We start from the raw sequence: 57,671 nt of genomic DNA on the forward strand, positions 1-57,671 counted from the left end.
GCCCACACCTTCTTCTCGGCCATCTGCATCGCAGCCGCCGTCATCTTCTGGCTCTGATCAATGAGTCCTGACCCTAGCTCGTTTAGATAATTTTACTTGCCCTGGATAGTCGCAAAAATCAAAAGTATGTAGCCTACCGCCCCCCGGGAGACCGCGTTTTTGCCGCGAAATATAGGGATACCTCCTGCCCTTCTTGTTAGCATGGCGTGGCGCAAGACAATCCCTGGTCTCCTCGAAGAGCGTGCCTGCGAGCGGCGATATCTTCCTGACCCTGGTTCGCTCCTCTGCAGTCCGAAAGCTGCCTTCACCCGCCGCCGGACGTCATCCCAGACCGCGCGATCGATGATTGCCGGATGGAGGTGTTAACCGCCCGCGGCCATTTCGCGGCGATACGCGCCGGAGCCGGCATCTGCCACGACTTCATGGCCGCCGAGGCGCCGGACCTCTTCCGTGTGCTGAAGCGGGTTACTGGATCCTGTGACAGTGCGAGCGGAGCGGCACCTCTTTAATGCAGGCGCGTGACGTTCAGGCATCGCGTTTCATGATCCACTCGACCTGTGGCGCGGGAACGAAGCGCCACTTGCGCAAGGGACCGGCCATGACATTGAGATAGTACATTTCGAAACCGTAGGGGGCACCGCAGGGATGGTGGCCGCGCGGGACGAGCACCACATCTCCGTCGGAAACAGCCATCGTCTCGTCCAGCCGTCCGTCGTCAGTATAGACACGTTGGATGCCGAAGCCGTCCGAAGGGTTCAGCCGGTGGTAATACGTCTCTTCCAGGTAGGTGATGCGCGGATAATCGTCCTCGTCGTGGCGGTGGCTCGGGTAGGAGGACCAGTGGCCCGCGGGCGTAAAGACTTCCGTCACCAGCAGGCTGTCGGCATAGTCTTCATTCTCCATCGCGATGTTGTGGATATGGCGGGTGTTGGTGCCTTTTCCGCGCTCGGTCAGGGTAATGCCGTCCGGCCCGATGCGGCGGGCTTCGTGCCCGCCTCGACCGGGCGCGGAGCACACGGCGAGTACGCAATCGGTCTGGGCAGCCGCAGCCCATTCGGTCCCGTTGGGCAGGTAGAGGCAGTGAGGAGGCGTCTTCTCGAAGACGTCCATGCGGTCGCCCAGGACACCCCAGTCCTGACCCGCCCCGGTGATCCTGGCAATCCCCTCGACCATGACGAGGATGATCTCATCGTCGCCGGTCAATTCGGTGGCGGTGTCCCCTGGTCTCAACCGGTAAAGCGAGAAACCGACGTAGCGCCAACCGGCGCTCTCAGGTGTGATCCGATGCACCTGGCCGCGGATCCCAAAAGGCTTTCTAAGAAGATCAGTCATCCCTGTCCTCGTAGTTGGCGGGATCAAAGGCGACAAAGAACTCGTAAGCGCAGTAAAGCGCGATGACCCCGAAAAGCAGCGCCCAGAGAGTGTTTCCCATGACCAATTCAAGGAGGGCCCAACTGCCTGTCAGCGTTGTTACCAGAACCCGTGGCCAAAGAGGTAAAAAGATCGGATGACGGATGTTCAGCATAGCCATTGTCTCTCGGAATAGTCCATCGTGACTGCATCGAGGTCGATGCATTCATCAGGATCCCCGCTACGGTCAATACATCCGCGCGTACGCGCTCAGGGAAACTATCGTTTTGCGCCGGACCACCGAGCGACCGGTGTGTGCGCCATCCTCGATGATCCAACCGAAGGGGTGGTGATAGCTTAGCATTACGCGCTTAGCCGAAAACAACCTCGCCGGTTCCGACAGCGTTTCCGCGTGTGGCAACGCATCATCGCCCGAGAGCCTGGGCTCTCGCCACCGTGGGGGCCAGATCGCCCCTACGAGGTTCGAGCATCCCGCGTGAACGATGCACGGCGCCTGCGGGATGGGGAATCGTTCGACCTATTTGCGCGATGACGGCGTTAGCCAGTGGGTGGGCTTTCATCACCCGGCAGGGGCGGCGATAACTTTCGATTTGACCCTATATCGAACCCTGACAAACATGGAATATGATTCTAATTTGCAGCAGTTCGTCCCGCTCCTACCCGACCCCATCACGATCTGCTGACTGTGCAAGTCCGTGGCAGCGCCTTGGCGGGTCGTTACGCCATTCACTGAAAGGAACGCTCCCATGAAAGTCGCCCTGTTTGGCGCCGGCCGGATCGGCAAGGTCCACGCCGCCTCGATCAAAATGGATCCCCGCTCGGAACTCGTCGCCGTCACCGATGTGATGACGAAAGCCGCCGGAGCGCTAGCAAAGGAGTACGGCATCGAAGCCCGCTCCGCCGACGATATCCTCGCCGACGAGCGCATCGATGCTATCCTGATCGCGTCGTCGACCAACACCCACGCCGACTTGATCGAAGCCGGCGTCAAGGCGGGGAAAGCGATATTCTGCGAAAAGCCCATCGACCTGTCTCTGGACCGCGCGTTGGCGGTCCGGAAGGTAGCCGCCGGCCATGACAAGCCGGTTATGATGGCCTTCAACCGGCGTTTCGATCCAAGTTTCGCCGCTCTGAAAGGTGCGCTCGATGCCGGCGAGATCGGCAGGGCCGAACTTCTGACCGTCACGTCATACGATCCGGCACCGCCGCCGGTCAGTTATATACAGATGTCGGGCGGTCTCTACCGGGATATGATGATCCACGATTTCGACATGTGCGCGTTCCTGTTCGGAATGCCCAACTCGGTGATGGCACACGGCTCCTGCCTCATCGATCCCGAGATCGCCAGGGCGGGCGACGTGGATACCGCCGTCGCAGTTCTGACTTACGCCGATGGGCGGATCGCCACCATCCGAAACTCACGCCGCGCGCCCTACGGCTATGACCAGCGGGTCGAAGTGCTCGGCTCCGAAGGCGCCCTGGCGGCCGACAACGAGATCGAAAACACCCTCGTCAAATCCACTGCCGCCGGCATTGTGTCCGCCAAGCCGGTCTTCTTTTTCCTCGAACGCTACATGCGCGCCTATGCGATCGAATGGTCGGCATTCGTCGACGCGTGCGTCGAAGGCAAAAAGGTGCCGGTAACCGTTCAGGACGGGGTGAACGCGTTGGCGTTGGCCGAAGCGGCAAACATGTCCCTCGCTCAGGGGCGTCCGGTTGCGCTTACCTCAGGAATGACGGGAAGTTGAGTCATTTGCCTTCACGCTGGCCGTCGTCGCCAGGATACCTCGGCGCGACAGGCCTATGGAATAGCAGTCCCCGAAGTTTCACGATGCAGGGTTCCGGGCCGGCCTCGGAGGTTGCCCCACAAGACCGTGGAGGGTTCCGGCGCAAGGACCTGGCATAACGTGGCTGACCCTCAAGGTACCCGGCTCGGCGACCGCGGCCGTGGCGCTGAGGGACGTGGCGACCGGGCTGCGTCGCCGCCTATAATTTTGGCATGCCCTTGGCCCGCATCCGGCGCTGTTGCGCGGCGATGCGGAACTGCGCGTTGGCCGCGCCATAGCCGGAATAACCTCCGCGCCGCTCGACGAGCTCGAAGAAGAAGCCTTCGCCGTAATTGCGGCTGTAAAGCTGGAAGTATTCACCGTGATCGTCGCGGTCGTAGAGGATGTTGGCCTCCTTCATACGGTCGAGCAGCGCCTGCTCCAGGCCGAACCGGGCATCGAGATCGTCGTAGTAATTCGGTGAGATTGGAAGCGGAGCGAATCCGTTAGCGGCGAGCGCTTCGGCTGTCACGAAGATGTCCTCGCTCGCGAAGGCAATGTGCTGGACCGCCGAGCCGAAGCTTTCCGCGATGAAATGGCCGGCGAGCGTGCGCCGGTTTTCCGCGCCGTTCAGCGTGATGCGCAGTAAACCGTTATCGTTCTCGATCGCCTGGCTGCGCACCAAGCCGGCGGGATCGACCACGTCGACCATCGGCGTTTTGCGGGTTTCGAAAATCGACGTGTAGAAAAGCAGCCAGGTGAGCATTTCTTCGTAATTCATCGTCTGGGCAATATGATCGATCCGCACTAGTCCGGCGTCCTTCGGCGATGTTTCGTCGGCGACGGACCTGAACTCGATATCCCAGACGTGGGCCAGGTCGGTTTTGCCGTCGATGAAATGCATCACGCCACCGCCTACACCGCGGATCGCCGGAATTTTCAATTCGCCCGGGCCCACGATTTGTTCGAACGGGTCAGCCCCAAGCGCCCTGGCGCGCTCGACCGTCGCGGCCGCATCCTCCACCTTCAAACCGATGTCGCAGACATTCGTCCCATGCACGACGTAGGACGAATGTGCAAATCCCTCGCGCTCAGTGTTGATGACAATGTTGACGCCGCCCTGCCGCCAGAGCTCGACGTCCTTCGAAATATGCCGACCAGCACGCGCAAAACCGAGCGTATGCAGCATTGCGGCCAGTTGCGCGGCCTCGTCCTCGTCGGCGGCGAACTCGACGAACTCCACCCCTTCCACTTCGATCCGGTCGGGCATGTCGGAGACGGCGATGCGAATATCCGGTTCGAACCGGCGCACGCGGTCCATCAGGTAGACGAGCGAGCGGTGGCCGTCGACGGAAATCGATTTCGGCGAGCCTCCGCGGAACTGGTCGTTGAATATCTCCAGCGAAAGCACCCCGTCATAACCTGTCGCGGCAACCGCGCGCATGAAGCCGGTGACATCGAGATCGCCCTCGCCCGGCATGTTGCGGAAATGACGGGACCAGTAGAGCAGATCCATTTCGATCTTCGGCGCATCGGCCAGCTGCACGAAGAAGATGCGGTCTCCCGGAATGGAACGGATCGTATCTGGATCGATCTTTCGGGCCAGGGTGTGGAAGGAATCGAGGATCAGGCCGACATTCGCGTGGTCGGCGCGCCGCACGATTTCCCAAGCGTCGCGATGATCGCTGACATGCCGCCCCCAGGCGAGCGCCTCGTAGCCGACACGGATGCCGCGTTTCGCCGCCCCTTCTCCGAGCTCGCGGAAATCGTCGGCGGCGCGGTCGATGCCGCCGAGCGCAAGCGGCGAAACGGTGGAGCAAACCAACACGAGATCCGCCCCGAGTTCGCCCATCAGGTCGAGCTTTCGTTCGGCGCGGTCAAAAGTGCGGCTGCGCTGCGGATCCGGCATGCCCTCGAAATCGCGGAACGGCTGAAAAAGCGAAATTTCCAGTCCGTGATCGCGCACCATCTGCCCGACCTCGCGCGGCCCGCCGTCGAAGGCCAGGAAATCATTCTCGAAAATCTCGACGCCATCGAAGCCGGCGGCGGCGATAGCCGCAAGTTTCTCCGCAAGATCTCCCGAAATCGAGACCGTGGCGATCGAAGTTTTCATCCGCCTATCCGTGATATCCCAGCAGCCGAGGCAGCCAGAGCACGATGTCGGGCACCATGATGAGGACCAGCAATGCCACAATCAGGACCCCGAGAAACGCCCAGATCTCGCCGATGATCTCGAGCAGCGGGATGCGGGTGACGGCGTTGATGACGAAGAGGAGAATGCCGTAGGGCGGCGTGATGAGGCCGATCATGCAATTGACCACGGCAACGACACCGAAATGCACGAGATCGATCCCAAGTTCGCGGCAGGTCGGCAGGAACAGCGGAATGATGACGAGAATGATCGTCGTTGCATCGAGCACGCAGCCAAGCAGCAGAAAGAGCACATTCACGCCGAGGAGGAAGACAAGCGGATGGACATCGAGGCCCACGAGCGTCCGCGCCATCATGTTCGGGATGTTTTCCGAGGCCACGACGTAATTGAGGATCAAGGCACCGCCGATGACGATGCCAACGGCCGCCGAGGAACGCGCGCTGTCGACGAGGATACCGTATAGGGCGCGGATGGAGAGCGCGCGATAAAAAAGCGAGGCAAGAAGCAAGGCATAGAACGCCGCAACGGCCGCAGCCTCCGTCGGCGTCGTGATTCCGCCATAGATGCCGTAAAGCAAGATCGCCGGCATCAACAGCGCGGGAAACGCGTTTGCCGTATGGCGAGGCAGATCGCGCAAGGGAACGGGGTCCTCGACCAGGAAGCCGCGCCGGTGGGAAAGATATGTATTCATCGCCATCAACACGGCGCCCATGAATATGCCGGGCAGGATACCGCCCAAGAAGAGGTATCCGATCGAGGTGTTCGAGACGAGCGCGTAGAGCACCATCGGTATGGAGGGCGGAATGATCGGCCCAATCGTGGCGGACGCCGCCGTGATCGCCGCAGCGTAACCTTTGGTGTAGTGCCCGCTCCTCGTCATCATCTCAATGATGATCTTTCCGATGCCCGCTGCATCGGCGACAGCCGAACCCGACATGCCAGAAAAGATCAGCGAGGCGACGACATTGACGTGTCCAAGGCCGCCTCTAAACCGACCGACCGCAGCGACGCAGAACTGCAGAAGGCGCTCTGAGATCGTGCCAGCGTTCATGATGTTGGCGGCGATGATGAAGAGCGGCACGGCCAAGAGGATGAAGCTCTGGTAGAGCCCATCCATCAGGACCTTTCCGGCGATGCCGACACCCTGACCTCCGGCCGCGAGATAGACGAATGAGGCAAGCAGGATCGAATAGGCGATTGGTGCGCCAATGCCGGCGAGGAAGAACAGAGTGGCGAGGCAAAAGACGAACTCGATCGTCATCGACTCGCCGTCTCGTCATGGTGATGCAGATCAGTCTCGGCCCCGTGCCGGAACGAAACCCATGCGCGCCATCCGTAACGCAGCGACACGACCCCCAGGAAGACGATGTAGATGGAATAGATGTCGCGCATGCGAATGGAGTCGCCGAACAGCGCCTTGAGCGTTGCCGTCTTTTTCAGCCGCAGAATATAAAATTTGTCCCATGTCGGCTCCAGGGACCAAAGGAGCCCGGCAAAGATCGCCAGTCCGGAAATGATCGCAAACCATTTGCGGATAGCCGGATTTACGTGGAGATAGAGCATGTCGAAGGTGACATGATCACGCTCGCGCACGATGAAAGCGTTGCCCCAGAAGACCACCCAGACCCAGAGCGCCAAGCAAAATTCGAGGGTCCAGCCGTACAGGCTGGGATCGAGAAACGGAACCGCTTCGCCCAGCCACTGCAGGCGGGCTGTATAGCGGACCGCGATCTGAAGGATGAAGGTCAGGAACATGGCGGCCATCATCATGGCCGCCACGAACTCCGCACCCCGCATGAACCATTTTGACAACGGGGTCATGCGAGATTCTCCGCTGATCGGTCAGGCCGCGATCAGTTGCCCAAGGCGTTGATCTTCTCGAGCACGCCGTCCGGCCAGGACTCGGAGAATTCGGTTCCCGCATACTGGGCCTGCACGTGCGTGCGGAAAGCCTCCAGATCGGGTTCGTAGATCTCGAGCCCCTGCTCTTTCAGGAACGAGACGAGGTCCTCCTCCTTCTTGAGCTGCGCCTGACGCCCGCTTTCTGCTGCTGCGTCAGCCGCCTCCTGAACCGTTGCCTGCTGCTCGGGCGTCAGGGAGTCCCAAACAGCTTTCGAAAAGGCGACGTAGTTGAGATCGACAAGGTGTGACGTCAGCACGATCTGATTTGTCACCTCATAGAACTTTGCGTCAACGACCGTCGGCAACGGATTGTCCTGGCCGTCGACCGAGCCGGTGGAGAGCGCGGTGTACACTTCGGTGAAGGCCATCGGCGTCGGGTTGGCGCCGAGAGCCTTGCCCAGGAACTGCCAGGCGTCGGTGCCCGGCATGCGCAGATTCACGCCAGCCAGATCCTCCGGCCTCATGACGGTCAGTTCGTCCTTCGTCTGACGGAGGTTCACATGGCGGCGGCCGAGATACATGACTGACAGAAGCTTCACGCCGAGTTCGTCCTCGACCTTCTGTTTGAACGGTTCCATCAGCGGATCATTGAAGACCGCGACCTGATGGGCGGCATCCTGATGAACATAGCCCGTAGCGAAGATCGAGAATTCGGGAAAGAACGTCGCGAGTTCTTGTGCTGAAGCAATGGACATCTCCAGATCGCCCGACGCGATCGCCTCAAGCTCACTACCCTGCGCGATCAACGAGGCATTGTAGTGCGGTTCATAGACGGCGAATTCCGCCACCGCCGGCGCGAAGACCTCAGCAAGAGCGACAGAGCGCTGATCGGTTTCCGAGGCCGGTGTCGACATGCGCAACGTCACCTTGTCCTGCGCGAACGCGGACGAGGCGATCGAAATTCCCGAAAATGCCGCAAGGGCGACGGTTGTCGCCGCAAAGGCGCGGCGGGTCATATACTTCTTCATGTGGTTCCTCCCGGTTGAAGAAAGTCGAGACTTGCACTCCGCGTGGGATTATCGACGGGGGATCGCCCGAGTCAACGGCCATCGCCATATAAAATAGTTTTTATAGGATAAAAACGCGGATGTATCGGCGTTCCTATTTCTTGCCGGGCTCCCGATTAGCGATGCTGTGTTCGACGCCGCCGAGGATATGGTCCCTGAGCACTCGTGCCGCGGCGGCGGCGTCATGCGCAAGCGCCGCATCCAGAAGGGACCTGTGTTCCGCAGCCGCCTTCTCACCCCGGAACGTCAGTGTAAGCATCTGATATCGCAGATATTTATCGAAGACAGACCCGTGCAATTCCATCAACCTTCGCGACCCGCATCCCCCGATCAGAGCGCGATGGAACTGCCAGTCTGCATTTTTCCAGTTCTCCCGGACCGAGGTTTCTCCTGCCATCATCTGTTTTTCCAGCACGTGGAGCTTGTGATAAGCGGCCACCACCCCGGCCTCCCAATCGAGATCGCCTTGGGCAAACGAACGCTCCAGTGCATGACATTCGAGCAAGATACGCAGATCTGCGACTTCCCTCAAATCGCTGTCGGAGACCGGCGCGACCTCGAAGCCCTTCTGACCTTCGGCCACCACAAATCCGTCCGAGGTCAAGCGGTTGAGGATTTCTCGAAGGGTTGTGACACTGACATTGTAACGCCTGCGAAGCGGTTCGAGCCGCAACCTCTCGCTCGGTTTCAACCTGCCAAAAATGATATCGTTGCGGATATTTCGATAGGCGGTGTCGCCGATCGTGTCGTGCTTCGCCACCTCGATCACCTGATTTCCTCCGACAACTCGTCTTGACTGCATTTATGAATATAGGACATAAATAATAATATAGGAAATTTATGAACTCCGACGACCGCTTGGAGAATACGGCATGGCAGCCGGGACTCGCTTTCCCCCGACAAGGACATCTAATCGTGCCTCATACCATTCGCGTAGGCTGCAAGCTGGATATTTATCCCCCCGAGAAACGGACTTTCCGTTTTCATAGCGAGCGTCTCAAATCCGGTAAGGCAAAAACAGGAGCGTGACCGGTGGGGAGACCAATATCCATAGCGGTGGCCGGTGCCGGTCTTGTAGGCAAACGTCATGCCGAGGCCATCCGGGCCGCTGGTGCTGATATCGGCCTTTGCGCGATCGTCGACCCGGTGCCGTCCGGGGAAGCGCTTGCCGAGCAGTACGGTGTGCCCTGGCACCGGTCACTCGACGCACTTTTCAGCGGCGAGCACCCAGACGGGGTGATTCTTGCCACGCCGAACCAGATGCATTCCGAGGGTGCAATGGCCTGCATAACCGCTGGTATTCCCGCGCTCGTCGAGAAGCCCTTCGCAGTCGATGTCGGGGCGGCAGAAACCGTCGTTGCCGCGGCAGAGAAAGCGGGCGTTGCCCTTCTGACCGGTCATCACCGGCGTCACAATCCCTTGATCCGCCGCGCCAGGGCCGAGCTCGAAGCGGGCGCCATCGGTCGTGTCATCTCCGTCCACGTGAATGCCTGGCTCTACAAGCCGGAGGAGTATTTCGAGGCTGGGTGGCGCAGAGAGCCGGGCGCGGGGCCGGTTTTTCTCAACCTCATCCACGACATCGACGTACTGCATTACCTCGCCGGTGCTATCGAGACCGTTTACGCGATGGTTTCGAGCTCCGTTCGTAAGAATCCGGTTGAGGAAACCAGCGTCATTGCTCTGCGTTTTGCGGACGGCGTGCTTGGCACCATCAATGTTTCCGATACGATCGTCGCGCCCTGGAGTTGGGAAACGACCGCACGCGAGAACCCGGCTTATCCACCGACCAATCAGGTTTGCTACATGATCGGCGGCACCCACGGATCGCTTGAACTGCCAGGATTGAGGGTATGGAGGAATCGCGGAAAACGCAGTTGGTGGGAGCCTTTATGTGCCGAGCAGCTGACGCATGATTTCGGAGATCCGTTGGTGCATCAGATCCGCCAGTTCGCGTCTGTCATAAGAGGCGAGGAAATGCCGCTCTGCTCGGGCCGTGATGGACTGGAAGCGCTTCGTGTAGTCGATGCCGTCAAAAAATCTGCCACAACCGGTCAGACTACCAGCCTTCAGCGCCCCTTGGCGGCGAATGTTTCGGGAACTCCGAATTGATCTCCGGGCGCACGCAAATCATCGCCCATATCGGCGTGCCGACCGAAAGCTTCAAATCGCCGATGATCTACAATCCGTGGTTCGAGGCAATTGGGATCGACACCGTCGTCGTGCCCATGGGATGCGAAGCGGAGGACTATCCAGCCTTTCTTCGCCTGATTTTCAAACTACGAAACATCCAAGGCGCGCTGATCACCATGCCACACAAGGTGATGACGGTCGGACTGCTCGACAAAGCGAGCCCGTCTGTCCGGGTGTGCGGTGCGTGCAACGCGGTAAAGCGCGACGAGGCCGGCCGGCTCATCGGCGACATTTTCGATGGCGAGGGCTTTGTGCGCGGCATGCAGCACAAGGGGCGAACCGCAGCCGGCGCCACCGCGCTCGTTGTCGGCAGTGGGGGCGTGGGATCCGCAATCGCGGCATCCCTTGCCAAGGCCGGAGTTACGCGTCTCGGTCTTTTCGACACCCAGGTCGCCGCGGCGGAGAAAGTCGCAGCGAATGTCCGCGGCCACTATCCCGATATTGCGATATCGACGGGGTCCAATGATCCGGCGGGCTGGGACATTTTGGTCAACGCGACTCCGCTCGGCATGAATGAGGGGGATCCGATGCCGATGCCGGTCGAGCGCATCGCATCGACGTCATTTGTCGGCGAAGTCGTCATGCAACGGGAAGAAACGCCGTTCCTGGCCGCGGCGCGCGGCAGGGGGTGCGCAACCCTGGTCGGGACCGATATGCTTTTCGAGCAGATCCCGGCCTATCTGGAGTTCTTTGGACTTCCCGCCGCAACGCCGGAAAAACTGCGCAGCGTATCGAAAATCAGATATTGAACGGACCGGTCTCGGCGGCAAGCGGCAACGAATCCGGAAAAGGGCACGGCAAATGGACATTCCACGCAATGACTTCAAGAGAGCGATTGCCGAGGGTCGCCAGCAGATCGGCCTGTGGGTGACCCTGCCTTCAGGCTTCACCGCCGAGCTTCTCGCCACATGCGGTTATGACTGGCTGCTATTCGATACGGAGCATTCGGTCGGCGACCCCATGACGGTGTTCGAACAGTTGCAGGCCGCCGCGCCCTACCCGGCCAGCCTGGTCGTGCGGCCGGCCAGCAACGATGTCGTGCTGATCAAACGGTTGCTCGACGCCGGCGCACAGACGCTGCTCATCCCTTATGTGCAAAATGCCAATGAAGCCAAAGCTGCAGTCGACGCCATGCGTTATGCACCGCGGGGTGTTCGCGGTTTTGCCGGTCTAACACGAGCGACGCGATACGGCGCGGTTGACGATTACGCCACGCACGCAGAGAAAGAATTGTGTCTTCTCGTCCAGGTCGAGACCAAGTCTGCGCTGGACGAAATCGAAGCGATCGCCGCAGTCGACGGCGTCGACGGAATTTTCGTCGGCCCTGCCGATCTATCCGCATCGATGGGCCATTCCGGCAACACAGGTCATCCAGAAGTCGAGCGTGCGATCGAAGTGGCCATCGAGAGGATCCGCAAAGCCGGGAAACCGGCCGGCATTCTATCGCTGGATAAGGAGTTTGTGCGCAGGTGCCTGGATCTCGGCACGGTCTTTACCGCCGTCGACGTGGACGCCAGCATCCTCGTCCGGCAGGCAAGGGAGATCGCACGCGAATTCAAAGGCTGAGAAGCTACTGGTGGAAGCGGTCGGAGAGGGGCTCTGGCGCCTCACTGGAAACGATAGGGCCACGAACGGCCGCCTGATGCCTAAACTCCATTGTCTTGGAGGCGAAAGTGACGCAGGGTTTGAAGTAATTCAATTCCAGACTATGATGCCGCCACTTCCCGGGGGTCGGGATCCTGCGGGAAGGCGGGAGGTGCGAAGCATGACGGTTGCGATCGTTCTCGTACTGGTAGCCTTGGGCTCAATCGTTTTCCACGTGCTCAGTCCGTGGTGGTGGACGCCCATCGCCTCTAATTGGGGTTACATCGATCAGACATTGATCGTCACGTTCTGGATCACCGGCGTGGTCTTCACCGCCGTCGTTGTATTCATGGCGTACTGCGTTTTTCGTTTCCGACACAGGGAAGGCGCAAAGGCCGCTTACGAACCTGAAAGCCGTAAACTGGAACTGTGGCTGACCGGCATCACGGCGGTAGGCGTCGCGGCCATGCTTGCGCCAGGCCTGATCGTCTGGTCGCAATTCGTAACGGTGCCGGATGAAGCGACCGAGATCGAGGTGGTCGCGCAGCAGTGGCAGTGGAATTACCGGCTACCCGGAGAAGACGGGATACTCGGCAAATCGAGCAACAAGCTGGTCAGCTATGACAATCCGCTTGGCGTCGATCCTGACGACGTCAACGGTCAGGACGATGTCATCGTGGAGGCCGATGCACTGCATCTGCCGATTGACCGGCCGGTCAAGGTATTGCTGCGCTCCATCGACGTGCTCCACGATTTTTACGTGCCTGAGTTCAGGGCGAAGATGGACATGGTGCCCGGCATGGTTACTCACTTCTGGTTCACGCCGACCAGGACGGGCGAATTCGAAGTCCTCTGCGCCGAACTCTGCGGGGTCGGTCACGGCTACATGCGCGGCGCAGTGTTCGTCGATTCCGAGCAGGATTATCAGGCGTGGCTGGCCAGCCAACAGACCTTCGCGGAGATTTCCGGTCCTGTGAAGATCGGGGCAGCCGGAGGCGGCGCCGCACGATGACGGGGATGAAGACAGCGTAACGAAGGAGGCCCGACGATTGTCGTTCGGGCATCGCTAGAGGGAAGCTAGGGAGCTGGAAGCGATGGTCGATGTAACACCGCATGACGAGAGCGGCGTTCCCCCGGCGGAGGTGCCCGAACTCGAGCTTTACCACCCCAAAAGCTGGTGGACGACCTACGTCTTTTCCCAAGACGCCAAGACCATCGCGATCCAGTATTCCGGTACCGCAATCGCCATCGGTTTCGTGGCGCTGGTGCTGTCGTGGCTTATGCGGCTGCAACTCGGATTTCCGGGCACGTTCGATTTCATCACGCCTGAGGCCTATTACCAGTTCGTGACCATGCACGGCATGATCATGGTGATCTATCTACTGACCGCGCTGTTCCTCGGTGGTTTCGGAAATTACCTGATCCCGCTGATGGTCGGGGCACGCGACATGGTCTTCCCCTACATCAACATGCTCAGCTACTGGATCTACCTGCTTGCGGTGCTGGTTCTCGTGGTCAGCTTTTTTGCGCCGGGCGGGCCAACCGGAGCCGGCTGGACGCTGTACCCGCCGCAGGCGATTCTGAGCGGAACGCCGGGCGGACAGGGAGCGGGTATCATCCTGATGCTGGTCTCGCTCATTCTCTTTATCATCGGCTTCACCATGGGCGGCCTGAATTACGTGGTGACCGTGATCCAGGGGCGCACACGCGGCATGACGCTTATGCGCCTTCCGCTTACCGTCTGGGGCATTTTCACAGCCACCGTGATGGCGCTGCTCGCGTTTCCGGCGCTCTTCGTCGCCTGCGTGATGATGCTGTTCGACCGGTTACTAGGCACCAGCTTCTTCATGCCGGCGCTGGTGGATGCGGGCGAGCAACTCAGCTACGGCGGAGGCAGTCCGATCCTCTTTCAGCATTTGTTCTGGTTCTTCGGCCACCCGGAGGTCTACATCGTCGCGCTGCCGGCCTTCGGTATCGTCTCCGATCTCATCAGCACGCACGCCCGCAAGAACATCTTTGGCTACCGCATGATGGTCTGGGCGATCATCATTATCGGTGCCCTCTCATTCGTGGTCTGGGCGCACCACATGTATGTCAGCGGCATGCATCCCTGGTTCGGCTTCTTCTTCGCCACAACCACCTTGATTATCGCCATTCCGACGGCGATCAAGGTCTACAACTGGGTCCTCACGCTTTGGCGCGGCGACATTCATCTGCGGGTGCCGATGCTGTTTGCCCTCGCCTTCATCGTCACCTTCGTCAATGGCGGTCTTACCGGCCTGTTTCTCGGCAATGTCGTCGTCGACGTTCCATTGTCGGACACGATGTTCGTAGTGGCGCATTTCCACATGGTCATGGGCGTGGCTCCGATCCTCGTGATTTTCGGCGCAATCTATCACTGGTATCCGAAGATCACTGGCAGAATGTTCCATGAAGGAATGGCCCAATTCCATTTCTGGGTCACGTTCCTGGGCGCCTATGCGATCTTCTTTCCGATGCACTATGTCGGCCTGGTCGGGGTGCCACGCCGCTACCCGGAGATAGGCGACACGGCGTTCGTCCCGGACTCGGTCCAGGATCTGAATGCGTTCATCACCATGGCGGCGCTGATCGTCGGGTTCGCCCAGATCGTGTTCCTCTTCAACATATTCTGGAGTCTCCGTCACGGGCGGGAGGCTGGCGGCAATCCGTGGCGCGCGACCAGCCTTGAGTGGCAAACACCTACAACGCCCCCGCCGCACGGAAACTGGGGCGATCACGTGCCCGTCGTCTATCGGTGGGCCTACGACTACAGCGTCCCCGGCGCTTCGCAGGACTTCATCGCCCAGAACGATCCGGGGACCGGCATCAAGGCGCCGAGGCCCGCATGAGTGTGATCCTCGTCTTCCTGCTCGTGGTTTTTGGATTCTCCCTCTGGTGGCTCTCTCAGCAACGACTGTTGTCGAAGCCATGGACCGAGCAGGGCTTGGCCGTCGACCCCTCCCACCGAGGCGAGGCGGCTATGCCGACGGCCAAAATTGCGCTCGGGATCTTCCTGGCGGTAGTCGGCGCGCTGTTTGCGTTGTTCGCGAGCGCATATTTCATGCGGATGGAGTATTCCGACTGGCAGGCGCCCCCGGTGCCAAGCGTCATATGGGCCAACACGGCGATACTCGTGGCCGCCAGTATCGCCCTGGAGATCGCGGCGCGCACGGCGCGCGATGGGCGAATTGACATTTCGCGTGTTGCGCTGGCAATCGCCGGCGCCGCTACACTGGTCTTCCTGGCCGGACAACTCGTGGCCTGGCAGCAGTTGTCGCTTGCCGGACACTATCTGGAAGTGAACCCAGCCAACGGATTTTTCTACCTTTTGACAGGCATGCATGGCTTGCACATCATCGGCGGCCTGATCGCGCTCGGCTTCACACTCGTTGCCCTGTCGGCGCAAGCTCCGATCAGCGGACAGTTGCAACTCCGTGTCGAGCTATGCGCGATGTACTGGCATTTCCTCCTCTTCGTATGGTTGGGGCTTTTGGTGCTGCTGGCCGGCTGGGCCGGCGATTTCATTGCTATCTGCAAGCAAGTGTTGACGTGATGAGGGATACAAACCATGGCTGACACCACCGCCAATCACGCAACCTCAAGGCCGCGCCGTCCGGGGATAGCCGGTGTCGCCGCCGACTGGGCTTCCGATCAGCGCGCCTTCAAGACGGCATCATGGGGGAAGGCCATGATGTGGATATTCCTGCTCTCAGACACCTTCATATTCGGTTGCTTCCTCCTCGCCTACATGACTGCGCGGATGTCGACGGTGGTGCCGTGGCCGGACGCAAGTAAAGTTTTCGGATTGCAGATCGGCGGTTCCGATGTTCCCCTCATCCTGATCGCGATCATGACCTTCGTGCTGATTTCCTCGAGCGGAACCATGGCGATGGCGGTGAATTGCGCCTATCAGCGCAGACGGGGCGCGACGGTGGTGCTGATGTTGTTCACCGCCCTGATGGGCGCAACGTTCGTGGGCATGCAGGCCTTCGAATGGACGAAGCTGATCAGTGAAGGCGTGCGGCCATGGGGAAACCCCTTTGGCGCCGCACAATTCGGCGCCACGTTCTTCATGATCACCGGCTTTCACGGTACTCACGTGACTATCGGCGTGATCTTCCTACTCATCGTCGCACGCAAGGTCTGGCGCGGCGAATATGACCGCGGCGACCGGGGCTTCTTCACCAGCCGGCGCGGCGATTACGAGCAGGTCGAAATCATGGGCCTCTACTGGCACTTCGTCGATCTGGTCTGGGTGTTCATTTTCGCATTCTTCTATCTGTGGTGAGGTAAGGCATGTCGGCACCGGCAACACACGCACATGACGTCCCGCAAGCGGCCGCGGCGGTCGAGCATGGCCAGCACCATCCGATCCGGCTCTATCTGATCGTCTGGTTCTGGCTCTTCGTGCTCAGCGCCTGCTCCTATTTCGTCGATTATGTGGGCTTTGAGGGTTTTCTGCGCTGGAGCTTGATCATCGTCTTCATGATGTTGAAGGCGGGGCTGATCGTCGCTGTCTTCATGCATATGGTCTGGGAGCGGCTGGCGCTCGTGTACGCCATATTGCTGCCGCCGGTGGCGGTGCTTGTTTTCGTCGCGATCATGGCCATCGAATCCGACTACACCGCGCTAATGCGGACGATGTCCTTCGTCGGTGGAGGGTGACCGGACGTTCCGACGATCGGAAGGTCTTATGCCTTCTTCTTGCTCCGCGCCTCGGCAGTCGGCGAGACCACAGCCTTCCGGTAGAGGTGCCACGTCGCGTGGCCCAAGATCGGGACAACCACCGCGAGTCCGGCGAAAAGAGGCAGTGAGCCAACCGCCAGCATCGCGGCGACGATGAATCCCCACAGGAGCAACGGCGCGGGATTGGTCTGAATAACGCGCAGAGAGGTCCTGATCGCCGAAGAGGCGCCTACATCCTGGTCCAGCAACAGCGGAAAGGCCACCGACGTTGTCGCGAGCACCACAAGTGCGAACAGGAAGCCTATGAGGTTTCCGGTAACGAGCATGGTCCAGCCCCGCTCGGTCGTTAACACGTCGAAGACAAATGCAACGAAGGAGTCCGGACCGGCCGAACCATAAAATTGGGCATAAATCGCCTGGGCCGTCACGAGCCACGCCAAGAAGATGACTGTCAACATCAGGCCGACAGCGATGATCGAGGGAACTGCGGGGGAACGGCGGACTTCCAACGCGTGTCGCCACGATGTGTCCATGCCAGCCTCCCGCCGCCGGCTAATTTCGTACAGACCGATGGCAGCGAGCGGCCCCAGCAGAGCAAATCCGGCAATCAGCGGGAAAATGAGTTGCAATACCTGGCCGGTGGACGCCCAACTCAGCAGCAGCAAACCAATGATCGGGTAGACTATGCATATAAAGACATAGTGCGACGGCTTCTCCCAAAAATCGTCCAGACCCCGCCGAAGAGCATCAAATACGTCATTGAAATCAATACGCCGGACTTCCGGATCCGCGACCGCTCCCTGAGCACCGCTTAAAACGTGAAAAGCCGCCATGTCATCCCTCCTGGACTGGGTCCGGCGGGCCGACGCTCACGTGGCCTGATCTGGCCGGTTACGTGGAGCGCAACCCTGCCGTAAGGGCATGATACAATGGGAAAACGGGTTTGTCGCCATCTTGATTTCGAGACGGTTTCTTGATCCTCAACGATCCCGGAATTGCCTCGACGGGGGCTGAGCACCCCCTGCTCAAAAAACTGCCTTGAAGGCAGTGTCCAGTTTGCCAACGACCTCGTCAATTTGGCGCTCCTCGATGATGAAGGGCGGCGCAAGCAACATATGGTCGCCCCGGGCACCGTCGATGGTGCCGCTCATCGGATAGCAAATCAACCCGGCCTCAAAGGCTCGCTTCTTGAGATTCGCGGCTATCTTCCGGGAGGGATCGAAAGGCGCCTTCGTCTCGCGATCCTCGACGAACTCCAGTCCCAGAAACAGCCCTCGCCCACGAATATCGCCCACATTCGGGTGCTGCCCGAACACCAGTTCCAGTTCGGCGCGCAGTTTCCGTCCCTTATCGTTGACGTTCGCTAGCAGACCGCGGTCGAGAATGGCGCCCAGGACCGCACGCGAGGCGGCGGTCGCCAGCGGATGTCCCATATAGGTATGGCCATGCTGGAAGAAGCCCGTTCCGGCGGCAATGGCTTCGTATATCGCTCCGGAGCACAGCATGGCTCCGATTGGCTGGTAGCCGGCGCCCAGCCCTTTCGCGATCACCGCGATATCCGGCGATATACGGTCTTGCTCACATGCGAAGAGAGTCCCCGTGCGCCCCATTCCGCACATGACCTCATCCAAGATAAGGAGGATCCCGTTGGCGTCGCAGATCTCCCGAATCCTTCTGTAATACCCCTCAACGGGCGGCACGGCTCCGGCTGTCGCGCCGACCACCGGCTCGGCGATGAATGCCAGCACGGACTCTGCCCCTAGCCGCTGAATCTCTTCTTCAAGTTCATTCGCCACCCGCTGTCCATATTCGTATGCGCTCTCGTCAGAGCAGCGGTCGCGATACTCATAACAGGGCGAAATATGGGAGGTTTCAACCAGCAGCGGGGCAAATTGCCGGCGGCGCCATTCATTACCCCCGGCAGCCAGAGCGCCGAGCGTGTTGCCGTGATAGCTTTGCCGGCGGGCAATGACACGATGACGGTCCGGTTGACCGATCTCGAGGAAGTACTGCCGCGCGAGTTTAATTGCCGCTTCGACCGCCTCAGAGCCGCCTGATACGAAATAAACGCGCTCAAGCCCCTGCGGTGCGTTCTCGATCAGCCGATCGGCGAGTTGCTCGGCCGGCTCGGAGGTGAAGAAACCGGTGTGGGCAAAGGCGATCTTGTCCAACTGCGATTTGATGGCGTTGGCGACAGCGGCGTCAGAATGGCCGAGGCACGAGACTGCGGCACCTCCGGATCCGTCGAAATAACGCTTTCCGTCGGCGTCGATAATGTAACAGCCATCCCCCCTTGCCGCCACGGGAAGTTGCCCGACAGTGGCGCGGCCGAAAACATGGGAACTCATGATGCGATCTTCTCCTGAACGCGACGGGCTAGGGCCGGACGATCATCACAGACGCAGAAGTATGGCGCGCGACATGATCAGCATTCGGCCCGATCAACAAATCGGCCAGTTCCGGACGGTGCGACGCCATGACGATGAGGTCGCACCCCTCCACCTCCGCGACCCGGACGATCTCACGGTAGACCTGCCCCGCAGCCACGTGCTCCACGGCAGTGATACCGGCAAGTTCGCGATCAACCAGTGCCGTCAATTCCTCGGCGGCCTTTCTGGCGATCTTCTGCTCGTAGTCGTCCGGAAAATACTGCGCGACCATTGCCGTACGGATGTCCTGCACGACTGTAACGATATGCAAGTCAGCTCCGAAAGCTTCGACGAGCTTTCGGGCAACGGGGATTGCCTTTTTCCAGGAGCTCTCGTGTGCCAGATCGATGGGTAGCAGGATAGATTTGTACATGACCGGATCCTTTCTCAGGCCTCGGCAAGTTCTTCACGGCGCGGCGGACTCGATGCCGGCGCCCGGCGGCGCTGTAACCACACGACAAGCGCGAGAAGCAGCAGCGCCGGAAGATAGATCAGGTATTTGGACGGTTGTTCGGCAGGTTTCAGAACGCGGACGATTTCCTGATCCCAGTCGAGACCGACTTCCTGCGCGGGCGACCCAAAGCCAACATCGTCGATAATGGTCTTGCCGTCCCGCTCCATAAGCGTCAGCCCCGCTCCCTCTATCCGTTCCTCCCCAGATGAGCCGTCAGGCAGCGCCAGCAAGACGACCCATTCCCGCATCTCGCCGACATCGTCCAGACCGGCGATGCGCAGGCGCAGTTTCTCACCGGAGGGTACGTCGCCCGCAGCAGCTACAATCTGCGCAGGAGCGACCTCTTCATACGGCGGATAGACCATGTCCATCCAAAAGCCCGGCCTGAAGAAGGTGAAAGCGAGAACCAGCAACGCGATGCTTTCCCAAACGCGGTTGCGTGTAAGGAACCAGCCCTGGGTGGCGGCAGCGAAAAGCAACATGGCCACGGTAGCGATGATGAAAATGAAAATTCCCTGGATCCAACCGACATTGATAAGCAGCAGTTCGGTGTTGAAGATGAACAGGAAGGGCAGCGCCGCTGTTCGTAGGGAATAGAAGAAAGCAACGAAGCCGGTGCGGATGGGATCGCCGCCGGAAACCGCGGCGGCGGCAAACGAGGCGAGGCCAACAGGCGGCGTAACGTCGGCCATGATTCCGAAATAGAAAACGAAGAGATGGACAGCGATCAACGGCACCAAAAGGCCGTTTTCCTGACCGAGCGTGACGATCACCGGCGCAAGAAGCGCCGAGACGACAATATAGTTTGCCGTCGTCGGCAGGCCCATGCCGAGGATCAGCGACAGGATCGCGGTGAGGAACAGGATCGCCAAGAGATTGCCGCCAGACAGGACTTCCACGACATCCGCGAGTGCCGAACCAACACCTGTTTGCGAGACCGCGCCCACGATGATGCCTGCGGTCGCCGTCGCGATGCCGATACCGATCATGTTGCGGGCGCCCGAGATCAAGCCGTCGATCAATTCGTGAAACCCCCGCCGCACTGCGGCACCTAGATCCCCCTCGCGCCGGAAAAGAGCAAACAAGGGCCTCTGGGTCAGCAGTATGAAGATCATGAAGGCAGAGGCCCAGAATGCGGATAAGCCGGGCGACAGCCGCTCCACCATCAACGCCCAGACAAGAACGATCACGGGCAGAATGAAATGCAGCCCCGACTTGATCGTCGGGCCCGGCAGAGGCAGCTTCGCGACCGGAGCGTTGGGATCGTCCATCTTCGGTTCGGGATAGTTGGAGCCGAAGGCGACCAACGCCACATAGACGGCGGTCAGACAGACGAAGATCACATAGGGCGATGCCGCGCCGAAGGTCGGACGAATCCAGCCCATGCCGTAGTAGACGCCAAGAGACACTGCAGACAGGACGAGAACGCCGAAGACGATGCCTACCAGGCGGCGCATCAGGGGGCCCGGCTCATAAGGCCGCGGAAGCCCTTTCATCCCGGCCTTCGCCGCCTCCAGATGAACAATATAGACGAGCGCGATATAGGAGATCAGCGCCGGAAGAAACGCGTGCTTGACGACATCGAAATAGGGGATACCGACATATTCAACCATGAGGAAAGCCGCCGCGCCCATCACAGGCGGCATGATCTGGCCGTTAACCGATGAAGCCACCTCCACGGCGCCGGCCTTCTCGGAAGAAAATCCCACCTTCTTCATCAAGGGAATCGTGAAGGTGCCGGTCGTCACCACATTGGCAATCGAGGAGCCGGAGATAAGTCCGGTCATCGCCGAGGAAACGACGGCCGCCTTCGCCGGTCCGCCCTTCATGTGCCCCATAAGCGAAAATGCCACTTGAATGAAGTAATTGCCCGCTCCGGCCTTATCCAGAAGCGCCCCGAAGAGCACGAAAAGGAACACGAACGAGGTTGAAACACCGAGCGCAATGCCGAACACGCCCTCCGTGGTGATCCAGTGGTGGTTGATGATCTCACGTAGATTGTTGCCCTTGTGGGCAATGATCTCCGGCATATACGGCCCCAAAACTGTGTAAACGAGAAAAAGCGAGGCAACAATCACTAGCGCCGGCCCGAGGGAACGTCGCGTCGCCTCCAGCAGCAGCAACAGGCCTGCAATAGAGACGACATAGTCGAGAAAGATCGGCTGGCCGACGCGGTCGGCAATCGGTCCGTAGTAAATAAACAAATAGGCCGCGCAAAAGCCTCCGACGGCTGCAAGAATCCATTCGTGGATCGCGATACGGTCGCTGCGGGTTGGCAATGCGCAGGCGCCCGCCACCAGCACGGTGATGACGAGAACGACCCAGACCGGAAACGTGTCTTGGGCCGAAATGGCGAGCAGACCGCCAAGAACAAGCGGCGTGGCGACGCCGAGAACGCGTTGCAGCGCAGAGTTGCCCGGCGGAAAGGCGAGGAAGGCGAGAACAACCGCAAACGCCAAGTGTATAGAGCGCGCCTCGGTGTCGTTGAACACGCCGATGCCGAGTACGAACGGCAGCGGGGAGGCAAACCAAAGCTGGAACAGCGACCACGCCAGCGCGATGCCGGCGATCAACTTGGCGATCCCCGGGCCGGCGGATCGACCGCCCGTGTCCGCTTCGGCGACAAGTGCGTCGATCTCCGCCTGCGTCAGGCCTCTGTGAGCCTCATTCTGCACCGCATCCGCCATCGTCCTTGCCCCGCTTCGGCCCCCGTGCCACCGTGCGGATACGGCACTTGCCGCATCGCAATATCAAAGGCCCCGCGCAGAAGACTGCGCGGGGTCAGCCGGACTTACATCCAGCCACGTTCCTTGTAGTAACGTTCGGCACCGGCATGCAGCGGCGCCGACAGGCCGTCCTTGATCATCTGTTCCTCGGTCAGATTCTCGAAGGCGGGATGCAGCTTTTTGAAGCGGTCAAAATTGTCGAACACGGCCTTCACAACCTGATAAATCACCTCTTCGGGCACGTCTTCAGAGGAAACGAAGGTCGCCTTCACGCCGAAGGTGCTTACGTCGGAGTCGGTGCCCTTGTACATGCCGCCCGGAATGGTGGCCTTCGCGTAATAGGGGTTCTCGGAAACGAGTTTGTCGATCGCTTCGCCTTCAACCGGGATCAGCTTGGCATCCGTCGTGGTTGTCGCTTCCTGGATCGCACCTGCGGGATGGCCGACCGTGTAGATCATCGCATCAATCTTGTTGTCGCCAAGCGCACCGGCCTGTTCGGCGGCCTTCAATTCGGAGGCCAGCGAAAAATCGTCGATCGTCCAACCCTTTTTCTCGAGGACGACATCCATTGTAGCGCGCTGGCCGGAACCGGGGTTCCCGATGTTGACGCGTTTACCCTTCAAATCGTCAAACGAATCTATGCCGGCATCCGAGCGCGCGACAACGGTAAATGGCTCGCCATGCACCGAGAACACCGCGCGCAGCTTATCGAACTTTTCGCCTTCGAATTTCGACGAGCCGTTATAGGCGTGGAACTGCCAGTCTGACTGGGCGACACCCATCTGGCGGTCACCGTTCTTGATCGCGTTGATGTTGTCGATCGAACCACCGGTCGATGGCGCAGTACATTTGATATTGTGCTCGGCGCTTCCGCGATTCACCAGCCGGCAGATCGACTGTCCGACCACGTAGTACACGCCTGTCTGACCGCCCGTGCCAATCGTGATGAATGTTTCTTCTGCGACCGCCGTTTGGGCGCTAAGGGCTAGAACACCCGCTGCAAATGTCCGCAATAGACTCTTCATGCTTATCTCCCTGCTTTGACAAGAGATCAGGATTGCGCAATCAAAGGAATAAAGCAACGATGGCCTGCGTATCTTCTAACCATTTGATGAACCTGCGAAAAGTGTCCCGGCATGGCAGAGGTCAGCGCCCACGCAAACGCGGGGCGGTGTCGCGTAAGAGCGAAAGGCGAAGTGCGTTGAGCGATTTGAAGCCGATGAACGTCGCGATCGCAGGAATAGGCAAGATCGCGCGCGACCAACACGTGCCCTGTATCCAAAATGCGGGCGTTTCCACCTTCCCGCCTCCGTCAGCAGACACGCCAACACTCGACGGCGTCGATTTTTACGACAGCATCGAGAATTTCCTTGCGTCACGGCCCGACGTCGAAGCAATCGCACTATGCGTGCTGCCCCAGGATTTTAAACGGTTCGCCGAACTGATCGCGACGAAGGCAAGCGCCGATGCCTTTATGGTCGGTAAGCGTATCAAAACCGATCCGATCGTAGACTGAGAGGATCAGGTCGGTTGCGCGTATCGATCACCGAGAAGTTCCTTCATGAACGCCTCCAACGCGGTCACCTGCCCTTCGTTCAGCTTGAGGCCAAGCTTCGTCCGCCGCCATAATATATCATCGGCTGCGAGCGCCCATTCCTGCTCGATAAGATAGCGCACTTCAGCCTCCTTAAGTCCGCTGCCAAAGTCACGCCCGAGCTGCTCGCTTGACCGTGAGGCACCCAGGATGTCACGCGCTCGTGTGCCATACACCCGCGAATAGCGGGTTGCGTCCCTGTCGTTCAAGAATGGGTAATCGCGCTTTAAGGCCGCCACGTGCGCCCGAAACTCCGTCGCCGGAAAATCCCCGCCCGGCAGTACGGCACCCGACGTCCAAGACTTACCGCGTTCGCCGATCAACGCCGCGATCTTTTCAAGCATCGACTCGCCAAGCCGCCGATAAGTCGTGATCTTTCCACCGAAGATATTGATCAGCGGCGCCCTATCGTTTCCGCTGTCTTCCTTCAGGACATAATCCCGGGTCGCCTCCTGAGCTTTCGAAGCACCATCATCGTAGAGCGGCCGGATGCCGGAATATGTCCAGACGATATCGCCGCGCCCTACCGGCTCGCGGAAATAGGAACTCGCGCCCTCGCAGAGATAGTCGATCTCCTGATCCGAGATGGAAACGTCTCCCGGTTCGCCGTGGTAATCCTGGTCGGTCGTTCCGACCAAGGTGAAATCGGTCTCGTACGGGATCGCGAAGAATATTCGTCCGTCCGCGTTCTGAAAGAAATAGGCGCGGTCATGATCAAACTTGCGCTTGATGACGATGTGGCTACCCTGCACCAGCCGCACATTGTGCGCATCGTTCTTGCCGACAGCATTCGCGAGAATTTCGTCGACCCACGGACCCGCCGCATTGACCATGAGTTTCGCCATGACGATATCGCGGGCGCCACTCACCGTGTCCTCCACGGTGACCTTCCAATCATCGGCTGCCCGTTCGGCAGCGACCACCTTCGCGCGCGTGCGAATGGTCGCGCCGCGATCGGCCGCGTCTCGCGCGTTCAACACAACAAGCCGAGCGTCGTTGACCCAACAGTCGGAATATTCGAATGCCTTCTGAAATTCCGGCTTCAACGGCCTGCCGGCCTCATCCTCCTTCAGGTCGAGGACCTTGGTGGGCGGAAGTTCCTTCCGGCCCCCGATGTGGTCGTAGAGAAACAGCCCGAGACGCAAAAGCCACGCGGGTCGCATGCCCTTGTGGTACGGCAGAACAAAGCGAAGCGGCCAGATGATGTGTGGCGCCATGTTCCAGAGAACTTCTCGCTCCATCAACGCTTCGCGCACCAGACGGAATTCGTAGTGCTCGAGGTAGCGCAAGCCGCCGTGGATCAGCTTGGTCGACCACGACGAAGTTCCCGAAGCCAGATCATTCATCTCGGCAAGATAAACGGAGTAGCCGCGCCCGGCAGCGTCGCGGGCGATACCGCAGCCATTGATCCCGCCTCCGATGACGAAAACATCGCAGGTTGAAGTGTCAGGCACCTTGAACTCCCGTCATATTCCGCCGCAACGCCTTCGCGTGAGACTGCGCGCTTTCACACGATCTCTATACAAAATGCGCGAAAACGAAAAGGTGCGAAAGCAAAAAGTCGACACGGACTTTCGATTTACAGCGCTGTAATGCCACCATCGATAGCAATCGCCTGGCCCGTCATGAAACTGTTCGCCGGGTTCGCAGCGAAAATTACTGCTTCGACCACTTCATCAATTTCTGCGAGCCGCCGCATCGGCACGCCGCGCACGAGCTCGGCCACAGCAGCCTCGCGACCGGACGGCGCTGCGTCGATTGCACCCAGAACCATGTCGGTCTTCGCGAACGATGGACAGACGGCGTTGACGCGGACCCCAAGCCGGGCGCATTCAGCTGCGGCGCTGCGCGTCAGCCCCACGACGCCATGCTTGGCTGCGGCATAAACGGAAAGGGTCGGCGCTCCGCTGACCCCGGCAACCGACGCGATATTGACGATACAACCGGTCGAACCGTCCTTCTTATGTCGCTTCACCATCGCCGGAATCTGATGCTTTAGCGCGAAAAAGACACCCATCAAATCGACATCGATGATGCGCCGCGCTTCCTCGGAGGAAACGAACGGCAGAGCAACGTTCGATTGCGCAATTCCGGCATTGTTGACAGCAATATCCAGCCGGCCAAACGTCTCTAGAGCAAGCGCAACAAGATCCTGGCTGGTATCCTCGTCAGAGATGTCGCCGGGAAGGTATGTCCACCGATCCTGTCTGAATTCCGAAAATATATTACCGGGATCATCCATAAGGTCGGAGAGAACGAGGTTCGCGCCTGCTTCATACAACCTCAGAGCCGTCCGCAAGCCGAAGCCGCGCGACGCGCCGGTGACGATCGCCGTCAGGCCTTGGAACGCGGTCATAAGCGGGCGTCCTCCGAAAGGGTGTTCACCGCAATGCCTGCAATGACGGGAACCGCCATTCCGTACAGTTTTGCCTTTTGAGGATTGGAGGCGTTGCCGTCGAGCGACCGCTTGTAGACACCCTGAAGAATGGCAGCGATGCGAAAAAACGAAAACGCAAGATAGAACTTCCAGTTGTCGATCCGGGCGATACCGCGCCGCTCGCAATAGCGGCGCACATAATTTTCTTCGCCGGGAATTCCAAGCGACTCCCGGTCGACACCGCCGAGGCCGCGAAAATCGCCCTTGTGCGGCAGGCGCCACTGCATGCATTGGTAGGCAAGATCGGCATAGGGATGACCGAGTGTCGACAGTTCCCAATCAAGAACCGCCATCACCCTGGGTTCACCGGCGGCGAAGATCATGTTGTCCAGGCGATAGTCGCCATGCACGAGCGACACCTGGCCATCGTCCGGCGGAAGGTGTTCTTCCAGCCAACCGATCACGGTCTCCATATCGGCAATCGATGCCGTCTCGGATGCGCGGTACTGTTTGGTCCAGCGCGACAACTGCCGCTCGAAGTAGTTTCCCGGCTTGCCAAAGTCCGTCAATCCCGCGATTTCGATATCGACCTCATGCAAGGCGGCAAGAACCAGGTTCATCTGGTCGTAGATAGCGGCTCGCTCCTCGGCATCTCGGGCCTCAGGAAGTGCCGGGTCCCAAAAAATCCGGCCTTCCAGATACTGCATCACAAAGAACATGCGTCCGATCGGACTGTCAGCACCCTCCGCGCTCAGATGAAGCATACGCGGCACCGGCACGGACGTGCCGGCAAGCGCCTGCATGACACGGAACTCGCGATCGACCATGTGGGCCGATTTCAACAACTTGCCCGCAGGCTTTGCCCGCAGCACATAGACGCCGCTTTCGGCATCGAGGCGGTAGGTCGGATTCGATTGTCCGGATTTGAACTTCGTCACGGATTTCAGGCCGTGAAAACCGTCCAGGTTCGCTTCGAGATATCGACCGAGCGCTGCCTCGTCGAGATCGGTTCGCGCAACATTCATGCGGATTACTCCGAGAAAAGAGCCACACCATGCTGGACGGATTGACCTCCGTCGATCGGCAGGATCGCGCCGGTAACATAGGCTCCAGCCCTGGAACAAAGGAACAGCGTCGCGCCAGCAATGTCGGACGGCGCTCCGATGCGGCCCAGCGGGACACGTTTTCCGACCTTAGCGGCCTTTTCGTCGGAGCCGGTCGCAAAAGCAGTCATCTTGCTCTGAAAGGGGCCGGGGGCGAAGGCATTGACGGTGATGCGCCGGCGCGCGAACTCGATTGCCAAGGTGCGCGTCAGATGATGCACCGCCGCCTTGGAAGCCGTGTAGGAATAAGCGCCCTCGGCAAGCGGCTGCGTGCCCATCACAGACCCCAGATTGATGACACGGGACGGATCGTCATCACTCGCCGCTTTTTCAAGAAGGGGAGTCAATTCCCGCGTCAGCTGGAACAAGCCGGTCACGTTGACGTCGAAGATTCGCGCCCATGCCTTGTAGGGAAACGTCTCGAACGGCTCACCCCAAGTGAGCCCGGCATTGTTGATCAGGATATGGAGCGCATCGCCGCGTTCCCTCACCGCATTGGCCAATACCGCGACACCCTTTTCGGATGAGACGTCTCCGGCTAAGCCCTCCGCCTTGCCTGGCGCGTCCAAGGCATTGAGTTCCCCGGCTACGCGGGCGCAGTCATCGCCCTTGCGGGAGGCAATCAGAACGGATGCGCCGCCTCGCACGAGGGCGTCTGCCGCCATGCGGCCGATTCCCGTCGCCCCGCCCGTCACAAGCGCACGCTTTCCCGCAACGGAAAACAGTTCTTCCGCAAAACTCATTGTCCCTCCCCTTCCCGTGCTGCGGCACCTTCGAAACCGCGCTGCTCGTTGACATCATACTCAGTAGTATGTTCCATTGGCGACTGGCCGTAAAGCCGTCGGGTCAAGACGGTCACCGGGAGGAATTTGCGGGAGAAGCAGTGCCGCAGACCGAGATAGCGACCGTAATCGATCATCCGCCGGCGGATATCCTGTCGGTGGCCGCCCGGTGTTTTGAGGAGCGGGGTTACGACGCCACATCCATAGACGAAGTCGCGCGCGGGGTGGGCGCGACCAAGGGTCGGGTTTATCATCATTTCAGATCGAAGGCAGATCTGTTCGCCGCGGTGTTCCGATCCGGCATGGCAATGCTGAGCGAAGCTGTCGAGCCAATTCTTGAACGGGATTACGCGCCGGTCGAAAAGCTCCGCCGGCTTGCCTCCGCTCATACCCGGACGATCCTTTCGACCAAGGCGTTCCAGCGGGTGGTGTGGGAGGGAGTCGAGATGCATTTGCGCGGCGCGACAACACCGGGGCAGCGTGAGGCGCTCGACGCGCTGGCACGCGCACGCAATACTTATGGCGAAGTGTTCAGACCTGTGATGGAGGCGGCGAGGCGGGACGGCATGCTGGATTATCCCAACCCGTCCGTCGCCCTGCAACTCTTCCTGATGACGTTGAACTCGCCGGTAATCTGGTATTCGCCCCGGGAGGATGAAACCGAAGCCGACCGCGAAAGGCTGGTCGCCCAGACCGTGGATTTTGCCATGGCCGGCCTCGGGGAAAGAAAGGCGATGGCCGCATGACCTCGATGGATCTCGGAATCACCGAGCGGTTGAAGCCACTTCTCGATCAGGTCAAAACAATGATCGCAGAGGATATTCTGCCGCTCGACGACGAGTTTCTGGCAGAGGTCGCGGTCGGAGATCGTTGGTCGCACACCTCCCGGCAATCCGAAATTCTCGAAGACCTGAAAGCAAAGGCTAGAGAAAAGGGCCTCTGGAATTTCTGGCTTACCGATTCCGAACGCGGCTACGGCCTGACGACCGTCGAATATGCCTACCTCGCCGAAGAGATGGGCAAGAGCCATTTGGCAGCCGAGATCTTCAACTGTTCCGCTCCGGATACCGGTAACATGGAGGTTCTGGAGCGCTACGGGACAGAAGAACACAAGGCCCGATGGCTAAATCCGCTTCTCGAAGGCGACATCAGGTCAGCCTATCTCATGACCGAACCGGACGTCGCATCCTCCGACGCGACAAATGTGGAGATGTCGTGCATCCGCGACGGTGATCAATACATCATAAATGGCGAGAAATGGTGGGCATCGGGCGCCGGTGACCCGCGCTGCGCAATCTACATTGTCATGGTTCGCACCGGTGATGACGAGACACCCAGGCATCAGCGTCATTCGATGATCCTCGTTCCCGCGGAAACGCCTGGCATCAGCAGGATCCGGCCGATGCAGGTCTATGGCGACGACGACGCGCCACACGGACACATGCATCTCAAGTTCGAGGATGTGCGTGTACCGGCAGGCAACCTGCTGCTTGGCGAGGGACGCGGCTTCGAGATCGCGCAGGGACGTCTCGGCCCCGGACGCATTCACCACTGCATGCGCGCCATCGGACAGGCCGAGCGTGCGCTGGAACTTATGTGCCGGCGGTCGGTAAGGCGTGAAGCGTTCGGCAGGCCGCTGGCGCAGCTTGGCGCGAATTTCGACATCATCGCCGAAGCGCGGATGGAGATCGAAATGGCGCGGCTGCTCTGTCTCAAGGCGGCATGGATGATGGATCAGGGGGATGCGCGCGCGGCCGCGCCATGGATCAGCCAGATAAAGGTGGTGGCGCCACAGGTCGCGTTGAAGATCACGGACGAGGCGGTGCAGATGCATGGCGGCCAGGGGGTGAGCCAGGACACGCCGCTTGCGCGCATGTGGACTCATCTCAGAACCCTGCGCCTGGCCGACGGTCCCGACGCGGTGCACCGGCGGCAAGTCGCCCGCAACGAGCTGCGCCGTTACACGCAGGAAAAGGTCTGAACTTGAGAGCAATCGTCGCCAGGGAATTCGGACCGCTCGACCGCCTCGAGTACTGCGAGGTGCCGGACCCGAAGGCGGTCGGTCGCGGCATCGTCGTCGAGCAGGAGGCGATCGGCATCAACTATCCGGACGGTCTGCTGGTGCAGGGCCTCTACCAAATGAAACCTCCGTTGCCTTTCGTTCCCGGGATGGAGGTTGTCGGAAGGGTCGTTTCCGCGAGCCCCGATGCCAAACGGTTCAAGCCGGGCGACCGGGTCGCCGCGATTTCGATGCTGGGCGGATATGCCGAGAAAGTCCTGATCGACGAACGGCAAGCGATGCCTTTACCGGACAGCATGCCGGCTTCGCATGCGACCGCGCTGCTGACGGGTTACGGCACGGCGCATTACGCGCTGAAACAGCGCGCTGTGCTGGCGGAGGGCGAAACACTGTGCGTGCTCGGAGCGAGCGGTCTGACCGGATTTGCCGCAGTGCAGATCGGCAAGGCGATGGGCGCGCGCGTGATCGCAGTCGCCTCGACCCCGGAAAAACGCAAGTCCGCGACCAAGGCCGGTGCGGACGAGGCGATCGGCTACGACAATCTGTCAGAGGAGCTAAAGGCGCGTACCGGTGGCAAGGGCGTCGATGTCGCCTTCGATACGGTCGGCGGCGAGGCATTCAGCGCTTTGGCGCGCCGGATGGCCTGGAATGGCCGTCTGCTGGTGATCGGCTTTGCCTCGGGCGACATTCCGAAGCTTCCGGTCAATCTGACACTCGTGAAGAACTACAGCGTCGTTGGCGTTTTTTGGGGCGAGTTCATCCGGAGAGAGCCGGAAGCATATGCAGCCAATGTGCGCGAACTATTCGATTGGTATGCAGCGGGCAAAATCGAGCCGTTGATCGGCGGCGAGCATCCGCTTTCCTCAGCGGGAGACGCATTGAAGCAGATCCTGTCACGCGGCGCCTCGGGAAAACACGTACTGATTGCCCAAGGAGGGCAGACCAATGAGTGAGTTGCCGAGCAGGATGAAGGCGCTGGTGCAGTTGCATAGCGGCTTCACCGACAAGCCGGAGCCTTTCAAGCTCGAAACGATGGCGCCCTACGTCGCGCTTGAGGAGATCGCCGTACCCGAGCCGGGCGACGACCAAGTGGTCGTCAAGGTTGCTGCGGCCTCGGTCAACCCCTCTGACGTAATGTTCATCAAGGGGATGTACGGGCAGCCAAGGCGCGAAGGCGTCCCCGCTGGGTTCGAGGGCGTTGGCGAAGTGGTTGGGGGCAAGGCCGCAGGCGAAGGGCTGGTCGGTAAGCGCGTGGCGTTCACCGGCACGGGTTCAGGCACTTGGGCGGAATACGCGATCACCGACGCATCGGTCTGCATTCCGCTGATGGAAGGTATCCGGGACGAGGACGGTGCGGCGCTGATCGTCAACCCGATGACCGCGATCGCCATGTTCGGGATCGTCAAAGACGAGGGCCAGAAATCCTTCGTCATGACCGCTGGAGCGAGCCAGCTTTGCAAACTGATCATCGGGCTGGCGGCACAGGAGGGATATCGCCCAATCGTCACGGTTCGCCGCGACGAACAGATTGAGCCGCTGAAAGCGCTTGGCGCTGTGCACGCACTCAACGAAAAGGCAGCGGATTTTCATGCTCGGATGGCGGAAATCCTGCGCGAGGAAAAGCCACGGATTTTCCTCGACGCGGTCACCGGTGATCTTGCCGCGACGATATTCCACGCAATGGGTGGCGGAGCGCGTTGGATCATTTACGGGCGGCTCGATGAGAGCCTGCCGGTCATCAAGGAACCCGGCCATATGATCTTCCTCGGCAAACGCATCGAGGGCTTCTGGCTCGTGCGCTGGATGCGCGAGGCGGGAGAGGAAGGACGCATCGCAGCCGTCATGGAGGTTCAGAAGCAATTTCTGACGGGCAACTGGTCAACCGACATCTCGGCGCGGCTATCGCTCGAGGAAGCAATGGAAGGGTTGCCTGGCGCGCTTGCGGTTCCAAATGGCAAGGTGTTCATTGTTCCGTGAGGAGACTGCGGCGGTATCCGTTCCGCCGGCCGCTTGTAAGGATGCGGCAGATACATAACGGGTTCGGAGGCGTGGGAGGAGAAACGCTTTGGACATTCTGCAGCTCCTTGTGAGCGGCCTTGCGAACGGGTGCATCTACGGGCTGATCGCGCTCGGATTCGTGCTGATCTACAAGGCTACCGAGGCGATAAACTTCGCGCAGGGCGACATGATGATGCTGGGAGCGTTCATCACGCTCGGGCTCACCAATACAGGTTACATGGATTTGCCGTTCTGGATCGCGGTCCCCCTAGCCATCGCGCTGATGGGTGTGTTCGGGTATCTGCTCGATCTGATTGTTATCCGCCGCATGTTCGGCGAGGCGCAGATTGCGGTGGTAATCCTGACCATTGCCCTCGGCTTCGTGATGCGCTTCGCGGCGGGCACGATCTTCGGTCACGAACCGCAATCGCTCGAGACGCCCTATGCGGGGCAGGACCTGCGCTTCGGCGGCGTAGTGCTCGGCGTCGATGAGGCGGTCGTGGTCATCGCCACAGTGGCTCTGACCGTCGTGCTTTTCTTGTTTTTCAACCGCACGAAACTGGGCGTCGCGATGCAGGCATCGTCGCAGAACCAGCTGGCGGCATACTATATGGGCATCCCGGTCCGGCGCGTTCAGTCGCTCATCTGGGGCCTTGCAGGAGTGACCGCCACGATCGCCGGCGTGCTCTACGCATCGAAGGGCTCTATCGATCCCTCTGCCGGCCTGCTCGGCATCAAGGCGTTCGCTGCTGCCGTGATCGGCGGCATGGGAAGCCTGCCCGGCGCGCTGCTCGGCGGTATCATCGTCGGGGTGATCGAGCCGTTCGCCAGCCGCTATGTAGCGGCCGGCTACAGCCAGATCGCGCCGTATCTGCTTTTATTCCTCGTGCTCGTGTTCCGGCCACACGGCATCCTGGCCCAAGTTCACAGGAAAAAGGTCTGATGCGCGTCGTTTTCAAGACCTCCTACGATCATGACATCGGCATGTTTCGGCATCGTGCGCAGGCGACCTGGTACGTTCTGCTCCTCACAGGGGTGTTGGCGCTGCCGCTGCTTCTCGGCAGCTTCCTGATCGGCGAGATGACGAACATGCTGATCTGGGCGATCGCCGGGATGGGGCTGATGATCCTCGTCGGCCAGACCGGACAGGCATCGCTTGGCCACGCCGCATTTCTTGCGATCGGCGCCTATGCCAACGTCATCCTGCAGCAGCGGGCAGGACTGCCCTTTCTTGTCAGCTTCCCGTTAGCGGGACTGATTGCAGGCGCGGCCGGTGTCCTGCTGGCCATCCCCACAACCCGGCTTCACGGCATCTATCTTGCGATCGCGACGCTCGCCGTCTCGATTCTGGTCGAGGATTTCATTGTTATCGCCGAGCCGCTGACGGGCGGCGTGGGCGGGATGTTCGCCGCCGACATTACTATCTTCGGCTACGCCATCAACCGCTATATCAATCCAGATGCGTTCTATTGGCTGACGCTCGCGGTCACGCTGCTGGTCGTCTATTTTTACCGCAACCTGCTCCGGTCGCCGCTCGGACGTGCATTCGCGGCGGTGCGCGACTCGGAAATTTCCGCCCAAGCAATGGGCGTGAACGTACCGCGCACAAAAGCGCTCGCGTTCGGACTTTCGACGGGGATCACAGGCTTGGCCGGTGCCCTCATGGGCCATTATTCCGGCGTCATCACCCACGAAAATTTCACGGTCATCATCTCCATTCAAATGCTGCTGATGATCGTGATCGGCGGACTTGGCACCATCCACGGCGCCTTTTTCGGCGCAATGGTGGTGGTATTTCTTCCGCAGGCCCTGTCGTTCCTGCGTGACTGGGTCAGCGGCATGACCGGCGGCGGGTCAGTTGCCATATCGGGCCTCGAGACGGCCGTCTTCGCGATGATCCTGATTGCCTTCATCCTGTTTGAGCCAATGGGGATCTACGGACGATGGCTGAAGATCAGGACGTATTTCGAGCTCTTTCCGTTCTACCGGAAGAACATGTTCAGACGCCAGAAGAGCTATCTTAAAACGGAGCGGATGCGATGAGCCCGCTTCTCGAGTTCGATAACGTTACATTGAGTTTCGGTGGACTTGTCGCCGTCGATCGGCTCAGCTTCACTGTTGAAAATGGCGAGGTTTTCGCGATCGTCGGGCCAAACGGCGCAGGCAAGTCCACAGCATTCAACCTTATCTCCCGTTTTTATGATCCGGTGGAGGGCAAGATCCGGTTGGCCGGCGATGATCTGGTTCAGCATCCCTCTCACGATCTCGCCGGCCTAGGTGTGGCGCGGACGTTTCAGAACATCGAACTCTTCGACCAGGCCACGGTCCTCGAAAACCTGCTCATCGGGCGGCATCGCTTCCGCAAGTCCAATCTTCTAACCGAGATTGCGTTCACGCCTTTCGTGCGTGACCAGGAACGGCAGCACCGACACGCCGTCGAGGAGGTAATCGACTTCCTAGACCTGCAGCCCTACCGGGAAAAACGCATCGCCGGCTTGCCCTATGGCGTCCGCAAGGTTGTCGAGCTCGGCCGCGCGCTCGCGACAAAACCCCGCCTGTTGCTGCTCGACGAACCCGCCTCCGGCCTGTCGGTGGAGGAAACGCGCGACATGGCCTATTGGATTGAGGACATCAAGAAACAGATGGGCATCACGGTGCTGATGGTCGAACACGACATGCATCTGGTTTCTTCAGTCTCGGATCGGGTGCTGGCCATGGCAGACGGCCACAAGCTGGCGCTTGGAACGCCGGACGAGGTACAATCCCACCCGGCCGTTCTCGAGGCTTATCTCGGCGCCGGCGATACGGCGGACAGGGAGGCAGCGGAATGACGACGGCCTCGATGGAAGCGCATATCAAGGATCCCGACTTCGTACTGCGCATCGACAATCTCGAGAGCTTCTACGGACCCATCATGGCGATCCGGGGCGTCTCATTGGTCGTTCCCGAAGGCAGGGTGGTCACAGTTCTGGGAGCAAACGGCGCGGGCAAATCGACTCTGATGAAAACGATCTCCGGCGTCATGGATCCGCAGAAGGGGAAGATAATCTATCGGGGGACGAACATCACCGGAATGGCTCCGGAGCGCGTCGTTCGGGCTGGTATCGTCCATATTCCCGAGGGCCGTGAAGTGTTTCCGCTATTGAGCCTCGAAGACAATTTGGCGATGGGCGCCTTCACGCGAAGCGATGGCGCGAAGGCGGTTCAGGAAGACCTCGACATGGTGTTTTCCTATTTTCCGATTCTGAAAGACCGGCGGCACCAGCAGGCCGGGACGCTGTCCGGCGGCCAGCAGCAGATGCTGGCGATCGCCCGCGGATTGATGTCGCGGCCGAAACTCATGCTGCTCGACGAACCGAGCCTCGGCCTTTCGCCGCTTCTTGTAAGGGAGATCCTGACGATCATACGCAGGCTCAACCGAGAACAAGGCGTTACGATGCTATTGGTCGAGCAGAACGCAAAGGCGGCGCTCGACGTGGCTGATTACGGCTACGTCATGGACCTTGGCCGTATCGTTATCGACGGAACGGCCGAGACCCTGAAACGGTCAAAGGACGTTCAGGAATTCTATCTCGGAGTGCAGACCGACAGCCAGCGCGGGCAGAAGCGCTGGAAACAAAAGAAGACCTGGCGGTAAGATGGAGGCAAGACTTTGAACGTTCATCGGGCGCTTCCGAAGCAGGAATCGGTCAACGGCATTTTGATGAATGCTGACCTGACCGAAAGACCTTACCTGATCGACGGTCACGTCACCCTTCCGCAACTGTTCGAGTCGCGCTGCAAAGCGCTGGGCCAGAGGACAGCCCACCGCGAAAAGGACCTCGGCATCTGGTTGTCTTTTTCGTGGGCCGATTTCTGGGAGCATGTGCGTCTGATCGGGCTCGGGCTGATCTCGCTGGGACTGAAGCGGGGTGACGTCGTTTCGATTCTTTCCGAAGACAACAAGGAGTGGGTCTACTGCGATATCGCAATCCAATGTGTGGGCGGCATCAGCTGCGGCATCTACACGACGGACTCGCCTGCACAGCTCGAATATCTGATCAACGATTCAGCCAGCCGCTTTCTGATCGTTGAGAACGATGAGCAACTCGACAAGTTTCTCGAGGTCCAGGACCGGATGGCCCATCTGGAAAAAGCGATCGTGATCGATCCGGACGGCCTGTTTGATTTCAGTCACGAACGGGTCATGTTTCTGGACGAGCTTTACGCGCACGGGCGGGCTCATTTGAAGGGCAATCCGGAACAGTTTGAAGAGGAGATCGCAAAGGCCGCGCCGGACGACACCGCGATCCTGATCTACACTTCCGGAACCACCGGCGCGCCGAAAGGCGCGATGATCAGTCACTCCAATATCTTCTTCTCACTATGCGCGGCCATGCATAATACGCCGAGCCTTGAGACCGATGAGCAAGTCTGCTTTCTGCCGCTCTGCCACGTGTTCGAACGGGTGTTCTCGGGCTTCCTGCCGATCGCGTCGCGAAACACGATCAACTTCGCCGAGAGCCCGGAGACGGTGTTCGACAACGTTCAGGAGGTCTCGCCGCACACGTTCATCGCCGTTCCGCGCCTCTGGGAAAAGCTCTATTCGCGAGTGACGATCCTGGTGAACGAGGCCACCGGCCTGCAGCGCTGGGCCTTCCGCCGGGCCGTCGACACCGGCCTGCGGAAGGTGCGCCATGAGCTTGCGGGTCAACCGGTTCCCGTCGGCATCGCGATCGCCTATCGCTTCTGGAATTTCGCCGTCCTCTCCAACATGCGCAGAATGTTGGGAATGGATCGCGTGCGGCGCTGTTCTTCCGGAGCGGCGCCGATCTCACCCGATCTGCTGCGCTGGTTCAGGGCGGTGGGAATTCCGCTGTACGAGGGATACGGCATGACCGAAACGACCAGCCTGATATCTACCAACACGACCGATGCGAATTCGGTCGGCACCGTGGGTCGGCCCGTAAAAGGCGCGGAGGTACGTATTGCCGATGACGGCGAGATTCAGTACAGGGCCGGCAATGTCTTCCAGGGATACTGGCGAAAGCCTGACAAAACCGCCGAGACATTTACCGAGGATGGCTGGCTTCGCACCGGCGACGTCGGCGAAATGACCCCCGACGGTTTCGTCAGGATCACCGGACGCCTCAAGGACATCATCATCACGGCGGGCGGCAAGAACATCACACCTGCCGAGATCGAAAATCGCCTTAAGTTTTCGCCTTACATCTCTGATGCCGTCGTGATCGGCGACAAACGCAAATACCTGACCTGCCTGATCATGATCGATCAGGAGAACGTAGAGAAATATGCCCAGGAGCACCGGGTTCCGTTCAGCGATTTCCGGTCACTGTGTGCCACCACCGAGGTCCAGATGCTGATCCGGGACGTAATGGAGGAGACGAACCGGGACTTCGCGCGCGTCGAACAGATCAAGGATTTCCGCCTGATCGACGTGTTGCTGACGGCAGAAGACGAAGAGCTGACGGCAACGATGAAGCTGAAGCGCGGCTTCGTGGAAAGGAAACACCATGCTTTGATCGAGCAGATGTACGACTGACACAAGAAATCTATTTCAAACTCAGGGAGGAGAACGAGATGAAATGGACAATCACGAAATCGCTTTTCGGAGGGGTGTGCTCGCTGGCGCTGGCAGGCGCCGCGGTCGCCGAACAGGGCGTCACGGATACTGAAGTGGTGATCGGCTCGAACGGCGATCTTTCGGGGATCTTTGCGCCGTTCAACGTGCAGGCGATCAAGGCTGCGCAAATGGTGTTCGACGAGGCCAATGATTCGGGGGGCATCCACGGGCGCAAAATCCGCTTCGTGGTGGAGGATCACCAGTACCAGATGCCCAAAGCGATGGCGAACTTCAACAAGTTGATCAACTCCGATCAGGCCTTTGCGATGATCCTCAATCTCGGCACTCCGATGAATCTGGCCGGATTTCCATTGATGGAGGCCAAGCAGGTCGCCAACCTCTCGCCCCTCACCTCTTCCAAAGAGATGCTGTCCGGCGACACGACTTATAAATACGCCGGCACGTCTTCCTATTACGACCAGATGCTCGCCGGCATCGATCATCTTGTTAAGGAGAAGGGCGCCGAGGAAGTGTGCGCCATGTACATCCCGTCGGATTTCGGCAAGGAAATCCAGTCGGGCGCCAAGACCAAGGCGGAAGAACTCGGTAAAACATGGGCAGCCGAGACGACACACAAGCCAGACGAGGGCGAGTTCGTCGGCGCGCTTACCAAGCTCAAGGATGCCGGCTGCGACATCGTTGCCACGGCACTGGGCGTGCGCCAGACCATTGTCGCCGTCGCCACCGCCAAGAAGATCGGCTGGACGGACGTGACTTTTCTCGGAAGTTCGGCGGCGTTCCACGAAGCGATCGCGGCGCAGCCAGGTGGCATCACGGAAGGCTACTACGCGGCCGCAGGCTGGGCCGACTACAAGCCGCGTATGGACGATCCGGAGGTCAAGGCCTGGTATGACGCCTACAAGGCCAAGTATGACGGCGAAGAACCGGGCATGGCAGCGATCCTCGGCAACTCGGCGGCGCAAGCGCTGGTCAAGGGGCTCGAGGCGGCCGGACAGGACCTGAATGCCGCGTCGTTCCAGCAAGGCCTCGAATCGCTGAAATACAGAGATGCGGTTGCCGGTAACGAAGTCGAATACGGTCCCGGCAAGCACCAGGGTTCCGATGACATCATCATCTCGGTGGTCAGGGAAGGCGTGTTCCAGGAAGTCGCTCGCCAGTAGGCAGTTGCCGGCATCCAACAATAACTCTCGGCCGGGGCAGTTGCTCCGGCCCGTTTCCCTACATCCGAATCACATGCCAGTTGTCAGCTAATACTTAGCAGTGCGGCCTTCCAATGGCGCTTTGGCACCAAATCGGGACATTCTTATTGTCCGCCGCGACCAAAGACTGTTGAAAATGACGCGAGATTTTCATTTCCAGCTATCTTTCTGGGTACAAGTGGTGGCGACCATTGCCGCCGAATGTCCTCGAGCGAATAATTCTACTGCCTTAGGTAAGTGGCGCAAATGCGGCTTGATGAGAACGCCCGGATTGGCCGCGGGTTTTCGCTCATGGATTGTTTGCGAGTGATTTATTGCCGAGATTAGCGCACCAGACCGGGAAGGTAATAGCATTTTTTGCCAGTATCTTTCTGCTTGCGTCGTGTACGACGACCTCACGCATGACCGTGGATGATCTGTTTTCTGACAGTTTGCGCGGCCTCGAGAACAGCGGCGCTCCGAGGCGCGCGAGCGGCGACTCTCGCTCGCGCGTTCTTGCTGGGAGTGGGCATGCCCGACGCGACTTTCAGGGCGTGTACCAGGAGGGATCGGGAAGTTTTGTTTCGTCGCGCGCGCCATATGTGGAATCCGGCCAAACGCGCGACGGCGAGGATGGCTATACGCTAAACCTTGTGGAAGCCCCCATCGCCGCGGCCGCCAAGACGGTTCTCGGTGACACTCTGGGGGTGAATTACACGATCGATAATCGCGTCACCGGCACGATCTCACTGCAGACGAGCGCGCCGGTTGAGCGGGAAACACTCGTGGAGTTGTTCGAAACCGCACTCGCCGTCAACGGCGCGTCTGTAGTGCGCCGCGGTAGCGGCTTCCAGATTGTTCCCTCCAATGAAGCGCTTGCATCGACACCAGCCGTCAGCGTTCCGTCGGTCTCACCGAACGGTCCCGGGATCATGGTTCAAGTCATCGAGTTGACGAATATCGGCGCCGAAGAGATGCAAACCATCCTGGAGCCGATTTCGCGCAGCGGCGCCATCTTGAGAGCCGACACAAGACGGAACCATCTCGTACTTGCCGGCACTGCCCCGGACCTGCAGGCCATGCGGGATGCGATCGGCGTGTTCGATGTCGACTGGATGCATGGCCAGTCGGTCGCGCTTCATCCGCTCCGCGCCGCAAGACCGGACGCCGTCGCCAAGGAACTGGAAACGATCTTCGGGGTAGAGGACGGATCGGGCGTTATCCGCTTCGTCGCCAACGACCGCCTTAATTCCGTTCTCGTAATCACGTCGCGCGCCAGCTATCTACGGCGTGCCGCAACATGGATAGACAAACTTGACCGGCTTGCCAGCACGAACGACGAGCAATTGTTCGTCTACAATATCCAGAACCGCCCGGCACCAGAGTTGGCGGAAGTTCTGCAGTCGGTGCTAGCCGGGCGTTCCAGTGGCGAGACGCAGTCTGTGGGCGCCGCTGTCGCCCCGGATCTGGTCGCCGTATCCATCGATGGCGACGAAGGCGTCACGGCATTTACCGGATCGGAGGATGACGGCTCTCCAAGCGCCGAGGGTGTTCCGTCGATCGTTGCGGATGTCGAAAACAATGCGCTGCTGATTTCCACCACCGCGCGTGAATATGAGCGCATCGAGCAAATTCTCCGACAACTCGATGTGGCACCTATCCAGGTGCTCCTGGAGGCGGTCATTGCCGAGGTCCGCCTGAACGACGAGCTGAAGTTCGGCCTGCGCTGGGCGGTCGAAAGCGGTAACTTTTCCCTCAATCTATCGGACGTGGCGAACGGTTTCGCGGGCCCGGCCTTCCCCGGGTCTTCCTTCGCGTTCGTTACCGACAATGTTCAGATTACGCTCAACGCACTCGCGAGCCTTACAGACGTCAACATCGTCTCGTCGCCTAACATCCTCGCGTTGAACAATCAGAAGGCGCTGCTTCAAGTCGGAGACCAGGTGCCGATTGTGACGCAGCAGGCGACGTCCGTCGGGGCGGCGGATGCACCGGTGATCAATTCGGTCACGCTGAAAGACACCGGCATCATCCTCTCCGTTCTTCCGCGCGTAAACGCGAGCGGCCGGGTGCTGCTGGATATTGAGCAGGAAGTCAGCAATGTGGTGCGGACCACGACATCTGGTATCGACTCGCCAACGATCCAGCAGCGTAAAATATCGACAAAGGTGCTCGTAAATGATGGCGAGAGTCTCGCACTCGGCGGGCTTATCCAGGAACAGAACAGCCTCGAGCGCGGACAGGTGCCCATCGTCGGCGACATCCCAATCGTGGGTAATCTGTTCAAGAACAAGACGGATTCGATCATTCGAACGGAACTAATTATTTTCATTCGTCCACGAGTTGTGCGAAACCTTTACGAGGCGCGCGACGTCACCTCGGAATTCCGAAACCGTCTAGGCTTCAACTCCGCGCTCACGCCACGCCGGCAGGGTAAGACACAGCTTCAGCGCGATCTGAACCGGCTGAAGTATTGAATCCGGACCTATCCAGCCTGGAGTCCGGTTTTGCGATGGTCCTGCTGGGGATCCTGGCCGTGATCGTTGTGGTGGACCTGCGGGAACTTCGAATTCCGGACTTGGCAAACCTTGCCCTGCTTGCCGGTGGCTTGGTGTTCTGGTGGATCCGCGACGTTCATTCTGTTCCACTTCAACTGGCGGCCGCCGCGGGCGGGTTTACGCTCTTCTGGATAGTCCGAGCCCTTCATCTTCGCCTTTCATCACGCGTCGGTCTCGGTCTCGGCGACGTCAAGATGGCTGGCGCGAGCGCTGCATGGTTTCACCCGAGCCTGTTCCCGGTCTTCTTGCTCGTCTCGTCGGCCACCGCTCTCTGCGCCATTCTGATACTCGCCTCGGCGCGACGCAAAACAATCAGATCTTACCGACTGCCGTTCGGACCGTTTCTTGCTATAGGACTTTTCATTACATGGATGATCGAGGTCGCCTTCGTATGATCAAGCTGCCAAATCGCAAGTCACTACCGGTGACGACGTTCCGGCGTTCACCCCGCCTTGGCGAAGATGGGTTCACGCTCGTCGAGCTTCTGGTCGTGCTCGCGATCATCGGGCTGGTCGCAGCGCTTGCGACACCGCAGGTGCTCCGCTATCTCGGATCGGCGCGGGTCTCGACGACGACCGCGCAAATGCGGAGCATCGGAAGCGCGCTCGAACTTTACTATCTCGATCACGGCGCATATCCGGCCGAAGAGCCGGGACTTTCCGCTCTGGTTCAAGCGCCGGCCGGCAGCACAACGTGGAACGGACCCTATATCAAGGGCGATGGTGCGCTGCGCGACGCGTGGGGAAATCCCTTCGGCTACAGCGTTTCCGCCGACACCGGGGGCGTTGTGATCAGTTCGCTCGGTCAGGACAATATCGAGGGCGGCGAAGGTCTCAACGCGGACCTGGAATTCAGGGCGCAGTAGCCGGATCACCGCGCTAGCGGGACGGCGACAGCGCGCAGCGCGATCGGTTCGGAGCCATTCCGTTCCTGTACCACGGATACTGCGATCGCGGACGGCAGCTTCGCGTTCGTCGACCAAACGTTTTGCCAATTCTCTGGATCGGATCGTGTGGCACTGCCTTCGGCATACCCGAACTTCACGGATCTGATCCCGTCCGCCAGAATGATCTTCTGGACATCCCCGCGCTCCCGCTTGTCCTTCACCAACTGGACCAAACGAGGTTTCCTTCCGCTTCTGTCGACTGTGAACTGAATCTCGGCGAGACCAGTGGTCCGCACCCCTCGGCGAGCCACCGCCGCGAAACGGATCGAATCCGCTTCGCCATCAAGATACAACCCGCCTGCCTTCTCGCCCTGGGGCGCCAAGACAAGCATCTCCGCGCTCTCAATCGTACGAGCGACGTGTCGCACGACTGCCTGAAGCGATTGAATATTTTCGACCTGTACCTGCTTTTCGCTCAACGGCCTTATCTGCGAAAGCATCGACATCATGACCAAGCCCATGGCGCCTGTGATCATGAGAACGATAAGAACCTCCAAGAGGCCGAAACCGGCCTGCCAATTTTGTGCCTGTACCCAGCCGGCATGCCCGTGCCCTGTCGGACGAGGCGCAGTCATGTGTCAGCCTGCCCGAGGACCATCGTCTCGAAGCGGTGTCTCAGCCGTCGAATTGTGCCGCTTGTCAACGTAAGGACGATGTGGCTTGCCGATTGTGTTTCGAGCCCAGGCACCGCGCGGGCCTCGATAACCCAATGCAGGCCGGAGTTGCGGTCGACACCCTCTGTTCGCCCTGGCCTTGGCGGGGTCGCGGCCAAGGAAGCAAGCGTGCGGCGGGCGACCTCTTCAATGTCGCGCGCGTGGTCGGACATCCCGAGCCGGCTGCTCGCCAGCGCCACCGACTGGACCGCCGTACCCAGGGCCAAGGCGAGGATGAGGAGTGCGACAATTGTCTCGAGTAGCGTAAAGCCCGCTTCCGGTGCTCGTCTATCCTTTCTTCGGGTGCCGCCCTTCATTCGATCGCTCGCGTTGCGATCGAGCCCGTGAGCCAATTCACCGACACAGCATTTCCTCTTCCACCTCCGCCGATTATGCGCACTTCGCCGCCGCTCGATATACCGTCGGGAAAGAAAAGAATCCGCCCGGCATCGCCGGTCTCCGCCAGTTCGGCGGCAGTCGTTATCTCAAGCGCAAAGTTCTCAGAGGCCGAAAAGACCGGTTCCGGTCCATCTCCAAAGACCAGTCCGTTCTTCACATCCACTCTTATCGAGCGTGCCGTACCCTGCGTGACCGCCTGGAGTGCGACCTTGCGCATTTCCGCCGCGATCGTATCGGCAGCAGCCTTCGTTGTCGCCTTGCGAAGGAACACGGCACTTTGCGAAACCGTCAAACCGACCAGTCCCGCGATTGCAATCACGACCAACATTTCGGCCAGGGTAAAGCCGTTCTCGGGGCAAAGGGGCCGGCCGCGTGTCCGAGGGGCAAGCATCACGGCAACGCAGCCGAGTTGATGCTGAGCAATGCCGACATGATGGAAAGAACAAGCCCTCCGATCATGATGCCCAGAAGAATGGTGATTGCGGGGGTCATCAACGCCAGCAGAACACCGATGCGCTGGCGGGCTTCGGCGTCGATAATGGAAGCTGCGCTCGCAGTCACATCAGGCAACCGGTTGACGCTGTCTCCAGCAGTAACCAGAGACACGACCTTGGGGCCAAAGAGGCCAGTTTCACGAATCGCGGTCGCTAGCCGCTGCCCATGTGCGACCTCGTCATGCACGGCTTCCATCCGGCTTCGGATCGCCTGATCGTTGCAACCCTTTGCCGACAGGGCCAAAGCGCTCGCCATGGATGCACCCCCGCGCAGAAGCATGGATAGACTGCTCAGATAACGCGCCAGTTCCAGATTGCGGCGAATCGGTCCGAGCAGTGGAATGCGGCCCGTGACGCGGAAGAAAAGTCCCGCCAGTGCTTTGCGAAAACTCGGTGAAACAACGACCGATGCTGTGATTGCCGCGAGGCCAATCGCCAACGGCAGAGCCCAATCGGTCAGTGTCGTTCGCAGCACGACCAAAGCGGCGACGATCGCCGGCATTTCCGCTTGTGACCCATCAAAAATCGGCTCGATTGCAGGCACGAGAACGAAGGTCAGAAGCCCGACCGCGCCGGTCATCATGAACAGCAGGAAGACAGGATAGGCAATCGCCTCGCGAATTCGGGCGCGGTGTTTCTCGCGCGCCTCGTGCTCGGTCGCAAGAAGTGCAAATACCTCGCCGAGATTGCCAGCCGCGTCTCCGCTCGCAATCAACGAAAGGGCATCACTTCTGAAAACCTTCGCCTGGGAGAAAGCGGTCGCCGCGTCCTTGCCCGACGTGACCGCCGCGAGAATTTCTTGAAGGAGCTCGCGTCTCGGCCCGGGCTCCTCGCCTTCCGCGATAGCCGCGAGTGCCTGCACGACAGTCATGCCGGCGCGCATCAGCACCGACATTTCCACGAAAAGGCTTTCCGGCTTCTGCCTGCGTCGAAACCGGAACAGCGATCGCGATCGGGCAGGTTTGAACGCCGGGGACACGGAAACCTCGGCGTCCTCGATATCAAAAACGGATTTTCCCGCCGCCACCAACTCCTTCAGCGCCTCGGCGCGGTCGCGCGCATTCACCTCACCGATGTCCACGGCTCCATTGGTAAGATATGCACGGTAACGAAACTTCATGGTCCAGCGGTCCCATCGAGCTGGATGACCCGCATCATCTCCGCCCTGTCCGTCAACCCTGAGCTAACCAGGTGCTCGGCATGGATCTGGATCGGGGTCATCCCACCGGCAACCAGTGTATCCAGAAGCGCGGTTTCAGGCGCACCACTGCTAATGTCTCGGCCCAACCTCTCGCTAACCCTCGCGATTTCGAACGTGGCGGTCCGGCCGTGATAGCCGGTTCCGTTGCATTTCGGACAGACCGACGACGGGTCCGGGCTGCGGCACGAACATGTCCTGCGCAACAAACGCTGACCAACCATACCGCGAACGGTCGCGCCGATCAGATAGTCTGGAATGCCCATGTCACGGAGGCGTGTTACCGCACCCACCGCGCTGTTGGTGTGCAATGTGGAGAGCACGAGATGGCCAGTCAACGCGGCCTGGATGGCGATCTCGGCGGTCTCCCGGTCGCGGATCTCGCCCACCAGTATGATGTCGGGGTCCTGCCGCAAGACAGAACGCAGCGCTCGGGCAAAGGTGAGATCAATGGACGGCTGGATCTGAAGCTGGGTGACGCCATCCATCCGGTATTCCACGGGGTCTTCGACAGTAAATATCTTGACCGATGAATTGCTCAGAAGAGACAGGAGCGCATATAGCGTCGTGGTCTTTCCGCTGCCCGTCGGCCCGGTTACCAGCACGATGCCATTTTGACAGCGGGCAATCTCCTCTAGCTGCGTGCTGGATGCGGGGTCATAGCCCAAGGTTGCAAGATCGAGCGCCACGACACTGCGGTCGAGAATGCGCAGGACCATCGTTTCGCCGTGGATGGTCGGCACGACGGAGACACGCAGATCGATTTCCTGGCCGCGCACCGCGACGCGCATCCGGCCATCCTGAGGAAGCCGACGTTCGGCGATATCCAGCCCGGCCAGCAGTTTGATGCGCGTTGCAATGCCCGGAAGCTGTGAGAGCGGCGCGGTCTCGGCGACCTTCAGCATTCCATCCACGCGAACTCGTATCCGAATCTCGTTCACCGCCGGTTCGATGTGAATATCCGTCGCATTGCCATCGACGGCAAATTGCACGATGCGAGCCACCAGCCGCACGATCGGTGCCTGCCGCGCGAAATCCTTGAGACGCTCAAGATCGCTGTCCGATGCGGATGACACCTCTGTGTGATCTTCGAGCGGGGCATCCGCATTTCGCGCGATGCTGGCGAGGAACGTATTGATTGCGCCGCGCGTCGCGGTCTGCACCGCGATCGGTCTGTCCACATGGTAGCTGACCATATCCAGCGTTTCGCCGTCGAACGGATCGGCGACGAGAAACACCGGTCGTCCGGTCTCGTCTTCGCCCGCAGGAACCACCGCGCGAGAGGTCAGGAACTCGAGGCCTAGGGCCTCGCATGTCATCATATTCGCCGTCTTGTCAGGCGCATCGACATACTCGGTTCGAAAATGTGCGGCGAGTGCTTGAGCGAGCGCTTCCTCGCGCATCAGGCCGAGTTCGATGACGACAGTGTCGAAGGGATGACTTGTCGCGGCATAGGCCGTTCTCAGGCGCCGCGCGGCCTCGGCGGTGAATGTGCCGCTCTGGACAAGCGATTCGACAAAAGCATCCGCGCCGGTTCTGTCAGCAGCGTAATTCATCGCAAAACCTCAAACATCGCTTGACGCAAGGGCGGTGCAAAAAGCGTATCGCATCCGGCGCGGGCAGTGTCCGCCGGTTCCGCATCGCTATCTGCCGAGCGGAGCCGCATGGGTTCAAGGATACGAACCGCCGCCGCGTCCTCGCTCAATTCCACCGCGTAGACGCCGCTCGCCGTCACATCCGGCCTTCCGGGACGCCGAACGGCCGCAATGATGGTCAGAGCGGGCAGCCTGCCGCCATCCTCTACCAAATACGGCGCGTCACGCGTTCCCAGTGTTCTCGCAGCAGATGCGACCGCAACCGGCGCTACGGAAGTGTCGAGCGTTCCGCTCTTCGAGTGGATCGTGAAAACGGATGGGGCGGCCTGATAGAGAAGCGCGCTGGAGAGGCGCTTGTCACCGGAGGCAAGATCACCGAGTTCGAATACGGTTTCGAACGGCGCACGCTTGTACCGCTGATCGCCCCCCCCTCCATCGGGCGGCTCGGCGGATCGATAGCGCTCCGCCTCCACGGCCAATGCGGATGCCCGGCCCGCCTCCACACCCAATGCGCGGAATCCGACCTCCAGCAATTCAGGCGACGCGGCGTTCAAATCCACCAGTCCGCTGTGATTCAGGAAGGCGAAGGTGATGTTGCTTTCGCGGCCATCGTCGAAACATGCGATGCGGGAGGGCATTTTTACGTTGGGGCGACCGCGCAATGCATACGCGCGCTCGGCATATACCGCGCCCGCCAGCCGCACGATACCCTCCACCGCGAACCGGTCCTGCGTCTCGCGGATCGAGTTGCGGGTTACCAGTGCGTCGATATGCGCCGATACCGATATCGGCGTGATCGCAGCGGCTATCAGGATCAGGAAGGCGAGCACCGCGAAAAGCGCCATTCCAGCATCGCGGCCTGAACGGCGTGTCAGAAGGGGTTTGATCGAACATGCCATCCAGGTCACCCATCCGGCGGATAGAGGTCGACAATCTGGCGCTGTTCCTCCCGGATCAGCACAATTCTGTCCCCCTCGACCGTAGAAAGTGACCAGCCGCGAATGTCGGCTCCTTCGCTCAACCACTCGGCCGTCGCCTGATTACCGTGCGATACCAATGCCCGATTCCCGGATGGCGTGATCTCGACGCCGAAAAGCCGGACATCGGGGGGCGGGGTCGGAGGGGCGGGGGCGGGCTGCACGGGCGTAGCCTGCTGAACCTGCTGCTTCGGTGGCGGTGGCTTTGGCGGTGCAACATACGCCCGGCGGGTCGCCACGAAGAGGGGCCGATTCCGGGTGTGTGTGATGGCGAAGTTGCGTCGTGCGATATCCGGTTCATTCTGCGGTGTCGCAGCAGAAATTTCCGCTGCGGAGGCCGACGCGAGCGGAGAGGTATCGGGCGGGCTTTGCGCGAGCATAAGATTGAACGCGCCCAGGGCCATCAAGAAGATCGCAGTTCCTCCGAATAGAAGCATCCGGATCATGGCGCCAACTCCGCCCGCCGCGTTTCGCGAGCCGATGCTGTTGCCGGTGCGCGATAGGCCGCATAGAGCTGGATCTGCGCGGTGATCTGGACCGCTGGCGTGTCAGGTCCCCCCGGCGGACCGTTCAAGCGCAACGTCAATTCCCGAATGAAAAGCGGCGGCAGGTCGCCCTCGATATCGAGCACCGTGCCATGGACTGCCTCGAACCGGCCAACCACATCGGCGCGCAGGCCGATCAACTGGTAGCCGTTTTCGTCGCGATCCGGCAGCCCCCCGACGGACACGACCGACAGCTTGTGCTTTGCCGCTATCGCACCAAGCCTGCTCTGCAGCGCGGCCCTGGCGATCGCGGCGCTCTCCGCCTCGACGAACAGCGAGCGGTCCTTGCCGTTCTCGAGTGCGCCGAGCGAAGCCTTCAGGCTCTCCTCAAGCGCCGCCACCCGGGCGAAGCGGCCGGCGGTGTCGCGAAGCGCCTGGAGTTCGGCATGTTTCGCGTTCAACAGACTGGCCATGGCTGCGACCGAGCCGGCGGCGAGCCCGGCGAACGCAATGAGCAGCATGATCGCCGCCGCCCTCTGCAGGCCACGTGGTGCATTCATCAATCCCGTCAGCAATCCGTTCATCGGGCCGGCACGTCCATGCGAAGGGAGAAACGTTGCCCCGCCTGGCCGGGAACCCGCACCACCGGCGCGGTGAACTCGGCGTTGGAGAACATGCCGGAGCCCTCCAGCGGCGCGATGATCGCCGGCGCCGCGCGCGAGAAGCCGGACAGGCGAACCGTGTCCTCGGCGATCGTCATGTCGGTGAGCCATGCGGAATCGGGCAGGACGCGCGTCACCTCCTCCCAGACTTCGGTGGCCGTCCGGCTCTCGGCGATTTCCGTACGCAAGGCCGACAGGACGGCCATGCGATTCTCGCGCTCGTCGAGCGCCTTGCGCACGCGTACGGCGCGAGCCTGCAGCGGCGCGGAGATCGCGCGCGTCTCGGCAATCGCGGTATCATAGCGCCACCATGCGTGGGCGAAGCTTCCCGCGGTTGCAACAGCGATCAGAGCCATGGCGGCGATGGCCGACGCGTGAGCGAAGGAGCGCGCCCGGGTGCGGCCGGTGAGCCGCGCCAAATCAGCGCCGCGTAGCGGCAGGACCGGCCCGTCCCCGGCGGTCAACGCGATAGCCCTGACCGGCAACCGCGCCGCCGCCAGCGCGGCGACGACCGGGTCGATCACCGACCGGCGGATGATGTGGTACTCGGAGGGCGGCGCCTGGCGTGCCGCCGGCGGCTCCGTCAGGACGGCATGGACCTCTTCGACACGAAACGGCGTAGACCCGCCGAGATCGATCGCGGCCATGGCGCGCTGGCGGCTGAGGGGGACGGTAAAGCCGGACAGGCGGCGGGTGATGAAGCGGCCCTCATCAAGTTGCAACGTGACCGGCCCGCGTACAGCGCCGCGGCCACGGCGCAGGCTCGCAAGCCCTGTCTGGAGATCGTCGAGCGGCACTGCGGCAGGCGCGTCGTCGGCGGGGCCGCGAAACACGTCGAGCCGGTCCCGCCGCAGGACCGCCACCGGCCCGCGCGGGGCCCCCCCGCGCGCACCGACGAACCCGCGCATGGTGCGCGACCACCAGTCGTAAACATCGCTCAGAACTGCCTGCACGGTCGACTCGCCTTCCTGCCGGCCAAGTCTAGCGCCTTTCGGGGTTGGGCGACAATGCGAGAACCCGGGGTCTGGCGTTGGGTCCGCATCGTTTCCATCCACCGTTCAAGCGGATCGCAGTCCCACAGCTTGGTCAGCGCCGGCGGGGCGGCCGGATCGGTAACATGGAAGAACGAGAGGTGTAAGACACGGTTGCCTTCCTAAAAATCCCGGACTGTCGTTGGGTGTCCTGGCGACGAAAAGGATCTCAAAAAACCCGAAATTAATAGCTTAGCTCTTTCCATTACGAACGTCATTCTACTTATTTCATTCTCTCTAAGAGCGTTGTATAGTATATCTCTCTTTGCCAAAATATGTCCGCGATTTGCTGCATCAGATAATGTTTTTATATATTCAATATTATTTCCTTTTATAAAATATATTTGCGCTAATCTATATTTAGAAGGAGTATAATATTTTCCGTTTTCGATAAACATCTTCACGTCTTCATCAATTCCAATCTCATGTGCAATAATGCACATTACGTGTGAATGTTTGTACATCTCTTTTTCTAAATAGTTTCTAAAACTCGCAATAACGCTACTCTCCTTGAAGGAGCCTCTCCTGCGTATCGCCGCCCAAAGTTGTGCTCTAGCGCCTTTTTCGTCAGCGATAGCGGAATCGATTTTCTCCTTCATCAGCAAGTGATTGTCGTTGGTCATCATGTTCTGCGTCAGTCCAACTTTACATATGGAGGAAGGGGCATTTTTGGCGGATTGGGGTCTATTGTCACGATGGGTGGTGGTGTTTCGCTGACATCGCAGTTTTTCGGTCCCGGCTCCAGCGTCGAGAATTCAAGTACAAATCGCAACGCTGCCCGCGTACGCCGCCCGAATTGACAGCCGCCAAGCCCAGCAACCTCCATCTCATCGTTTTCGTCTGGTTCAACCGGCTCAACATCCCCCCCCCACAACTATCATTGACGCCGGTGATGACCTGATCCGGCCTGCCTTCGCAACAATATCAGCGAGCGTGAAGAACGTGCAGTTGATGGTGCCGGATGTGTCGCTGAGCGCGTTGTTGCTCCCCTGCCGGAGGAATTGCGCGGTGCTGCCGCCGCTGGCGAAATCGGCCTCGTCAGCAATATTTCCGCCAAGTAGCGCCTTGATGCCGAGCGAGCCCAGAATGAGCCCCTCCCCACCAACGGCCAACCCGCTCGGATCGAGCCAGTTGACCGGGTTGTTTCAGACATAGCGGTAAATGTCGAGATCACCCGCCGCGAACCCGATCGGATCCTCCTGCAGGAACCTCCCGGTCGCCGGATCGTAGGCGCGGGCGCGGTAGTGGTAGAGGCCCGTCTCGGGATCGTATTCGCGCGCCGCGAAGTCAGCGGCCGGTCAGGAATCAGCCCGCGGCGATGATCCTTTGACTCAACAGCAGGCCGACGAACGGGGCGGGCGGTCACGATGCCTTGCCGCCCTCGTCCTAGCGCAAATTCTCAGCGTATTTCGGTAATAGGTCTTCCCTAATTCTATCTAGTAACTTTTCCACGTCAAAAGCATATTCCCGTGGCGCTTTTCCTTCAGGAATATCTACAGGAAACACCTTCGAGAGGTCTCCGCCTACTTTCACCGCATCAACCCAGTCCTGGATTACATTTGTATACGACTCCAGCGCCGCCGCCGGTGTCTGGGCGGAGTCCGGGTCGGCGAAATCAGGATGGCCGGTCCAGATATAGGCAGCCGGCAAGCCAGAATAGTGTTGATTCCGGCTTTCTTTTTCGTCTGACCCATCTGCACTCCATACTGGGAATGGCCACCTCGGGCCTGCGATGATCCAGTGGAACTCAGGGATGTTATCGACCGGCTTGCGCCGATAAAGAAAAACACCAACCAGATCAGGCTCTGCGAGACCGAGCCAAAAACCTGTGCAATCTCCAAACCACTTTAGCGTTCCTAAATAGCGGTGAGCCGCTTGGAGCAAAACGCCATATGGCCTGCGCTCCACAGCAGACATTTGCTCCCAAAAACCAAAATCTGCGATGCCGTGGAATCCAGCGGGCATTTCCTTTGTCAATCAGTTCCTCCATGGGCTCGTTTTCCCCACCGCCTAAAGTCACCATTTGCGATATGTTGTCGGACATGATCGCGACGTGGCATAGGTGTAATATTCGTCGGACTGTTATTTCCCCCGTCCGCGAGGGCGATTATGTGGCACGCATCTTGATTTCGTCCACTCTCGTCCAGCGGCCAAGGTTGTTGCCAATACTGTTCCCACAGACGGCGTAGGACGCGGCCCGGCAATCGCGGGTGTTTCGTTGCGTTATGCACCCATAGCGCGTCGTCGCCCACCATGTAGTTGTGGGTGATCTCGCCGGGCAGGCTCTCGATCTCGAAATTGTAGACGCGGGCGGCGTCCTGATCGCGCAAGATCTCGCGGACCGTCACCGGTTCGTTGTCATTGGCCGCCTTGAGCGCCGAAAGCGCGTCACCGCCAATCGGGCGGCTTTCCCTTGCCGCATCGAGCGACTTGGCGTTTTCCACGGTCGGGCCGACGGAGAACAGCGTCGAGATGCGGTCGCCCCGCTTCAGCGCGCCGGCCTTCACCCAGTCGCCGAACCGCGTCTTACCGTCCGACGGCATCAGCATGTGCGCGGGCAGCCCGTCCGTGCCGTTGAGGATGGCGACGACCGTCTCGACAGATCCGTCCCAGTCCTCGACGTGGAAGGGGTGCTCCGGCGTCGCGGTGATCGTATTGCGGTTGCCCGCCGCGTCCTCGACCGTGATCTGGAGCACTTCCGGGGCCTGGCGCGAGAGACGTTCGACGACCTTGCGCCAAACCCGCTCGCCGGTTTTCTCGTCGATCGCTCCGATTTCCTCTCCGACCTGGATTTCCTCAATCGGGCGGAAGCCCGCGCGGGTCAGAACCGGCGTGCCCTCGGTAAACGAATTTCCGATCATCCGGCCAAGGGTCAGCGCGGCTTGCCTGAATCCGCCCCCGCTACCCGGTCCTGTACAACGATTTCCCGGCCTGGCTTTCGCCCGAACCTTGAAGCCGCACTCCATGGCCGTTTCGCCCATGAGGACGGCGGTTTCGACGATATCTCCGCCATCGCCCGTCTGAACCGCGTCGATGGCCGCGATCGCCGACGCTGCAATTCCGAACAGGCAGTTGACCCGATCTCCTGTCATCGCGACCGCGCCCATGGCACGAAGTCCGATACCTGAAGTCTGTGTCTGCTCGTTTGACGGACTCAGTCCCGTCGGATCGACCCAGTTGACCGGACTGTTCCAGACGTAGCGGTAAATGTTGAGATCGCCGGCGGCGAACCAGATCGGATCCTCCTGCAGGAACCTCCCGGTCGCCGGATCGTAGGTGCGGGCGCGGTAGTGGTAGAGGCCGGTCTCGGGGTCGTATTCGCGCGCCGTATAGCGGAACAACTGCGGCAGCGATTCCACCGCCGTCTCGGCGTTGCCGTAGGAATCGTAGGAATATTCGTTGATCACCGTGCCGGCATCGTCGGTCACCGCGCGCACCGAACCCTGGTGGTCGGTGTGGGCGTAATATGACGTGCCGGCAGGCAACAGGCCGCGATTGACGAAGGTGTCGGCCGCCGGATCGAGGCCGGTGATCGCCAGAAGATCGTCGGTCACGTCGGAATGGGTGTACCAGCGGATGGCGCGCGAGCGCAGACCGGATGCGAAGGTCCATTCCATCGCGACCTGTTCGCCGTCGTGATGGAACACCCGGTTGCCCGAAGGGCCGTATTCGCGCGCCCGGCGGCCGAGCGGATCGTAGTCCCACCGCTTGGTCAGCACCGGCGGGGCTGCCGGATCGGGCGAAGCGTGTTTCGTCGCCCGGACCAGTTCGTCGAACACCGAATAGCCGTAGCGCCAGGTCTCGCCGCTCGCCTTCACGGTCTTGCGCACCAGATTGCCGTTGACGTCGTATTCGTAGGCGTGGCCCGCATCCTCGGTCAGCCGGTTGGCCGAATCGGTGACGTGGAAGGACGACAGGTGCGAGACGATGCGGTTGCCCTCCTCGTCCAGCGTGTAGCTTTCCAGCGGCCCGCCGCCGCCGTCGGTGACCGCTGTCAGCCGCTCGATCGCATCGAGCGCGTAGTTGCGGGTCCGGGCCGGGGTTCCGCTTTCGGCGATGCCGGTGATATTGCCCTTGACGTCATAGCCATAGGAGAAGGTGCCGAGCAGACCGTTCAGCGCCGTGCCGGTCTGGCCGGCGGCGTCGAGGCCGTGCGCGATCGAGGCGAGGCGTCCCGTCGTGCCCGGCGCAGCGGCGAACGGGGTCTGGAAGGATAGCTCCGTCGTCAGGCCGTTCGGAAAGGCGATGGAGGACCGCCGGCCAGCACCGTCATAGCCGAGCGATATCGCCTTGCCGGACGGCCCGGTCACCGTGACGAGGCGGTCGGCCTTGTCCCAGGCATAGAGCGTTTCGGCGCGTGCCGCCGGCTGCGACATCGAGACCCGCCGGCCGTGGGCGTCGTAGGCGTAGGTCAGGCCCGAGATGTTCGCATAGATGGAATCGACGCGCGGCTCCGCGGAAGAGATGATCTGGTTGCGCGCATCGTATTCAAAGCCCCAGCCGAACCCTCCGCCTGTCCCCATCGCCGTCAGATTGCCCTCCGCGTCGTAGGCGTAGCGCCGCTGGATAAAACGGCCGTCGGCGATAACGATCGTCAGCCGCTGAAGATTGTCATAACCGAATGCCAAGCTGCGGCCATCGGGTTTGGCGGTGGACGTGCGCAGGCCGCGCGCGTCGTAGCCGAAGCCCCATCTGTTGCCGAGCGGATTGGTGCGGGCGGTCACGCGATCCAGCAGATCGTATTCGAACGTCGTGGTGTTGCCGCGGCCGTCGGTTATCGCGATGGCGTTGTCGCGCGCGTCATAAGCGACGCGCCTCGTGATGCCGAGCGCGTCCGTCGTGTCGGTGACCCGGTTGACGGCGTCGTAGGTCATCGCGGTCGCGGTGCCGTCCGAGGCGATCACCGAGGTGAGATTGTTGTCGGCGTCATATCCCATGACCGTCGTGCCGGACGCCGGATCGGCGACCGACGTCAGCCGGTTGCGGCTGTCGTAGCTCCGCGACGCCTCGATACCGGTGGCGTCGCGGACCAGCACGGGATTTCCAGCCGTGTCGTAGCCGTATTCGGTAATTTCCGCCTCGCCATTCAGCATGCGCGTGACGCGGTTCAGCGGGTCGTACTCGTAGGAAACACGCTGTTCCTCGGGGGTGCCCTCGCCCCTGATCTGGAGGCGCAGGTTGCCTGCCAGGTCATACACGTGGCGGGTGGCAAAGCCGGCGGGGTCCGTCAGCGTGCCGAGCAGACCGCGCGCATCGTAGGTTACCGTGGTCACATTGCCGCGACGGTCTGTGGTGGTCAGCTTCTGGCCGCGTTCATTGTAGGTGTGCGCCGTCACCCCGCCATTGGGGTCGGTCTCCGTCAGCAGGTTGCCCCTGGCGTCGTAATCATAGGTGGTGGTGAACCCGCCGGCATCGATCTTCTCCACGAGGCGGGAAAACTCTGTTCCATACACCCAGCGCTGCGTGCGCTCTTCGCCGGCCCCGACAGCATCGGTCTGCTCGACCAGGTTGCCGTCGCTGTCATAGGCGAAGCCGGTCTCGCGAAAGCCGGCGTTCGCGCCGTCGAGGGGCACGAACGCCGTAACGACGAGATTGTCTTCATTGCGCTCGAAACGGTACTCGCGGCCGAGCGGATCGACGCGGCGAACGACGCCGCCCCATTGGTTGACCTCCATCACCGACTCGTTGCCCCTTGCGTCGGCGACCGTCGTGATCCGGTCTTCCGGCGAGACGAAGGTGCCGGTGTCGCCGCCGAGCGAATCGAGCCCGAGTGAGCGGGCCGCCGAAATCGCGTTCGACGCGCCGTCCGGGTAGGTCGAGGCGAGGAACCTTCCCGCGGCACCGTAGAGATGCGTCGTCTCGAAACCGCGCTTGTCCGTTTCGGAGACCAGACGGCCGTTTGCATCGTAGCTGAACAATTGCTGCGAGGAGTCGGGTTCTTCCAGTGCGATCATCCGCCCGGATGCGTCGTATTCGAAGGTGGTGACGCGGCCGTCGGGCGATGTGACGCTGGCAAGCCGGCCGCCCAAGTAGGTGTAGAGCGTCTGTTCGCCGACAGGATCGGTGATGGAAACGAGACGGCCATCGGCGTCGTAGGCATAGGCGGTGACGTTGCCGTTGGCGTCGGTGACCGATGTCTGCCGCCCGAATTCGTCGAAGGCGATTTCGGTGCCATCCTTGTAGCGGCGCACGAAGCCGCCGGCGTCGCGCGCCAGCGCAGAGAAATCGCCGAACGGAACGCGGATGTTCTCCGCCCCCGTCGCATTTCCGTAATCGAGGAAGATGTCGTAGCGATCGACCGACAACAGGTCCGAAGCGCCGTCATCGTCAAAATCGGCCGCGCGCACCTCGAACAGAGGGTGGCCGATCGGCAGCAGATTGAGCCCGCCGAAATCTCCGTCGGCGGTCGCATAAATGGCATAGGCCAGCGAACTTCCGCCGCCTTCGTTAAGCAGGATATCGTCCAAGCCGTCGCCGTTGAGATCAACGAAGCGCACCCCGGCGCCGCGAAGCGCAGGCGACGGAAGCGGAATCGTCTGAGCGGCGTTGAACCGCCTTGTGACGCGATCGAAGACGGCAATGCCGATCTGGTCGCTGCCGAGAGAAACGGATACGACGCCATCGAACCCGCGGATTCGCGTGACATCGGCTACCGGATTGAGGAGCTCGACGGTGCCGAAGAGTTTGAATTGACGTTCATCGAAGTTTGCCGAGCCGTCGTTGAGAAGCGCCCGCGCCCCGTCGAGGACGATATCGCTGTCGCCGTCGTCATCGAGGTCGATCACGTTGAAGCGCGTGTGGCGTTGCGGCGTCGTGTGGACGATGATGGGAGGCTCAAAGCCGCCGTTGCGATCGTTGAGAATGACGTGCGGAGTGGCGTAGAAACCTATGTACGCCGAAAGCCCGACGATATCGGCGACCCGATCGCCATCCACATCCGCTATCTTGACGCTGTTATACGTGCCGGATCCAGCGGTCGCGGACGAGAATGTTCCGAAGCTCCCGTCGCCGCGTCCGAGTGCGACGCTGATCCCGCCGTTGAATTGACGACTGACGACGAGATCGAGAATTCCATCCCCACTCACATCGCCAAGCGTGAGATCGGTGATCTCAGGCGTGTAGACCACTTGCGGATCGGTGGGCGCGACGACCGGATCGGCGAGAGGAAGATCGTGAGCGCGTTGAAAATCGACGCCACCCTCGTTCAGGAAGACCACAACATCGCCGGAATTCGAGGCTGCGGTTACAAAATCGAGGCGGCCGTCACCGTTCAGATCGCCAACGCTCGCGGCATGTCCGCCCTCGATATCGTAGCGAAGCGACAGTTTGTCGAAGCTCTCTACGGCGTTACCCACCTCGAACAGGCTCAAGCCGCCGTCTGCTTCCTCGATCAGCACCGATCCGTCCGGCTGGGTGACGAGGGTCTGCAACTCGGTCGGTTTCCAGCCGGAGCCGTAGGGCGTGGAAGAACGATTGTTGACGAAAACCCGACCTTCGGTCCTTGCCGCCGCGGCAGCGCAGGTGCCGCCCGCGAACACATACAATTCGTAGGGATAGGCTCCCGTCGCGAAGGCCGAGCCGTCGAACGACACCGAAACCGACACGGCCGCATCGGTGTCCTCGACCGGCAGCGCCGATGCCGGATTTTCGGCTGTCGTCAGGTCGATGACCGTGACGCCTGGCGCCTTTTGACCATTGACGTAGAGTTCCGCCTCCAGCGTGCCGGTCAGCGCCGCCCTGGCCGGGATA

Annotated in this window: 52 protein-coding genes and 1 pseudogene (1 of these 53 running past the window's edge); 23 read left to right on the top strand and 30 right to left on the bottom strand. The window is 60.4% G+C overall.

What is annotated here, in order from left to right:
* Positions 1-525: 525 nt before the first annotated feature.
* Positions 526-1,332 carry a 5-deoxy-glucuronate isomerase gene (iolB, locus tag LC298_RS00005; protein WP_131565791.1) on the bottom strand — a complete coding sequence of 269 codons (807 nt, stop codon included), beginning with the start codon at positions 1,330-1,332 and terminating at the stop codon, positions 526-528.
* Positions 1,325-1,531, bottom strand: a complete 207-nt coding sequence (locus LC298_RS00010; protein ID WP_131565789.1) for a hypothetical protein — start codon at positions 1,529-1,531, stop codon at positions 1,325-1,327. The genes iolB and LC298_RS00010 overlap by 8 nt, the downstream gene beginning before the upstream one ends.
* A gap of 586 nt (positions 1,532-2,117) precedes the next feature.
* Here LC298_RS00010 and iolG point away from each other — a divergent pair.
* Positions 2,118-3,119 carry an inositol 2-dehydrogenase gene (gene iolG, locus LC298_RS00015; RefSeq protein ID WP_131565787.1) on the top strand — a complete coding sequence of 334 codons (1,002 nt, stop codon included), beginning with the start codon at positions 2,118-2,120 and terminating at the stop codon, positions 3,117-3,119.
* A 238-nt stretch (positions 3,120-3,357) separates the two neighbouring features.
* On the opposite strand, the gene LC298_RS00020 is transcribed toward iolG, so the two are convergent.
* From LC298_RS00020 to LC298_RS00040, 5 genes are all read right to left on the bottom strand, one after another.
* The gene (locus tag LC298_RS00020) at positions 3,358-5,250 is read right to left on the bottom strand and encodes a bifunctional sugar phosphate isomerase/epimerase/4-hydroxyphenylpyruvate dioxygenase family protein (protein ID WP_131565785.1); all 1,893 of its coding nucleotides are present in this window, start codon (positions 5,248-5,250) and stop codon (positions 3,358-3,360) included.
* Positions 5,251-5,254: 4 nt separating this feature from the next.
* The gene (locus tag LC298_RS00025) at positions 5,255-6,550 is read right to left on the bottom strand and encodes a TRAP transporter large permease (protein WP_131565784.1); all 1,296 of its coding nucleotides are present in this window, start codon (positions 6,548-6,550) and stop codon (positions 5,255-5,257) included.
* Positions 6,547-7,110, bottom strand: coding sequence for a TRAP transporter small permease (locus LC298_RS00030; protein WP_131565782.1), 564 nt, complete (start codon positions 7,108-7,110; stop codon positions 6,547-6,549). The genes LC298_RS00025 and LC298_RS00030 overlap by 4 nt, the downstream gene beginning before the upstream one ends.
* A 32-nt stretch (positions 7,111-7,142) precedes the next feature.
* Positions 7,143-8,159 (bottom strand): TRAP transporter substrate-binding protein DctP, encoded by a 1,017-nt coding sequence (gene dctP / locus LC298_RS00035; protein ID WP_199223183.1) that lies wholly within the window; start codon positions 8,157-8,159, stop codon positions 7,143-7,145.
* Positions 8,160-8,292: 133 nt separating this feature from the next.
* On the bottom strand, positions 8,293-8,967 hold the full coding sequence (locus LC298_RS00040) for a GntR family transcriptional regulator (RefSeq protein WP_131565780.1): 675 nt from the start codon (positions 8,965-8,967) through the stop codon (positions 8,293-8,295).
* Positions 8,968-9,230: 263 nt separating this feature from the next.
* On the opposite strand from LC298_RS00040, the gene LC298_RS00045 reads away from it, so the two are divergent.
* The 8 genes from LC298_RS00045 to LC298_RS00080 all read left to right on the top strand — a co-directional run bounded on the left by LC298_RS00045 (position 9,231) and on the right by LC298_RS00080 (position 16,658).
* Positions 9,231-10,307, top strand: a complete 1,077-nt coding sequence (locus tag LC298_RS00045) for a Gfo/Idh/MocA family protein (RefSeq protein WP_131565779.1) — start codon at positions 9,231-9,233, stop codon at positions 10,305-10,307.
* Positions 10,304-11,137, top strand: a complete 834-nt coding sequence (locus tag LC298_RS00050) for a shikimate dehydrogenase family protein (protein WP_131565777.1) — start codon at positions 10,304-10,306, stop codon at positions 11,135-11,137. Before LC298_RS00045 ends, LC298_RS00050 begins: the two co-directional genes overlap by 4 nt.
* A 52-nt stretch (positions 11,138-11,189) precedes the next feature.
* Complete coding sequence (locus tag LC298_RS00055) at positions 11,190-11,954, top strand: aldolase/citrate lyase family protein (protein WP_131565775.1); 765 nt, start codon at positions 11,190-11,192, stop codon at positions 11,952-11,954.
* Between the two features lie 199 nt (positions 11,955-12,153).
* Entirely contained in the window at positions 12,154-12,984 is an 831-nt protein-coding gene (locus LC298_RS00060; protein ID WP_131565773.1) for a cytochrome c oxidase subunit II, read from the top strand.
* Between the two features lie 82 nt (positions 12,985-13,066).
* A complete protein-coding gene (locus tag LC298_RS00065; RefSeq protein WP_131565772.1) occupies positions 13,067-14,842 on the top strand; it encodes a cbb3-type cytochrome c oxidase subunit I in 1,776 nt (591 codons plus the stop codon).
* Positions 14,839-15,546, top strand: a complete 708-nt coding sequence (locus LC298_RS00070; RefSeq protein ID WP_131565770.1) for a cytochrome c oxidase subunit 3 — start codon at positions 14,839-14,841, stop codon at positions 15,544-15,546. Before LC298_RS00065 ends, LC298_RS00070 begins: the two co-directional genes overlap by 4 nt.
* Before the next feature lie 15 nt (positions 15,547-15,561).
* The gene (locus LC298_RS00075; RefSeq protein ID WP_131565768.1) at positions 15,562-16,281 is read left to right on the top strand and encodes a heme-copper oxidase subunit III family protein; all 720 of its coding nucleotides are present in this window, start codon (positions 15,562-15,564) and stop codon (positions 16,279-16,281) included.
* Positions 16,282-16,289: 8 nt separating this feature from the next.
* Positions 16,290-16,658, top strand: coding sequence for a cytochrome C oxidase subunit IV family protein (locus LC298_RS00080; protein ID WP_131565767.1), 369 nt, complete (start codon positions 16,290-16,292; stop codon positions 16,656-16,658).
* A 26-nt stretch (positions 16,659-16,684) separates the two neighbouring features.
* Here the strand turns inward: LC298_RS00080 and LC298_RS00085 are convergent, their stop codons facing one another.
* From LC298_RS00085 to LC298_RS00105, 5 genes are all read right to left on the bottom strand, one after another.
* Positions 16,685-17,512, bottom strand: a complete 828-nt coding sequence (locus LC298_RS00085; protein ID WP_131565765.1) for a DUF2189 domain-containing protein — start codon at positions 17,510-17,512, stop codon at positions 16,685-16,687.
* A gap of 192 nt (positions 17,513-17,704) precedes the next feature.
* Positions 17,705-19,027: an aspartate aminotransferase family protein gene (locus tag LC298_RS00090; protein ID WP_131565763.1), complete on the bottom strand. Its 1,323-nt coding sequence runs from the start codon at positions 19,025-19,027 to the stop codon at positions 17,705-17,707.
* Between the two features lie 28 nt (positions 19,028-19,055).
* Positions 19,056-19,481: a universal stress protein gene (locus tag LC298_RS00095; RefSeq protein ID WP_131565762.1), complete on the bottom strand. Its 426-nt coding sequence runs from the start codon at positions 19,479-19,481 to the stop codon at positions 19,056-19,058.
* Positions 19,482-19,495: 14 nt separating this feature from the next.
* Positions 19,496-22,249, bottom strand: a complete 2,754-nt coding sequence (locus LC298_RS00100; protein ID WP_131565760.1) for a TRAP transporter permease — start codon at positions 22,247-22,249, stop codon at positions 19,496-19,498.
* A 104-nt stretch (positions 22,250-22,353) separates the two neighbouring features.
* A complete protein-coding gene (locus LC298_RS00105) occupies positions 22,354-23,313 on the bottom strand; it encodes a TAXI family TRAP transporter solute-binding subunit (RefSeq protein WP_131565758.1) in 960 nt (319 codons plus the stop codon).
* Positions 23,314-23,489: 176 nt separating this feature from the next.
* On the opposite strand from LC298_RS00105, the gene LC298_RS00110 reads away from it, so the two are divergent.
* On the top strand, positions 23,490-23,804 hold the full coding sequence (locus LC298_RS00110; protein ID WP_131565756.1) for a Gfo/Idh/MocA family oxidoreductase: 315 nt from the start codon (positions 23,490-23,492) through the stop codon (positions 23,802-23,804).
* A gap of 5 nt (positions 23,805-23,809) precedes the next feature.
* Here LC298_RS00110 and glpD read toward each other — a convergent pair whose 3' ends face one another.
* From glpD to LC298_RS00130, 4 genes are all read right to left on the bottom strand, one after another.
* Positions 23,810-25,336, bottom strand: a complete 1,527-nt coding sequence (gene glpD, locus LC298_RS00115; protein ID WP_131565754.1) for a glycerol-3-phosphate dehydrogenase — start codon at positions 25,334-25,336, stop codon at positions 23,810-23,812.
* Between the two features lie 125 nt (positions 25,337-25,461).
* The gene (locus LC298_RS00120) at positions 25,462-26,238 is read right to left on the bottom strand and encodes an SDR family NAD(P)-dependent oxidoreductase (RefSeq protein WP_131565752.1); all 777 of its coding nucleotides are present in this window, start codon (positions 26,236-26,238) and stop codon (positions 25,462-25,464) included.
* Entirely contained in the window at positions 26,235-27,284 is a 1,050-nt protein-coding gene (locus LC298_RS00125) for a phosphotransferase family protein (RefSeq protein WP_131565751.1), read from the bottom strand. Before LC298_RS00125 ends, LC298_RS00120 begins: the two co-directional genes overlap by 4 nt.
* A gap of 5 nt (positions 27,285-27,289) precedes the next feature.
* Positions 27,290-28,105 carry an SDR family oxidoreductase gene (locus tag LC298_RS00130; protein WP_131565749.1) on the bottom strand — a complete coding sequence of 272 codons (816 nt, stop codon included), beginning with the start codon at positions 28,103-28,105 and terminating at the stop codon, positions 27,290-27,292.
* A 140-nt stretch (positions 28,106-28,245) separates the two neighbouring features.
* Between LC298_RS00130 and LC298_RS00135 the strand changes: the two genes are divergently transcribed.
* The 13 genes from LC298_RS00135 to gspG all read left to right on the top strand — a co-directional run bounded on the left by LC298_RS00135 (position 28,246) and on the right by gspG (position 42,347).
* Positions 28,246-28,890, top strand: coding sequence for a TetR/AcrR family transcriptional regulator (locus LC298_RS00135; protein ID WP_158284692.1), 645 nt, complete (start codon positions 28,246-28,248; stop codon positions 28,888-28,890).
* Positions 28,887-30,125 carry an acyl-CoA dehydrogenase family protein gene (locus tag LC298_RS00140; RefSeq protein ID WP_131565745.1) on the top strand — a complete coding sequence of 413 codons (1,239 nt, stop codon included), beginning with the start codon at positions 28,887-28,889 and terminating at the stop codon, positions 30,123-30,125. The genes LC298_RS00135 and LC298_RS00140 overlap by 4 nt, the downstream gene beginning before the upstream one ends.
* A 2-nt stretch (positions 30,126-30,127) precedes the next feature.
* The gene (locus tag LC298_RS00145; protein ID WP_131565743.1) at positions 30,128-31,117 is read left to right on the top strand and encodes an NADPH:quinone oxidoreductase family protein; all 990 of its coding nucleotides are present in this window, start codon (positions 30,128-30,130) and stop codon (positions 31,115-31,117) included.
* Complete coding sequence (locus LC298_RS00150; protein ID WP_199223182.1) at positions 31,110-32,141, top strand: alcohol dehydrogenase catalytic domain-containing protein; 1,032 nt, start codon at positions 31,110-31,112, stop codon at positions 32,139-32,141. The genes LC298_RS00145 and LC298_RS00150 overlap by 8 nt, the downstream gene beginning before the upstream one ends.
* A gap of 88 nt (positions 32,142-32,229) precedes the next feature.
* Positions 32,230-33,105 carry a branched-chain amino acid ABC transporter permease gene (locus tag LC298_RS00155; RefSeq protein ID WP_131565741.1) on the top strand — a complete coding sequence of 292 codons (876 nt, stop codon included), beginning with the start codon at positions 32,230-32,232 and terminating at the stop codon, positions 33,103-33,105.
* Positions 33,105-34,205 (top strand): branched-chain amino acid ABC transporter permease, encoded by a 1,101-nt coding sequence (locus tag LC298_RS00160; protein WP_131565739.1) that lies wholly within the window; start codon positions 33,105-33,107, stop codon positions 34,203-34,205. The genes LC298_RS00155 and LC298_RS00160 overlap by 1 nt, the downstream gene beginning before the upstream one ends.
* Entirely contained in the window at positions 34,202-34,993 is a 792-nt protein-coding gene (locus tag LC298_RS00165) for an ABC transporter ATP-binding protein (RefSeq protein WP_131565737.1), read from the top strand. Before LC298_RS00160 ends, LC298_RS00165 begins: the two co-directional genes overlap by 4 nt.
* Positions 34,990-35,799, top strand: coding sequence for an ABC transporter ATP-binding protein (locus LC298_RS00170; protein ID WP_428977524.1), 810 nt, complete (start codon positions 34,990-34,992; stop codon positions 35,797-35,799). Before LC298_RS00165 ends, LC298_RS00170 begins: the two co-directional genes overlap by 4 nt.
* A 15-nt stretch (positions 35,800-35,814) precedes the next feature.
* Positions 35,815-37,704, top strand: coding sequence for an AMP-dependent synthetase/ligase (locus LC298_RS00175; RefSeq protein WP_223385472.1), 1,890 nt, complete (start codon positions 35,815-35,817; stop codon positions 37,702-37,704).
* A 38-nt stretch (positions 37,705-37,742) separates the two neighbouring features.
* Positions 37,743-38,906, top strand: coding sequence for an ABC transporter substrate-binding protein (locus LC298_RS00180; protein WP_131565735.1), 1,164 nt, complete (start codon positions 37,743-37,745; stop codon positions 38,904-38,906).
* A 440-nt stretch (positions 38,907-39,346) separates the two neighbouring features.
* Positions 39,347-41,401, top strand: coding sequence for a type II secretion system secretin GspD (gene gspD, locus LC298_RS00185; RefSeq protein WP_131565733.1), 2,055 nt, complete (start codon positions 39,347-39,349; stop codon positions 41,399-41,401).
* Between the two features lie 35 nt (positions 41,402-41,436).
* Positions 41,437-41,877, top strand: a complete 441-nt coding sequence (locus tag LC298_RS00190; RefSeq protein ID WP_131565731.1) for a prepilin peptidase — start codon at positions 41,437-41,439, stop codon at positions 41,875-41,877.
* Complete coding sequence (gene gspG, locus LC298_RS00195) at positions 41,874-42,347, top strand: type II secretion system major pseudopilin GspG (RefSeq protein ID WP_131565729.1); 474 nt, start codon at positions 41,874-41,876, stop codon at positions 42,345-42,347. Before LC298_RS00190 ends, gspG begins: the two co-directional genes overlap by 4 nt.
* A 5-nt stretch (positions 42,348-42,352) precedes the next feature.
* Here the strand turns inward: gspG and LC298_RS00200 are convergent, their stop codons facing one another.
* From LC298_RS00200 to LC298_RS00265, 14 genes and pseudogenes are all read right to left on the bottom strand, one after another.
* The gene (locus tag LC298_RS00200; RefSeq protein WP_131565727.1) at positions 42,353-43,003 is read right to left on the bottom strand and encodes a hypothetical protein; all 651 of its coding nucleotides are present in this window, start codon (positions 43,001-43,003) and stop codon (positions 42,353-42,355) included.
* Positions 43,000-43,398, bottom strand: coding sequence for a prepilin-type N-terminal cleavage/methylation domain-containing protein (locus LC298_RS00205; protein WP_131565725.1), 399 nt, complete (start codon positions 43,396-43,398; stop codon positions 43,000-43,002). The genes LC298_RS00200 and LC298_RS00205 overlap by 4 nt, the downstream gene beginning before the upstream one ends.
* Entirely contained in the window at positions 43,395-43,871 is a 477-nt protein-coding gene (locus tag LC298_RS00210) for a GspH/FimT family pseudopilin (RefSeq protein ID WP_223385534.1), read from the bottom strand. Before LC298_RS00210 ends, LC298_RS00205 begins: the two co-directional genes overlap by 4 nt.
* Positions 43,871-45,094, bottom strand: a complete 1,224-nt coding sequence (locus LC298_RS00215; RefSeq protein WP_131565722.1) for a type II secretion system F family protein — start codon at positions 45,092-45,094, stop codon at positions 43,871-43,873. Before LC298_RS00215 ends, LC298_RS00210 begins: the two co-directional genes overlap by 1 nt.
* The gene (locus LC298_RS00220) at positions 45,091-46,728 is read right to left on the bottom strand and encodes a GspE/PulE family protein (protein WP_131565720.1); all 1,638 of its coding nucleotides are present in this window, start codon (positions 46,726-46,728) and stop codon (positions 45,091-45,093) included. Before LC298_RS00220 ends, LC298_RS00215 begins: the two co-directional genes overlap by 4 nt.
* Complete coding sequence (locus LC298_RS00225) at positions 46,725-47,612, bottom strand: hypothetical protein (RefSeq protein ID WP_131565718.1); 888 nt, start codon at positions 47,610-47,612, stop codon at positions 46,725-46,727. Before LC298_RS00225 ends, LC298_RS00220 begins: the two co-directional genes overlap by 4 nt.
* A gap of 59 nt (positions 47,613-47,671) precedes the next feature.
* The gene (locus tag LC298_RS00230) at positions 47,672-48,148 is read right to left on the bottom strand and encodes a hypothetical protein (protein WP_131565716.1); all 477 of its coding nucleotides are present in this window, start codon (positions 48,146-48,148) and stop codon (positions 47,672-47,674) included.
* Positions 48,149-48,186: 38 nt separating this feature from the next.
* Positions 48,187-48,813 (bottom strand): type II secretion system protein GspM, encoded by a 627-nt coding sequence (gene gspM / locus LC298_RS00235; RefSeq protein ID WP_131565714.1) that lies wholly within the window; start codon positions 48,811-48,813, stop codon positions 48,187-48,189.
* On the bottom strand, positions 48,810-49,844 hold the full coding sequence (locus LC298_RS18075; protein WP_131565712.1) for a PilN domain-containing protein: 1,035 nt from the start codon (positions 49,842-49,844) through the stop codon (positions 48,810-48,812). Before LC298_RS18075 ends, gspM begins: the two co-directional genes overlap by 4 nt.
* Before the next feature lie 200 nt (positions 49,845-50,044).
* Positions 50,045-50,545 (bottom strand): hypothetical protein, encoded by a 501-nt coding sequence (locus LC298_RS00245; protein ID WP_131565710.1) that lies wholly within the window; start codon positions 50,543-50,545, stop codon positions 50,045-50,047.
* 231 nt (positions 50,546-50,776) lie between these two features.
* Positions 50,777-51,034: a hypothetical protein gene (locus LC298_RS00250; protein WP_131565708.1), complete on the bottom strand. Its 258-nt coding sequence runs from the start codon at positions 51,032-51,034 to the stop codon at positions 50,777-50,779.
* Between the two features lie 33 nt (positions 51,035-51,067).
* Positions 51,068-51,199: pseudogene (locus tag LC298_RS18145) on the bottom strand (RHS repeat-associated core domain-containing protein); the annotation flags it as partial.
* 109 nt (positions 51,200-51,308) lie between these two features.
* A complete protein-coding gene (locus LC298_RS00260) occupies positions 51,309-51,899 on the bottom strand; it encodes a hypothetical protein (protein WP_131565706.1) in 591 nt (196 codons plus the stop codon).
* A protein-coding gene (locus LC298_RS00265) for a choice-of-anchor A family protein (RefSeq protein WP_131565704.1) crosses the window boundary here: on the bottom strand, positions 51,896-57,671 show its 3' portion. It continues 3,956 nt past the right edge of the window; 5,776 of the gene's 9,732 nt are visible here — the last part of the coding sequence; the start codon falls outside the window, past its right edge; the stop codon is at positions 51,896-51,898. The genes LC298_RS00260 and LC298_RS00265 overlap by 4 nt, the downstream gene beginning before the upstream one ends.

Source organism: Oricola cellulosilytica (assembly GCF_019966575.1).
In the GTDB taxonomy this organism is placed as follows: domain Bacteria; phylum Pseudomonadota; class Alphaproteobacteria; order Rhizobiales; family Rhizobiaceae; genus Oricola; species Oricola cellulosilytica.

Coding starts and splice junctions, on each gene's coding strand:
- iolB (WP_131565791.1), bottom strand. CDS start 1,332: ATGACTGATCTTCTTAGAAAGCCTTTTGGGATCCGCGGCCAGGTGCAT.
- LC298_RS00010 (WP_131565789.1), bottom strand. CDS start 1,531: ATGGCTATGCTGAACATCCGTCATCCGATCTTTTTACCTCTTTGGCCA.
- iolG (WP_131565787.1), top strand. CDS start 2,118: ATGAAAGTCGCCCTGTTTGGCGCCGGCCGGATCGGCAAGGTCCACGCC.
- LC298_RS00020 (WP_131565785.1), bottom strand. CDS start 5,250: ATGAAAACTTCGATCGCCACGGTCTCGATTTCGGGAGATCTTGCGGAG.
- LC298_RS00025 (WP_131565784.1), bottom strand. CDS start 6,550: ATGACGATCGAGTTCGTCTTTTGCCTCGCCACTCTGTTCTTCCTCGCC.
- LC298_RS00030 (WP_131565782.1), bottom strand. CDS start 7,110: ATGACCCCGTTGTCAAAATGGTTCATGCGGGGTGCGGAGTTCGTGGCG.
- dctP (WP_199223183.1), bottom strand. CDS start 8,159: ATGAAGAAGTATATGACCCGCCGCGCCTTTGCGGCGACAACCGTCGCC.
- LC298_RS00055 (WP_131565775.1), top strand. CDS start 11,190: ATGGACATTCCACGCAATGACTTCAAGAGAGCGATTGCCGAGGGTCGC.
- LC298_RS00060 (WP_131565773.1), top strand. CDS start 12,154: ATGACGGTTGCGATCGTTCTCGTACTGGTAGCCTTGGGCTCAATCGTT.
- LC298_RS00065 (WP_131565772.1), top strand. CDS start 13,067: ATGGTCGATGTAACACCGCATGACGAGAGCGGCGTTCCCCCGGCGGAG.
- LC298_RS00070 (WP_131565770.1), top strand. CDS start 14,839: ATGAGTGTGATCCTCGTCTTCCTGCTCGTGGTTTTTGGATTCTCCCTC.
- LC298_RS00075 (WP_131565768.1), top strand. CDS start 15,562: ATGGCTGACACCACCGCCAATCACGCAACCTCAAGGCCGCGCCGTCCG.
- LC298_RS00080 (WP_131565767.1), top strand. CDS start 16,290: ATGTCGGCACCGGCAACACACGCACATGACGTCCCGCAAGCGGCCGCG.
- LC298_RS00085 (WP_131565765.1), bottom strand. CDS start 17,512: ATGGCGGCTTTTCACGTTTTAAGCGGTGCTCAGGGAGCGGTCGCGGAT.
- LC298_RS00090 (WP_131565763.1), bottom strand. CDS start 19,027: ATGAGTTCCCATGTTTTCGGCCGCGCCACTGTCGGGCAACTTCCCGTG.
- LC298_RS00095 (WP_131565762.1), bottom strand. CDS start 19,481: ATGTACAAATCTATCCTGCTACCCATCGATCTGGCACACGAGAGCTCC.
- LC298_RS00100 (WP_131565760.1), bottom strand. CDS start 22,249: ATGGCGGATGCGGTGCAGAATGAGGCTCACAGAGGCCTGACGCAGGCG.
- LC298_RS00105 (WP_131565758.1), bottom strand. CDS start 23,313: ATGAAGAGTCTATTGCGGACATTTGCAGCGGGTGTTCTAGCCCTTAGC.
- LC298_RS00120 (WP_131565752.1), bottom strand. CDS start 26,238: ATGACCGCGTTCCAAGGCCTGACGGCGATCGTCACCGGCGCGTCGCGC.
- LC298_RS00125 (WP_131565751.1), bottom strand. CDS start 27,284: ATGAATGTTGCGCGAACCGATCTCGACGAGGCAGCGCTCGGTCGATAT.
- LC298_RS00130 (WP_131565749.1), bottom strand. CDS start 28,105: ATGAGTTTTGCGGAAGAACTGTTTTCCGTTGCGGGAAAGCGTGCGCTT.
- LC298_RS00140 (WP_131565745.1), top strand. CDS start 28,887: ATGACCTCGATGGATCTCGGAATCACCGAGCGGTTGAAGCCACTTCTC.
- LC298_RS00150 (WP_199223182.1), top strand. CDS start 31,110: ATGAGTGAGTTGCCGAGCAGGATGAAGGCGCTGGTGCAGTTGCATAGC.
- LC298_RS00160 (WP_131565739.1), top strand. CDS start 33,105: ATGCGCGTCGTTTTCAAGACCTCCTACGATCATGACATCGGCATGTTT.
- LC298_RS00165 (WP_131565737.1), top strand. CDS start 34,202: ATGAGCCCGCTTCTCGAGTTCGATAACGTTACATTGAGTTTCGGTGGA.
- LC298_RS00170 (WP_428977524.1), top strand. CDS start 34,990: ATGACGACGGCCTCGATGGAAGCGCATATCAAGGATCCCGACTTCGTA.
- LC298_RS00180 (WP_131565735.1), top strand. CDS start 37,743: ATGAAATGGACAATCACGAAATCGCTTTTCGGAGGGGTGTGCTCGCTG.
- gspD (WP_131565733.1), top strand. CDS start 39,347: ATGACCGTGGATGATCTGTTTTCTGACAGTTTGCGCGGCCTCGAGAAC.
- LC298_RS00190 (WP_131565731.1), top strand. CDS start 41,437: ATGGTCCTGCTGGGGATCCTGGCCGTGATCGTTGTGGTGGACCTGCGG.
- gspG (WP_131565729.1), top strand. CDS start 41,874: ATGATCAAGCTGCCAAATCGCAAGTCACTACCGGTGACGACGTTCCGG.
- LC298_RS00200 (WP_131565727.1), bottom strand. CDS start 43,003: ATGACTGCGCCTCGTCCGACAGGGCACGGGCATGCCGGCTGGGTACAG.
- LC298_RS00205 (WP_131565725.1), bottom strand. CDS start 43,398: ATGAAGGGCGGCACCCGAAGAAAGGATAGACGAGCACCGGAAGCGGGC.
- LC298_RS00210 (WP_223385534.1), bottom strand. CDS start 43,871: ATGCTTGCCCCTCGGACACGCGGCCGGCCCCTTTGCCCCGAGAACGGC.
- LC298_RS00215 (WP_131565722.1), bottom strand. CDS start 45,094: ATGAAGTTTCGTTACCGTGCATATCTTACCAATGGAGCCGTGGACATC.
- LC298_RS00220 (WP_131565720.1), bottom strand. CDS start 46,728: ATGAATTACGCTGCTGACAGAACCGGCGCGGATGCTTTTGTCGAATCG.
- LC298_RS00225 (WP_131565718.1), bottom strand. CDS start 47,612: ATGGCGCTTTTCGCGGTGCTCGCCTTCCTGATCCTGATAGCCGCTGCG.
- LC298_RS00230 (WP_131565716.1), bottom strand. CDS start 48,148: ATGGCCCTGGGCGCGTTCAATCTTATGCTCGCGCAAAGCCCGCCCGAT.
- gspM (WP_131565714.1), bottom strand. CDS start 48,813: ATGAACGGATTGCTGACGGGATTGATGAATGCACCACGTGGCCTGCAG.
- LC298_RS00245 (WP_131565710.1), bottom strand. CDS start 50,545: ATGACCAACGACAATCACTTGCTGATGAAGGAGAAAATCGATTCCGCT.